Source organism: Actinoplanes subglobosus, from assembly GCF_042650585.1.
GTDB lineage: Bacteria > Actinomycetota > Actinomycetes > Mycobacteriales > Micromonosporaceae > Actinoplanes > Actinoplanes subglobosus.
Window position 1 is genome coordinate 67,698 of sequence record NZ_JBHSBL010000005.1, and the last position, 57,671, is coordinate 125,368.

At 71.6% G+C, this 57,671-nt stretch carries 42 protein-coding genes (1 of these 42 only partly in view); 18 read left to right on the forward strand and 24 right to left on the reverse strand.

What is annotated here, in order from left to right; all coding sequences use genetic code 11:
* From ACFO0C_RS03900 to ACFO0C_RS03910, 3 genes are all read left to right on the forward strand, one after another.
* Window positions 1-2,109, forward strand: coding sequence for an esterase-like activity of phytase family protein (locus tag ACFO0C_RS03900; RefSeq protein ID WP_378065100.1), 2,109 nt, complete (start codon window positions 1-3; stop codon window positions 2,107-2,109).
* 67 nt (window positions 2,110-2,176) lie between these two features.
* Window positions 2,177-3,112 carry an ATP-binding cassette domain-containing protein gene (locus ACFO0C_RS03905; protein WP_378065101.1) on the forward strand — a complete coding sequence of 312 codons (936 nt, stop codon included), beginning with the start codon at window positions 2,177-2,179 and terminating at the stop codon, window positions 3,110-3,112.
* Window positions 3,109-3,870, forward strand: a complete 762-nt coding sequence (locus ACFO0C_RS03910; protein WP_378065102.1) for an ABC transporter permease — start codon at window positions 3,109-3,111, stop codon at window positions 3,868-3,870. Before ACFO0C_RS03905 ends, ACFO0C_RS03910 begins: the two co-directional genes overlap by 4 nt.
* Here the strand turns inward: ACFO0C_RS03910 and ACFO0C_RS03915 are convergent.
* Entirely contained in the window at window positions 3,796-6,861 is a 3,066-nt protein-coding gene (locus tag ACFO0C_RS03915) for a BTAD domain-containing putative transcriptional regulator (protein WP_378065103.1), read from the reverse strand. The two genes, ACFO0C_RS03910 and ACFO0C_RS03915, sit on opposite strands and share 75 nt — an antisense overlap.
* 211 nt (window positions 6,862-7,072) lie before the next feature.
* Between ACFO0C_RS03915 and ACFO0C_RS03920 the strand changes: the two genes are divergently transcribed.
* Entirely contained in the window at window positions 7,073-7,711 is a 639-nt protein-coding gene (locus ACFO0C_RS03920) for a YdcF family protein (protein WP_378065104.1), read from the forward strand.
* On the opposite strand, the gene ACFO0C_RS03925 is transcribed toward ACFO0C_RS03920, so the two are convergent.
* Complete coding sequence (locus ACFO0C_RS03925; RefSeq protein WP_378065105.1) at window positions 7,712-7,867, reverse strand: hypothetical protein; 156 nt, start codon at window positions 7,865-7,867, stop codon at window positions 7,712-7,714.
* Here ACFO0C_RS03925 and ACFO0C_RS03930 point away from each other — a divergent pair.
* Complete coding sequence (locus tag ACFO0C_RS03930) at window positions 7,866-8,063, forward strand: hypothetical protein (RefSeq protein ID WP_378065107.1); 198 nt, start codon at window positions 7,866-7,868, stop codon at window positions 8,061-8,063. The genes ACFO0C_RS03925 and ACFO0C_RS03930 overlap by 2 nt on opposite strands.
* A 190-nt stretch (window positions 8,064-8,253) precedes the next feature.
* Here ACFO0C_RS03930 and glnA read toward each other — a convergent pair whose 3' ends face one another.
* A complete protein-coding gene (gene glnA, locus ACFO0C_RS03935) occupies window positions 8,254-9,678 on the reverse strand; it encodes a type I glutamate--ammonia ligase (RefSeq protein WP_378065109.1) in 1,425 nt (474 codons plus the stop codon).
* 191 nt (window positions 9,679-9,869) lie between these two features.
* On the opposite strand from glnA, the gene ACFO0C_RS03940 reads away from it, so the two are divergent.
* Entirely contained in the window at window positions 9,870-10,244 is a 375-nt protein-coding gene (locus ACFO0C_RS03940; protein WP_378065110.1) for an RDD family protein, read from the forward strand.
* On the opposite strand, the gene ACFO0C_RS03945 is transcribed toward ACFO0C_RS03940, so the two are convergent.
* Both ACFO0C_RS03945 and ACFO0C_RS03950 read right to left on the reverse strand, forming a co-directional pair.
* On the reverse strand, window positions 10,230-12,416 hold the full coding sequence (locus ACFO0C_RS03945; protein ID WP_378065111.1) for a hypothetical protein: 2,187 nt from the start codon (window positions 12,414-12,416) through the stop codon (window positions 10,230-10,232). The two genes, ACFO0C_RS03940 and ACFO0C_RS03945, sit on opposite strands and share 15 nt — an antisense overlap.
* A 4-nt stretch (window positions 12,417-12,420) precedes the next feature.
* A complete protein-coding gene (locus ACFO0C_RS03950; protein ID WP_378065112.1) occupies window positions 12,421-13,401 on the reverse strand; it encodes a hypothetical protein in 981 nt (326 codons plus the stop codon).
* Window positions 13,402-13,604: 203 nt separating this feature from the next.
* Here ACFO0C_RS03950 and ACFO0C_RS03955 point away from each other — a divergent pair, with 203 nt between their 5' ends.
* The 3 genes from ACFO0C_RS03955 (at window position 13,605) to ACFO0C_RS03965 (ending at window position 15,769) form a co-directional block, all read left to right on the forward strand.
* Window positions 13,605-13,961 carry a WXG100 family type VII secretion target gene (locus ACFO0C_RS03955; protein ID WP_378065113.1) on the forward strand — a complete coding sequence of 119 codons (357 nt, stop codon included), beginning with the start codon at window positions 13,605-13,607 and terminating at the stop codon, window positions 13,959-13,961.
* 23 nt (window positions 13,962-13,984) lie between these two features.
* Entirely contained in the window at window positions 13,985-14,269 is a 285-nt protein-coding gene (locus tag ACFO0C_RS03960; protein WP_378065114.1) for a WXG100 family type VII secretion target, read from the forward strand.
* Between the two features lie 147 nt (window positions 14,270-14,416).
* Window positions 14,417-15,769 carry a S8 family serine peptidase gene (locus ACFO0C_RS03965; RefSeq protein ID WP_378065115.1) on the forward strand — a complete coding sequence of 451 codons (1,353 nt, stop codon included), beginning with the start codon at window positions 14,417-14,419 and terminating at the stop codon, window positions 15,767-15,769.
* A 233-nt stretch (window positions 15,770-16,002) separates the two neighbouring features.
* On the opposite strand, the gene eccB is transcribed toward ACFO0C_RS03965, so the two are convergent.
* Together eccB and eccD are read right to left on the reverse strand one after the other, a co-directional pair.
* On the reverse strand, window positions 16,003-17,355 hold the full coding sequence (gene eccB / locus ACFO0C_RS03970) for a type VII secretion protein EccB (protein WP_378065116.1): 1,353 nt from the start codon (window positions 17,353-17,355) through the stop codon (window positions 16,003-16,005).
* 7 nt (window positions 17,356-17,362) lie between these two features.
* The gene (gene eccD, locus ACFO0C_RS03975) at window positions 17,363-18,772 is read right to left on the reverse strand and encodes a type VII secretion integral membrane protein EccD (RefSeq protein ID WP_378065117.1); all 1,410 of its coding nucleotides are present in this window, start codon (window positions 18,770-18,772) and stop codon (window positions 17,363-17,365) included.
* A 75-nt stretch (window positions 18,773-18,847) separates the two neighbouring features.
* Here eccD and eccCa point away from each other — a divergent pair, with 75 nt between their 5' ends.
* Window positions 18,848-22,798, forward strand: coding sequence for a type VII secretion protein EccCa (eccCa, locus tag ACFO0C_RS03980; protein WP_378065118.1), 3,951 nt, complete (start codon window positions 18,848-18,850; stop codon window positions 22,796-22,798).
* 118 nt (window positions 22,799-22,916) lie between these two features.
* Here eccCa and ACFO0C_RS03985 read toward each other — a convergent pair whose 3' ends face one another.
* The 4 genes from ACFO0C_RS03985 to ACFO0C_RS04000 all read right to left on the reverse strand — a co-directional run bounded on the left by ACFO0C_RS03985 (window position 22,917) and on the right by ACFO0C_RS04000 (window position 27,662).
* A complete protein-coding gene (locus ACFO0C_RS03985) occupies window positions 22,917-23,849 on the reverse strand; it encodes a hypothetical protein (RefSeq protein ID WP_378065119.1) in 933 nt (310 codons plus the stop codon).
* Complete coding sequence (locus tag ACFO0C_RS03990) at window positions 23,846-25,051, reverse strand: type VII secretion protein EccE (protein ID WP_378065120.1); 1,206 nt, start codon at window positions 25,049-25,051, stop codon at window positions 23,846-23,848. Before ACFO0C_RS03990 ends, ACFO0C_RS03985 begins: the two co-directional genes overlap by 4 nt.
* A 17-nt stretch (window positions 25,052-25,068) precedes the next feature.
* Window positions 25,069-26,727 (reverse strand): right-handed parallel beta-helix repeat-containing protein, encoded by a 1,659-nt coding sequence (locus ACFO0C_RS03995; RefSeq protein WP_378065121.1) that lies wholly within the window; start codon window positions 26,725-26,727, stop codon window positions 25,069-25,071.
* A 242-nt stretch (window positions 26,728-26,969) separates the two neighbouring features.
* Window positions 26,970-27,662, reverse strand: a complete 693-nt coding sequence (locus tag ACFO0C_RS04000) for a DUF4191 domain-containing protein (RefSeq protein WP_378065122.1) — start codon at window positions 27,660-27,662, stop codon at window positions 26,970-26,972.
* 310 nt (window positions 27,663-27,972) lie between these two features.
* On the opposite strand from ACFO0C_RS04000, the gene ACFO0C_RS04005 reads away from it, so the two are divergent.
* Both ACFO0C_RS04005 and ACFO0C_RS04010 read left to right on the forward strand, forming a co-directional pair.
* Window positions 27,973-31,899 (forward strand): AAA family ATPase, encoded by a 3,927-nt coding sequence (locus ACFO0C_RS04005; protein ID WP_449190854.1) that lies wholly within the window; start codon window positions 27,973-27,975, stop codon window positions 31,897-31,899.
* Between the two features lie 1,073 nt (window positions 31,900-32,972).
* Window positions 32,973-33,209: a hypothetical protein gene (locus ACFO0C_RS04010; RefSeq protein ID WP_378065124.1), complete on the forward strand. Its 237-nt coding sequence runs from the start codon at window positions 32,973-32,975 to the stop codon at window positions 33,207-33,209.
* Window positions 33,210-33,716: 507 nt separating this feature from the next.
* Here ACFO0C_RS04010 and lipA read toward each other — a convergent pair.
* Entirely contained in the window at window positions 33,717-34,679 is a 963-nt protein-coding gene (gene lipA / locus ACFO0C_RS04015; RefSeq protein ID WP_378065549.1) for a lipoyl synthase, read from the reverse strand.
* A 314-nt stretch (window positions 34,680-34,993) separates the two neighbouring features.
* Between lipA and aspS the strand changes: the two genes are divergently transcribed.
* A complete protein-coding gene (aspS, locus tag ACFO0C_RS04020; protein WP_378065125.1) occupies window positions 34,994-36,247 on the forward strand; it encodes an aspartate--tRNA(Asn) ligase in 1,254 nt (417 codons plus the stop codon).
* A gap of 19 nt (window positions 36,248-36,266) precedes the next feature.
* Entirely contained in the window at window positions 36,267-37,397 is a 1,131-nt protein-coding gene (locus ACFO0C_RS04025; protein WP_378065550.1) for an outer membrane protein assembly factor BamB family protein, read from the forward strand.
* A gap of 267 nt (window positions 37,398-37,664) precedes the next feature.
* On the opposite strand, the gene ACFO0C_RS04030 is transcribed toward ACFO0C_RS04025, so the two are convergent.
* The 7 genes from ACFO0C_RS04030 to lpdA form a co-directional block, all read right to left on the reverse strand.
* Window positions 37,665-37,829, reverse strand: a complete 165-nt coding sequence (locus ACFO0C_RS04030; RefSeq protein ID WP_378065126.1) for a peptide ABC transporter substrate-binding protein — start codon at window positions 37,827-37,829, stop codon at window positions 37,665-37,667.
* Window positions 37,829-38,458, reverse strand: coding sequence for a lipoyl(octanoyl) transferase LipB (lipB, locus tag ACFO0C_RS04035; protein ID WP_378065127.1), 630 nt, complete (start codon window positions 38,456-38,458; stop codon window positions 37,829-37,831). The genes ACFO0C_RS04030 and lipB overlap by 1 nt, the downstream gene beginning before the upstream one ends.
* 10 nt (window positions 38,459-38,468) lie before the next feature.
* The gene (locus ACFO0C_RS04040; protein ID WP_378065128.1) at window positions 38,469-40,382 is read right to left on the reverse strand and encodes a DUF2079 domain-containing protein; all 1,914 of its coding nucleotides are present in this window, start codon (window positions 40,380-40,382) and stop codon (window positions 38,469-38,471) included.
* 26 nt (window positions 40,383-40,408) lie between these two features.
* On the reverse strand, window positions 40,409-42,283 hold the full coding sequence (locus tag ACFO0C_RS04045; protein ID WP_378065129.1) for a DUF2079 domain-containing protein: 1,875 nt from the start codon (window positions 42,281-42,283) through the stop codon (window positions 40,409-40,411).
* 31 nt (window positions 42,284-42,314) lie between these two features.
* Complete coding sequence (locus tag ACFO0C_RS04050; protein WP_378065130.1) at window positions 42,315-43,232, reverse strand: TIGR01777 family oxidoreductase; 918 nt, start codon at window positions 43,230-43,232, stop codon at window positions 42,315-42,317.
* A gap of 85 nt (window positions 43,233-43,317) precedes the next feature.
* Complete coding sequence (gene sucB / locus ACFO0C_RS04055; protein WP_378065131.1) at window positions 43,318-45,126, reverse strand: 2-oxoglutarate dehydrogenase, E2 component, dihydrolipoamide succinyltransferase; 1,809 nt, start codon at window positions 45,124-45,126, stop codon at window positions 43,318-43,320.
* Between the two features lie 37 nt (window positions 45,127-45,163).
* Window positions 45,164-46,555, reverse strand: a complete 1,392-nt coding sequence (lpdA, locus tag ACFO0C_RS04060; RefSeq protein ID WP_378065132.1) for a dihydrolipoyl dehydrogenase — start codon at window positions 46,553-46,555, stop codon at window positions 45,164-45,166.
* 164 nt (window positions 46,556-46,719) lie between these two features.
* Between lpdA and ACFO0C_RS04065 the strand changes: the two genes are divergently transcribed.
* Window positions 46,720-47,040: a hypothetical protein gene (locus ACFO0C_RS04065; protein ID WP_378065133.1), complete on the forward strand. Its 321-nt coding sequence runs from the start codon at window positions 46,720-46,722 to the stop codon at window positions 47,038-47,040.
* Between the two features lie 21 nt (window positions 47,041-47,061).
* Here the strand turns inward: ACFO0C_RS04065 and ACFO0C_RS04070 are convergent, their stop codons facing one another.
* Window positions 47,062-48,597, reverse strand: coding sequence for a leucyl aminopeptidase (locus tag ACFO0C_RS04070; RefSeq protein ID WP_378065134.1), 1,536 nt, complete (start codon window positions 48,595-48,597; stop codon window positions 47,062-47,064).
* Between the two features lie 119 nt (window positions 48,598-48,716).
* On the opposite strand from ACFO0C_RS04070, the gene gcvT reads away from it, so the two are divergent.
* Window positions 48,717-49,808: a glycine cleavage system aminomethyltransferase GcvT gene (gene gcvT, locus ACFO0C_RS04075; protein ID WP_378065135.1), complete on the forward strand. Its 1,092-nt coding sequence runs from the start codon at window positions 48,717-48,719 to the stop codon at window positions 49,806-49,808.
* A 151-nt stretch (window positions 49,809-49,959) separates the two neighbouring features.
* Here the strand turns inward: gcvT and ACFO0C_RS04080 are convergent, their stop codons facing one another.
* Complete coding sequence (locus ACFO0C_RS04080; protein WP_378065136.1) at window positions 49,960-50,694, reverse strand: adenosylcobinamide-GDP ribazoletransferase; 735 nt, start codon at window positions 50,692-50,694, stop codon at window positions 49,960-49,962.
* The gene (locus ACFO0C_RS04085) at window positions 50,687-52,552 is read right to left on the reverse strand and encodes a bifunctional adenosylcobinamide kinase/adenosylcobinamide-phosphate guanylyltransferase (protein WP_378065137.1); all 1,866 of its coding nucleotides are present in this window, start codon (window positions 52,550-52,552) and stop codon (window positions 50,687-50,689) included. The genes ACFO0C_RS04080 and ACFO0C_RS04085 overlap by 8 nt, the downstream gene beginning before the upstream one ends.
* An 83-nt stretch (window positions 52,553-52,635) precedes the next feature.
* Here ACFO0C_RS04085 and ACFO0C_RS04090 point away from each other — a divergent pair, with 83 nt between their 5' ends.
* Together ACFO0C_RS04090 and ACFO0C_RS04095 are read left to right on the forward strand one after the other, a co-directional pair.
* Window positions 52,636-52,833 (forward strand): hypothetical protein, encoded by a 198-nt coding sequence (locus ACFO0C_RS04090; RefSeq protein ID WP_378065138.1) that lies wholly within the window; start codon window positions 52,636-52,638, stop codon window positions 52,831-52,833.
* 10 nt (window positions 52,834-52,843) lie between these two features.
* Window positions 52,844-53,665, forward strand: a complete 822-nt coding sequence (locus ACFO0C_RS04095) for a site-2 protease family protein (protein WP_378065139.1) — start codon at window positions 52,844-52,846, stop codon at window positions 53,663-53,665.
* A 19-nt stretch (window positions 53,666-53,684) separates the two neighbouring features.
* Here the strand turns inward: ACFO0C_RS04095 and ACFO0C_RS04100 are convergent, their stop codons facing one another.
* Window positions 53,685-54,683: an aldo/keto reductase family protein gene (locus tag ACFO0C_RS04100; RefSeq protein ID WP_378065141.1), complete on the reverse strand. Its 999-nt coding sequence runs from the start codon at window positions 54,681-54,683 to the stop codon at window positions 53,685-53,687.
* A 9-nt stretch (window positions 54,684-54,692) separates the two neighbouring features.
* Window positions 54,693-57,671, reverse strand: partial view of a WG repeat-containing protein gene (locus ACFO0C_RS04105; RefSeq protein WP_378065142.1) — the 3' portion only. Its footprint extends 504 nt past the window's final position; 2,979 of the gene's 3,483 nt are visible here — the last part of the coding sequence; its start codon lies off the right edge, out of view; the stop codon is at window positions 54,693-54,695.

The following is a 57,671-nucleotide window of genomic DNA, read 5'->3' on the forward strand; positions in this document are numbered from 1 at the left end:
ATGTCTCTACGCCGTACCACCTCGGCGGTTGTCTCCGTCGTGGCCGTGGCCGCGGTCGGTGCCGTGCCCACCGCGGCGGCCGCGCACGGCCGCTCCGAGGAATTCCGCCGGCTCTCCACCTTTCCGGCCTACCTGAACTCGTCGATCGACGACACCGCGGCAGCCGAGATCTCGACCGTCACCGACGACGGTCGCACTGTGGTCTACACCGACAGCCCGGGTGGGCGCCTCGGCTTCGTCGACATCAGCAACCCGTCGGCACCGAAACCGGCCGGCACCCTCGCCGTCGGCGGCGAGCCCACCTCGGTCGCCCACCTGGGCCGCCTGCTGCTCGCCGGGGTGAACACCCGGACCAGCTTCACCTCGCCGTCCGGCAAGCTCGTCGTGATCGACGCGAAGTCCCGCGCCGTGCAGCGGGAGATCGACCTCGGCGGCCAGCCGGACTCGGTCGCCGTCGCCCCGAGCGGCCGCTACATCGCCGTGGCCATCGAGAACGAGCGCGACGAGGATGTGAACGACGGCGCGATCCCGCAGGCCCCGGCCGGCTGGCTCGCCGTGATCGACACCCGGACCTGGAAGGTCTCCCGGGTTTCGCTCACCGGCCTGTCCGCGATCGCGCCGACCGATCCGGAGCCCGAGTACGTCAGCATCAACTCCCGCGACGAGGCCGTCGTCTCGCTCCAGGAGAACAACCACCTCGTCGTGGTCGACCTGCGCACCGGCAGGATCGTCCGCAGCGTCGACGCCGGCACGGTCACCGTCAGTCAGGTCGACACCCTCGATGACGACAAGATCGAACTGACCGGCACGATCACCGCCGAGCGTGAGCCCGACGGTGTCGCCTGGATCGACGACGACCTGTTCGCCACCGCCAACGAGGGCGACTACGAGGGCGGCTCCCGCGGCTGGTCGATCTTCAGCAAGCGGACCGGCAAGGTCGTCTGGGACGCCGGCAACAGCCTGGAGCACATCGCCGTCGCCCACGGCCAGTACCCGGACAAGCGCTCCGACGCCAAGGGCATCGAGGCGGAGAACGTCGCGTTCGCGGTCCTGAACCGGACCCCGTACGTCTTCGTCAACTCCGAGCGCGGCAACTTCACCGCCGTCTACGACGTGTCGAACCCGGCCGAGCCGAGATTCAAGCAGCTCCTGCCGACCACCAACGGCCCCGAGGGCGTCGTCGCGGTCCCGTCGCGCAACCTCGTCGTCGTCTCCTCCGAGGAGGAGGACCCCTCGATCGGCATCCGCGGCACCGTCCAGGTCTACGGCTTCGGCTCGCCGCGCAACTCCGCCCTGGTCTCCCGGCACGACATCCCGTGGGGCGCGCTGTCCGCTCTCTCGGCGGTTCCCGGCCGCCGGGACCGGCTCGCGAGTGTCACCGATGCCGTCTACATGCCGACCCGGATCCTCGGCCTCACCACGAGCGGGGTCATCGACAGCGAGCTGACCGTCACCAAGGACGGAGAGCCGGTGGGCTACGACGTCGAAGGACTCGTCGTGCGCAAGGCAGGCGGTTACTGGCTGGCCGTCGAGGGCACCAACACTCTGGTACGACTGGACGCGCGCGCCCGCGTCCAGGAGGAGATCCCCCTGCCCGCCGATGTGGCGGCCGCGGTCACCAGCAACGGCCTGGAGGGTGTGGCCGAGGTCGGCGGATCGGTGTGGGTGGCCGTCCAGCGCCCGATCAAGGGCGACCCGGCGAACGTCGCCCGGATCGGCCGTTACGACACGGCCACGAAGTCCTGGTCGTGGCTGCTCTACCCGCTCGACACCGCGCCGACCGGCTGGGTCGGGCTGTCCGAGCTGGTCGCCGTCGACAAGGACACGTTCGCCGTGATCGAGCGCGACAACCAGCGCGGCACCCTCGCCGCGATCAAGCGGATCTACACGTTCGACGTGCCCAAGACCTGGACCGGCACCCCGACCGTGTCGAAGAAGCTGGTCAAGGACCTGCTGCCGCTGCTCCGGGCAGACGGGGGCTGGGTGCAGGACAAGGTCGAGGGCCTCGCCGTCGCCGGGAACGGCCGTACCTACGCCGTGACCGACAACGACGGGCTCGACGACAGCACCGGCGAGACGGTCTTCCTGGACCTGGGCCGGCTGCTCTGACGTGACCTGACATGGCGCTGATCGCCGTATCAGCGCCATGTCAGCACGCCGGAGCACGGTGTCCGGCATGGACACCACCTATGCGATCCACGCCGAAGGGCTGGTGAAACGCTTCGGCGACACCACCGCCCTGGACGGCGTCGACCTGGCCGTGCGCCCGGGCACGGTCCTCGGTCTGCTGGGGCCCAACGGGGCCGGGAAGACCACCGCCGTCCGGGTGCTCGCCACCCTGATCCGCCCGGACGCCGGACACGCCACCGTCGGCGGCTTCGACGTCGTCCGGCAGCCGCACGAGGTTCGCACACTGATCGGGCTGACCGGCCAGTACGCCTCGGTCGACGAGACCCTCAACGGCACCGAGAACCTCCTCATGATCGGCCGGTTGCTCGGCCTGTCCCGTCGCGACGCCCGCGCCCGGGCCCGTGACCTGCTGGCCCGTTTCGAGCTGACGGACGCCGCGAGCCGGGCCGCCGGGAAGTACTCCGGAGGCATGCGCCGCCGCCTCGACCTGGCGGCCAGCCTGGTCGGTGACCCGCGGGTGCTCTACCTGGACGAGCCGACCACCGGCCTGGACCCCCGCAGCCGCAACGAGGTGTGGGACATCGTCCGCGGCCTGGTCGCCGACGGCACCACCGTGCTGCTGACCACCCAGTACCTGGACGAGGCCGACCAGCTGGCCGGCGAGATCGTGGTGATCGACCACGGACGGGTCATCGCCACCGGCACACCGGCCCAGCTCAAGGCGCGTACCGGGGCGCAGACCGTGACCGTCCGCCCCGCCTTCGCCGACCAGCTCGCCCGGGTCCGCGACGCGGTCGGCCGGGTCGCCACCGGCCCGGTCGACGTGGCCGGTGAGGTCGTCACCGCACCGGTCAGCGACCCCGGCGCCCTCGCCAAACTGGTCCGTGACCTCGACGAACACGGCCTGACAGTGGCCGAGCTGGCGCTGCGCAGCCCCAGCCTCGACGAGGTCTTCCTCAGCCTGACGGGAGGTCACGTATGACCACGATGGCGCTGCGCAACACCGCCACACTGGCCTGGCGCACCCTGGTCCAGATCAAGCACAACCCGTTCGAGCTGTTCGACTTCAGCGTCCAGCCGATCATGTTCCTGCTGCTCTTCACCTACGTCTTCGGTGGTGCCATCGCCGACACGCCGGGGGAGTACCTGACCTACGCCCTGCCCGGCATCATCGTGCAGAACCTGCTGTTCGCCACCCTGAACACCGGCGTCGGCCTGAACACCGACATCAGCAAGGGCGTCTTCGACCGGCTCCGGTCACTGCCGATCGCCCGGTTCTCCCCGCTGGCCGGCCGGATCGTCGCCGACGTCATCAAGCAGGCGTGGGCGGTCGCGCTGCTGCTCGGTCTCGGCATGGTCCTCGGTTTCCGGGTCGAGACCGGCCCGGTGCAGGTGCTCGCCGCGTTCGCGCTGCTGCTCGGGTTCGCCTTCGCCGCGTCCTGGATGTCGGTGCTGGTGGCGATGCTGGTCAGCGAACCGGAGAAGGTGCAGATCTTCGGTTTCGTGCTGCTCTTCCCGATCACGTTCGCCAGCGGCGCGTTCGTCGACCCGGACACCATGCCTAGCTGGCTGCGCACGTTCGCCGACGTCAACCCGACGAGCATCCTGGCCGACGCCGCCCGGGGCCTGCTCAGCGGCGGACCGGTCGCCGGCCCGGTCACCCGGTCACTGCTCTGGGCGGCCGGATTCCTGGTGGTCTTCGCCCCGCTGTCGGTCCGGGCCTTCCGCCGCCGGATCTGACTCCAGACCGGCCGCCGCCAGCGCGGTCGCCATGGTGACCCCGTCACCCCGGTGGTACGCCGCATCGAAGCCCGCGTCGCCCAGCGCGGCGCGGGCTTCGCGGAACGTCCGTTCGGCCTGCTCGACCGTGCGGTCCTCGGAACCACGCACCGCGTCCGCCGCACCCAGCAGAAAGGCCGCCCGGGCCGGATCGCCCTCCCGCAACGCCAGGTCCGCCACCCCGGCCAGCACCTGCGCGATCACCGGCGAGTCGCTCGAGTCGACAGCGATCCGGATCGCCTGCCGATGGCCGGCCCGGGCCAGCGCCAGATCCCCGGCGGCACCCTCGATCAGGGCACCCGTGCTGTGCGCCATCGCCCGGAACTGCGGCGCGAACGTCGACCTCTCGATCAGCCGGATCGCCGTCGCGTTGTGCTCACGGGCGGCGGCCAGATCGCCCTCGGCCAGCGCGATCACCGCGTGACAGTGGTGCACCGACGCCATCACCTCGGGGATGCCGACCTCCCGGGCGAACTCACGGGCCCGCTTCAACAACCGGCGCGCCTCCTCCGGCTCCCCGCTCAGCCACACCTGGTGTGCCGTCTTCACGGCCAGCTGCGGCAGGTCCTCCCGCATGCCGACCTCCTCCAGCAGGGCCATCGCCTCCCGCTGCCAGTCCAGCGCCTGCCGGAACTCGCCGCGCGCCGCGGTCAGATCGGCCAGCGAGCTGAGCGTGAACCCGATCCCCCAGCGGTCCCCGACCTGCCGGAACCCGTCCAGCGCGGCCCTCAGGTCGGCCTCGGCCGCCGCCGCGGGCTCGCCCAGGTTGAGCCGAACCTGACCGACCAGCATCCGCGAGATGGCCCGCAGCCACGGATCCGGATCGTCGGCGAGCCGCTCGGCACCGCCGTACCGCGCCGTCTCCGACGACTGCGAGTAGATCGCCGCCAGTGGACTGAGCAGTCGTAACGCGGGATGCCGGTCCTGCACCCCCTCGGCGAGCCGCTCCGCCGCGAGGAAGAGGATCTTGACCTGGTCGAACTCCATCGGGCCCTCGACACCGTTGAGCGCGGCGAACACGTGCACCAGCGCCAGATCGGCCTGGCCGGCCGGTCCGGGCAACGCGATCACCTCGGCACACAGGCGCGCGCCCTCCGTCCGGTGCCCGTTCAGCCACCAGTACCAGCCCAGGTTCGCCACCAGCGTCACCGCGCTCGGCCGGTCACCGGCCGCGATCGCGTCCTGGACGGCCGCGTGCAGGTTGTCGTGCTCCACGCTCAGCCGCCGCAGCCAGACCAACTGATCGGCGCGGCGCAGATGCGGCTCCGCCTCCCGGGCCAGGTCGATCAGGTAGGCGATCAGGGCACGGCGCACCGGCTCGGTCTCACCCGCCTCGGCCAGGCGCTCCAGCCCGTACTCCCGGATCGTCTCCAGCATCCGGTAGCGCCCGTCCGGGCCCAGGACCAGCAGCGACTTGTCGACCAGGGCGGCCGGCGGATCCAGGTCAGGCCCGCAGATCCGCTCCACCGCGGTCACGTCCGCCCCGCCGGGCAGCATCGCCAGCCGTCGCCACACCCGCCGCTCGTCGCCGGACAGCAGATCCCAGCTCCAGTCGACGACCGCCCGCAACGTCCGGTGCCGGGGGAGCGCGGTCCGGCTGCCGCCGGTGAGCAGACGGAACCGGTCGGCCAGCCGGTCGGCGAGAACCGCCGCCGGCAGGGTACGCAACCGGGCCGCGGCCAGCTCGATCGCCAGCGGCATGCCGTCCAGGGCGCGGCAGATCCGTACCACCGGCCCGGTGTTCTCCGCCGTCAGCTCGAAACCAGAGGTCCGGTCCAGCAGCAACCGGACAGCCGGGGCCGCGGCGGCCGTCACCGGATCCGCCTCGTCCGGTGGCAGCGCCAGCGGCTCCACCGGGAACAACCGCTCACCGGTGATTCCCAGCGGCTCCCGGCTCGTCGCCAGCAGCCGCAGACCCGGCGCGGCCCGCAACAGCACGTCGGCCAGCTCGGCGGCGGCCTCGATCACGTGCTCGCAGTTGTCCAGAATCAGCAGCATCTCCCGGCCGGCCAGCGCCTCCTTCAGCCGCTCCAGCGGAGGCACGCTCTGCCGCAGCCGCAGCGTCGACAGGATCGTCTGCGGCAGTTCGGCCGGGTCCCGTACCGGAGCAAGCTCCACCCGCCACACCGCACCCGCAACCGCACCGCCGACCTCGACCGACAGCCGCGTCTTGCCGCTGCCACCCGGACCGGTCAGAGTGACCAGCCGGTGCTCGCCGAGCAGGGCGCGCACCGCGCGCACCTCGGCCGCCCGGCCGACGAAACTGCTCACCTCGGCCGGCAGATTCCCCTCCGCAACGCCGGTGTCCCGCAGCAGCTCCAGGTGCAGCCCGGCCAGCTCCGCCGACGGATCCACCCCCAACTGCTCACCGAGCCGCCGCCGGGCCTGCTCGAAGACCTCCAGCGCCCGCCCCCGGTTCCCCGCGTCCCGCAACGCCCGGACCAGCAGCGCCGCCAGCGGCTCGTCCAGCGGATGCGCCGCCACCAGCGCCTCCAGCTCCGGAACGACATCCCGACGGCCCATCTCCCCGGCCAGCCGGGCCCGGCGCGCGGCCAGCCGCAACCCCTCCAGCCGCACCGCTTCTGGGCGTGCCACCTCCGGGAACTCCAGGTCGCCGCGCCACAGGCCGAGCGTCCCCGCCGGATCCCGGGTGAACCGGTGCGCGTCGATCGTCACCGGGTCGGCGACCAGGCGATATCCGGCCGGGGTGGCCGCCACGACCAGACCCGGCGCGGCCCTCCGCAGGCGCGAGACCAGGGCCTGCAACGCGTTCGCCGCGGCCACGGGCGGCGCGTCACCCCAGACACCGTCGATCAACCGGTCCGCGGTCACCTCACGGCCCGCGTCCAGGGCGAGCAGGACCACGAGGGTACGCAACCGCGCTCCCGTCACCGGCAGGAGCGACCCGTCCCCGTCCCGGACCTCCACCGGCCCGAGTACCGCGATCTCCACCCGGTCGATTCTGCCGCCCGAACGCACCCCGAGTCTCCTTCGGCCTCCCGGTCTGCTCCTTCTCCCGGGCGCCTCCTGCTCCGGGCGTCCCTCGGTCTCCCGGTCCCCGTCGGACTCCCGGGCTTCTTCGGTTTCGGGCGTCCCTCGGTCTCCCTCGGACTCCCGCGTTTCTTCGTTTCTGGGTCCTTCGGCTTCCTGGCAGAATGATCTTGTGGAGTTCGAGGTGATGCCCGGAACGCCTGGCCTGGCCCTCGACCAGGTCGCGCACGTCCTGGTGCCGGGCCACGGCCGCAACCACGACGCCTCCGGCCTCAACCCGGGCGGTGCCGACCGTTGCCGCATCGCCCTCGACCTGCACACCTTCCTCGGCCGCGGTGTCATCGTCTGCTCGGGTTACAAATCTCCGGCCGACCGCAAGGGCGTCGTCGTCCACCTGGCCGGGAAGGCCTTCCGGGGTGTTCCCGAAGCCGACCTGATGCACGCCTGGCTCCTGGCCGCCGGCGCCGCCCCGGAGGCGCTCCGCATCGAACGGCACTCCGTCGACACCGTCACCAACCTGCTCCGCAGCGAAACGTGTTTCGGCGACGACCGTCCGATCGCGATCGTCGCCCAGCGGGCCCATCTGCGGCGCATCCTGTCGATCGTCGCCCGACGTGTGTTACGCCGCCCCTACCTGGGCGTCGTCGTTCCCGGCGGAACACCCCGCGAGAACCCGCTGGCCGGCCCGATGAGCCGCTTGATCATCGCCGGCCTGCCCGCCGACCCGGACGCGGCGATCACCACGGCCACCGCCCGGGCCGAACGTCTCTGGCAACTCGCCGGCCTGCTCGGCAAGCGCTCCTACCACTGATCAGGCGCCAGGCGTGGACCCGCCGCCGTACTTGGACGGGTTGTCGGGAATGTCATCGGTCGGCGGCAGGGGAGGGGCCTGACGGGTCCGCAGGGCTACGACGAGGGCGCCCACCGCGATGACGCCGATCAGCGACACGAAGAGAAACAGCTCCATGCCTCTCAGTGTGCGCGCCTGGAACAATCCCGCGGATGAGCACCTTCGACGACATCAGCCGGCCTACGAGCTCGGCCGGCCCCAAGGCCTGCTGCTGGCCCAGCGCTACACCCGTACCAGAGGCATCGTCCGCCCGGCCGGTAACCCGGCCTTGATCGGCCGCCCCGACCCGCTGGTCCACGATTCGGTGGCCTGACCCCGCCCGCGGTCGGCTCATACCAGAGGGTCAGCTCACGTCGGCGCCGGGATCGACGTGGACGATTTCGCCGGTCGGCACTTCGGATGACACGCCACGAGATCACGGACGAGTGGCGCGACTGGCGACTCCGGAAGGCGAAACGGCGGCCATGCCGGAGCATGACCGCCGTTTCGGCAAGCGACGAGCGTCAGACGTTGTAGTACATCTCGAACTCGTGCGGGGTCGGGCGGAGCCGGACCGGGTCGATCTCGTTGGTGCGCTTGTAGTCGATCCACGTGGAGATCAGGTCGTCGGTGAAGACGCCACCGGCGGTCAGGAACTCGTGGTCGTTCTCCAGCGAGTTGAGCACCGCGTCGAGGGAACCCGGGACCTGCTTGACGTCGCCCCACTCCTCCGGCGGCAGGTCGTACAGGTCCTTGTCGATCGGGGCCGGGGGCTCGATCTTGTTCTTGATGCCGTCGAGGCCGGCCATCATCTGGGCCGAGAACGCCAGGTACGGGTTCGACGACGGGTCCGGCACGCGGAACTCGATGCGCTTGGCCTTCGGGTTGCTGCCGGTCACCGGGATACGGGTGCAGGCGGACCGGTTGCGCTGCGAGTAGACCAGGTTGACCGGGGCCTCGTAGCCGGGCACCAGGCGCCGGTACGAGTTGACGGTCGGGTTGGTGAACGCGAGCAGCGACGGCGCGTGGTGCAGCAGGCCGCCGATGTACCAGCGGGCCGTGTCGGACAGTCCGGCGTAGCCGGTCTCGTCGTAGAACAGCGGCTCGCCGTTCAGCCAGAGGCTCTGGTGGGTGTGCATGCCGGAGCCGTTGTCGCCGAAGAGCGGCTTCGGCATGAACGTGGCGGTCTTGCGGTGCTCCCACGCGGTGTTCTTGATGATGTACTTGAACAGCTGCATCTGGTCGCCGGCGTGCAGCAGGGTCGAGAACTTGTAGTTGATCTCGGCCTGGCCCGCGGTGCCGACCTCGTGGTGCGAGCGCTCGACGGTGAAGCCGGTGTCGACGAGGCGGCGGACCATCGCGTCACGCAGGTCGCTGTAGTGGTCGACCGGGGAGACCGGGAAGTAGCCACCCTTGAAGGCGGTCTTGTAGCCCTTGTTGCCGCCCTCTTCCTCGCGGCCGGTGTTCCAGGCGCCCTCGATCGAGTCGATGTAGTAGAACGACTGGTGGGCGGAGGTCTCGTGGCGGATCGAGTCGAAGATGTAGAACTCGGCCTCGGCGCCGAAGTAGGCGGTGTCGGCGATGCCGCTGGCCGCCAGGTAGGCCTCGGCCTTCTTGGCCACGTTCCGCGGGTCACGCGAGTACGCCTCGCGGGTGAACGGGTCGTGGATGAAGAAGTTGAGGGCCAGCGTCTTCTGGATCCGGAACGGGTCGATGAAGGCGGTCGCGACGTCCGGCAGCAGCATCATGTCGGACTCGTGGATGGCCTGGAAGCCGCGGATCGAGGACCCGTCGAAGGCGAGGCCGTCGGTGGCGACACTGTCGTCGAACGACTCGACCGGGATGTTGAAGTGCTGCATCACACCCGGGAGGTCACAGAAACGTACGTCGACGAACTTGACGTCCTCGTCTTTGAGGTATCGCAGGAGTTCCTCGGGATTGGCGAACACACGTCCTCCTGGCACAGTTTTCCGATACCGGGCGGCATGAGCCGCCACCTGGCAAGGCTGGTCGCGACGTTATGGGTCCGGAGTTGCCCCGGCGTATCCCTATTGTTTCCGCCGTGTTACGTAGTGCGTGGAGCAGGCACGGCGGTAGCGCGAGCCGGTCAACCGGACCATATCGCGTACCCTCGGCAGCCGTGGTTGCTTTGAACGAGGCTGCAGGTCTCGGCCCGCGGCTCGGTGCCCTGGTGATCGACTGGGTGCTCTGTCTCCTGATCGCCAGTCTCTACGCCAGCCCCGCCGAGAAGTCGTGGCCGGCGGTGCTCGTCCTGGTTCTCGCCAACACCTTCTTCCTCGGCCTGTTCGGTCAGACGCCCGGCATGCGGCTGCTCCGGATCCGCTGTGCCTCCTATCCGGACGGCGGTGTCATCGGTCTCGGCCGCGGTCTGCTGCGGGCGGTGCTGCTCGGTCTCTTCGTCCCGGCGATCATCCTGAACAGCCAGGGGCGCGGCCTGCACGACCGCGCCGCCGGTTCGATGGTGGTGCCAGTACCCCGGTCACCGGCCCCGTAACGCCCGGCCGATGTCCTCTTCCGGCTGCTCGTCACCGCGTCCGGCGATGACACCGCCGCCGGGTGTCCGTACCCCGAAGGTTTGATCGGTGGGGATCGGATCGCCGCCGCCTCGCCGTTTGCCCAGTTCAGGGGCGACGGTGCCGGGTCTGGTGGGTTCGGCGGCGTCCTCCGGCCGGGTGGCCGCACGGCTGCGCAGACCCCACGGCCCACCGTCCGGCCGGGCGCGTTCCGGCGCGTCGATCACACCGTCACCGGCACGTCTGCGGGCGGCCTCCGCACCGAACATGTCCGACCAGGCGGTCGAGCCGCGGTCCGCACGCGGCGGGCGCCAGGGCGGGGGAGCGGCCGGCGAGGTGGGCCGGTTCAGCACGGGCGGCGCGGTGCCGCCGGGCCGCTGCGCGGCGGTGTTGGTCCGGGTCTCCGCGGCGCTTCCGGGCCGCGTCGGACGATCTTCAACCGGATTCTTGAGTACGGGCGGAGCCGCCGGAGTGGGTGGTGGGCCGAAGGTGCTCGTCCCCGGCGGACGGCCGGTGCCGCCAGGACGCCCTCGGTCACCGGGCCGCCCGGGCGTTGGTGGTGTGACGCCGGGCCGCCCGGGGGTGGGCGGAGGCGGGGTGACGCCGGGGGTGTTCCGGGCCGGCCTGCCGTTCGGGGTCTGCGGGACCGGAGTGGTCGTGCCGGGGCGGGACCGACGGTCGCCGGGCTGACCGGTGATCGGGGGAGGGGTCACGCCGGGTGCCGTCCTGCCGGGACGACCGGTCTGTGGCGGTGGCGGAGTCACGCCGGGCGTGGTGCGGCCGGGCCGTCCGCTCTGCGGCGGCGGGGTGGTGCCCGGAGTGGTCCGGGTGGGCCGCTGCGCGCCGGGACGGGTGGTCGGTGCGGGGACGACCGCCGGGCCGGTACGCCGGATCTCCCGGCCGCCACCGGGAGGAGTCGCCGGCGCGGCCGGACCCGACGGCCGCCGGATCGTGCGCCCGGGCGGGAGCCCGCCGGGCGGAACCACCACGTTCGGCCCGAGGCCGGGCCGTCCCACCTGTGGCGGGAGTCCGGGGCGGACGGTGCCGGGCGGGATCACCACCGGCCCGCCGGTCCCCGGTGGCACGGTGCCGGTGCCGTTCCCGGTGCCGGGAACGCCGCCGGGAAAACCGCCCGGAACCGGTAGCGGCTGGCCCGGTACCGTGCCCGGCACCGTGCCGGGTACCGCTCCCGGCGGGAGTGCCCCGCCCGGCGGGAGCGTCGCGGGGGGCGGAAGTGCGCCAGGCGGCAGGGCTCCCGGCTGCGGAAGTGGAACGCCGGGAGGAAGCAGTCCCTGGGGCGGGTTCTGACCGGGCTGGAGTCCGCCGGGCAGCTCGGCCGCGGGCGGCGTGTTCCCGACCGGCAGGACGGGCAGTGCCGGGGCGAACTGTCCCGGTCCGCCGATCCCGCCCGGTCCGCCGATCCCGCCCGGTCCGCCCAGCCCGGCGCCGGGCTGGTTGAGCACGGCGTTCATCGGCTGGACCGGCGGCCCGGACCCGTTGGAGAGCACCGCGATGTAGTCGAAGAACTGGTCACCGTAGTGCTGGGCCAGCCGCTGCGCCTCGATCCGGTACCGGTCGCGGATCGCCGCCTGCTCCTCGGAGACGAACTCCTGGGCCGCGGCGTCCCAGCCCTGGCCCTCGGACACCCAGGCCTCTAGGTTCTCCAGGAAGCTGACGTCGGCCGCGTCCCTCATCTCCCGCTGGTAGGCGATCTCCAGCCGGGCCATCGCGTACCGGGCCTCGGCCGAGACGTTCACCAGATGCCGCAGCGCGGTGACGTTCTGCTGGGCGGCGTCCATCCACATGTCCAGATAGGCCAGCGTCTCGCCGGGGCCCATCTTCAGGAACGCGTCCCGGGCGGCCGGCGACTGCCAGGCCTCGTCGCGCAGCACGTCGCTCTGCTTCAGCAGGAACACGCGCACGTCGGCCAGGAAGCCCCACGCGTTCTGCCACTGGTCGGCCAGCGCCGCCATCTCCTCCGGGTGCATGTTGGAGATCCGCAGCGAGATCCGCTCGACGGTGTCCGGGTTACCCGGCCCGGGCGGCGCCGTGTAGGGGAGTGTCGACGGCGGGTAGCTGCCGTAGTGCGTCTGCCCGCTGTACTGGCTGTACCCGTAGTTCGGGTTGGCGGTGAAACCGTAGTGGTCGGCCATCGTCTCAGCCGATCGCCCGGTGCCGGCCGCCGTCGGTGGCGATGCCGGTCACGATCCGGTTCTTCTCCACGAGCTCGCCCTCCTCGTTGCGTTCCGACACGACCTGCACCCGCTCACGGGTGGACGGGTCGGTGCTCTCGACGGTCCGCTGGACGGTCTCGCCGGCGCCGTCCCGGATCTCGGTGCTGCGGTCCACCACACGGTCGCCGTCGAACCGGGTCCGCGACTCGGTCGTACCCGTCGGCTTGCCGTCCGCCCCGAAGTTCTCCTGCACGACGATCTCCGTGCCGCCGGTGACCCGCGTCGACGTGCGGGTGGTCACCGACGAGACCGTCTCGCCGTTGCTGCCGAAGATCGTGGTCGTGACCGTCGTCGCCCCGCCCGGCGGCGTGAAACTCATGACCTCACGGCGCTCCCCGTTCGGCCCGGTCGCCGTCTCCATCGTCTGGTAGGCCGAGAGCGGCGTGTTCGCGGTCACCGTCCAGTCGCGGCTGTCCGCGGCCGGGGGCAGCGCGGCCAGCGCCGACTGCTGATCCTGGAACGTCCGCCCGATACCCGGCGGGAGCCCCTCCGGACGGGCGGCGCCCGGGTCGCCGTACGCATAGAGAATGTCGTTGAGGGAGGCCGCGCCGACCGCGTCGCCGGCGCCGTAGCTGTCCGCGACCGTCCGTGCGGCGCTGCCGATGTTGCCCACCGACTCGGCCAGTTTCTGCAGGTAGACGGTCAGTTCACCGGCGTTCGCCACCAGCCGCGCCCGGACCGCGTCCGCCTCGCCCAGCACCTCGCCGCTGAATGCCTGACCCGGGATCTCCCCGAGCGGCCGCAGATAGGCGGCGCGTGACGCGATGTCGGCCTGCTGGTTCGTGAGCGAGGTCGCGTAGTCGCGGAGGCCGTCCAGGTCGACGTCGACCGCGGGGCCACCGGCGAGCCACGGCGCGGCCGTGTTCGTCGCGGTCTGCTCCGCGTAGGGATTGTCTGCGGCCATCACGCCCTCCCCGTCGATATGTCACTGCAATTGATCAATTGATTCCGGTGACGCTGGAGAGTACGCGCGCATGCCGGATCAGGTTCGACGGAATTCTTTTGAAAAAGCTTCGAACCGGCCCCGCGGCGGTGGCGTACGCAGAGACATAACCCACTGGCGGACCGAACCCCCGGAACGCCGGACACGAGAATCGGGGAGAGATCGTGGCAGGAACGCCGGGCATGGGTCAGGTCCATGCCACACAGGAACAGCTCAACGCCATGGCCACCCGGTGCGCCGACACCGGACAGAACATCTCGCGGGGCATGGGCCAGTTGCTCGGTCAGATCCAGGGCCTCAGCGGCGGCGCCTTCGCCGGAACCGCGAACAACGCCCTCCAGGACGTCTCGGCCCAGCTCAACGACGGTCTGGCCAAGATCATGCAGGCGCTGGACGAACTCGGCGGCAAGATGTCGGCCGCCTCGCAGACGTACGGCGTGAACGACGACGAGGCCGCGCAGGCCATCCGTGGCGCCGCTGCCGGTGGCGACAGCGCCGTTCTCAGTGCCCTCCGCGGCTGACCCGGAATCGGAGACCTCACATCATGAACATCACCTACAACTTCGGACAGATCGCCGACACCTCGGCCTCCATCAACAGCTTCCAGGGCCAGATGGACCAGCAGCTCAACGACCTGTACACCGCGTTCACCCAGCTCTTCGCCCAGGATTGGACCGGCGCCGCCGGCACCGCCTGCGACGAGGCCCGGCAGAAGTGGAACCAGGGCGCCACCGAGATCAAGCAGGCGCTCGCCATGGTCGGCGTCAAGCTCGGCGCCTCGGCCGAGCGGATGCAGCAGGTCGACGCACAGATCGCCGCCAACATGTGACCACTCCGCCCCGCTTCACCGATCGACCGCCGGAATTCCTGCCGGCGGTCGATCCTCTGTCTCCGGAAATGGCAATTCCGTGCGGATTTCAGAAGGTGCACGAGATCGTTTCCCTGATTCCGATCCGAGCAACGGAATATATGTGACATGAGAACGACGGCGATCACCCGGCTCGGCCTGCTCCTGTCGATCATCGTCCCGTTTTCCGGCGCCGCCGCTCTCCCGGCTGTTGCCGCCGGTTCTCCGGCGCCCGATCTCGGACGATTCACCACCGCTTCCGGTGGTCGACCGCTCAAGATCGGCGGGGTGGGTGTTCGTCCGGCGGTGCCGGGGCAGAACTGTGCGGAGCCCGGAAAGGACCGGGTCGACGGCTCGTGGGCCCGGGTCATGCTCCAGGCCGACGCGGTCCGGGCACTGGAGGACGGCGGGGCGACCCGGGTGGCGGTGCTCTCCACCGGTGTCGACCAGGGACAGCCGCAACTCGACGACCGGGTGCTCGACGGAGCCGACACCGTCGACAACGCGGGCGGCGCCGACCAGGACTGCACCGGAACCGGCACCCAGGTGGCGGGCACCATCAGCGGCCGGCCCGGCGGCGGCGACGGGGACGCCGCCGGCCTCTCACCGGGCTCCACGATCTTTCCGGTACGGGTGATGCCCGACGACCCGGCCGGCTCCGAACCCAGCCCCGGAACCCTGGCCCGGGGCATCCTCGCCGCCGTCCAGAACGACGCCGACGTGATCGTCGTGGCCGCGCCCGTCTACCGGGACGACCCCGGCCTCGCATCGGCGGTCTCGACCGCCCTGGCACAGGACGTCGTCATCGTGGCGGCCGCCGGAGACCTCGGCGGGCGCGACGACGGGAACCCCGATCCGTACCCCGCCTCGTATCCCGGAGTCATCGGCGTCGGCGCCATCGACCAGAACGGGCAGATCTCGCCGACATCCCAGTTCGGCGACTATGTCGACCTGATCGCGCCCGGTGTCGCGGTACCCACGTTGCAGACCGGCCGCGGCGTGGTCGAAGCGTCCGGCACAGCGATCGCCGCCGGATTCGTGGGCGCGACGACCGCACTCCTCCGGGCCCGGGACCGGAACCTGTCAGCCGCCGAGATCACCCGCCGCCTGCTCGCCACCACCAGCCCCGCCCCGTCCGGTCCCGCCTTCGGCGCCGGCGTCGTCAGCCCCTACGCCGCCCTCACCGCCCAGGTGGTCGACACGAGCGCCCGCCGGCTCCCCGCCCTCGAACCGGCACCCGTACCCGACAACACCACCGAACTCCGCCGCCGGGCGATCGCCGTCAACACCGCCGTGGCATCCGCGGCCCTGGTCACGGCCCTGCTGCTGGTCGCCGCAGCGGTACGCCGAAGCCGCCGCCGCACATGGCGCCCCGGCCTCGCCCCCCACCTGACGGCCCCATCCGAGCCCCTGGAACCCGGCCCCCCACTCATGCTCCTCGACACCCCACCCACGCCCTCAGCCCCGTCCCGCCGCCCGTGACCCACCCACGCCCGTACCACGTCGGGTTGGAGGGCTGTCCGGGCGGCGGTGGGTCTTGGTCGGCTGGCTCTTGCCGTTTCCTCGCGTGGGGAGGGGGCGTGGAGGGGTAGCCGTCAGGGCGGGATCGCAGCCCGGCGGGCGCGTTGTCGGGCGTGAGGGGGTGCCTGCGTCGCGGGGGACCGGCGGGACGGCATTGGTGCTTTGAGGGCTGGGTGGCCGTACCGGGAAAGGGGTCAAGAAGCGGGCAGAGTGGCCGCCGCGGGGTCGAGGGTGACGCCCGCCGGGATCGCGTTGATCAGAGCGGTGGGGACCGTGGCGGCCAGCGCGGGGGTGTAGCCGAGACGGGCCAGGGCGTCGGGGCTCGGGATGGGGTGCCGTAGGCCGACGTCGGTGACCAGGGTGAACGTGCCGGAGCCGGGTACGCGGAGGAGGGCGAACCGGCCGCCGGCCACCTGGATGCGGTCGGCGAGGGGGCGGCCGGGATCGGCGGTTCCGCTGGTGGGGATGGCGGCGCTGTAGGCCGTGGCGGGGCCGCCGACCGTGATGTCGGGAGGTTTCGCGGCGTCGCGTGTGACCGCGCACGCGGACTCGTCGCCGGCCACGTCCGCCAGGCGGGGGACCTGGTCGGGGCCGCGGACGGCAGGGTCGCCGGCGTCGAGAGTGCGGCTCTCGGGGATGTCGGTGAGGTCGTTGACGCCGATCTTGCGGGGTTCCCCGAAATCGTCGCCGGCGCTGAGGACCACCTGCTGCACGGCGGTGATGGGGGCGCGGCCGTCGGCGAGGATCAGATTGAACTGGCGGCCGCTGCCGGTTTCGGTCACCAGGATGTCGCCGATGTCGAAGCCGGGGGCCGCGTCCGACGGATCGCCCAGGTCGCGGACGGTGAGCGGGGCGATGTCGGCGCCCGACGGGAGGGCGTTGAGCCAGGCGGTGCCGATCCGGATGGCCGCCTGGTTGCCGAACAGGGCGACGACGGTGGTGCGTTCCGGGATGCGGTGTTTGCGGCCCTGCCAGATCAGGTGGGTGGCGGTGCCGTCGGTGACCAGGGCGGCACGGTCGCCGAGCGGTGTGCCGGCCGGTCCGGGGGCGCCGACCAGCAGGATCGACGTGGGACGGTCGCCGGGGACCGCGCACATCGCCCACGGGAGGCCGGCCTGGCCGGACGCGTCGGGCAGCGAGGCGGGGGCGCCGGCGATGCCGATCGTGACGCCGCGCGGGGTGCCGGCCAGGGATTTCGCGGCGATCCGGTAGACGGGCGGGTTGGGGCGGCCGGACGCCAGTTTCGCCGAGGTGAAGTTGACGGCCGGGTTGAGACGGCCGCGGAGGTAGACGAAGCTGGCGCCGCTCTCCCGCTCGACGACGACCGAGCCGTCCTGCTGCCACTGGTTGGCGCCGGTCCGGGTGAGCAGGCCGTAGATGCCGAAACCGGCGGCCACCAGGACCGCCACCATCAGGCCGCCGAACAGGGCGCCGATGCCGCGGCGCAGCGGCGACTGGGCCGGATCGGTCTCCCGCATCACGAACGCGGAGATCACCCGCTGGTTCATGAACTGGTACGACTGCAGCTGGTCGCGGCGCGAGATCATCGGTGGATCACCCGCCGAGCGAGGCGAACAGGCCCCTGATCGTGTCGAAGAGCCCGGCGACCGCGCAGGCCAGCGGGATCAGCGCCATGATCGCGATGATGTCGAGGATGTCGGCGGCACGGCCCAGGTAGGGCGACGGCGCCTTGCGGCTGTAGATCAGCGCCGACGGCAGGGCCACCCCGGTGACGACCGCGGCCAGGGCGACCAGGACCACCCCGGAGACGGCGCCGGTGACGACCGGGCCGACACCCAGACCGGTCAGGCCGAGCAGGCCGGCGGTGAGCAGCGGCACCCGTTGCTGCGGTGTGGGCAGCAGGCGCGCCCGCAGCAGCAGCGCGGCGATCGCGGCGATCATCAGGAGCACCGCCGACGTGTCCGGACCGGACAGTGCCAGCCACGTCATCACCACGATGCTGCACAGCGCCGCCGACAGGATGAAACCGGTCAGCACCTCGGTCGCCCGCACCACCGCGGCGAACACGTCGGCCCGGCGGGGCATCCGCTGATCCTCGAGGATCTCCTCGGCCCGGGCCGGCAGGTCGGGGAAGGGCAGCCGGCCGAGCCAGCCGGCCAGCACCGGATAGGCCGGGAGCAGCCCGATCGCCGTGGTCAGCGCCACCGCGGCCGCGCCCTCGGCGGACACCCCGGCGAACACCAGCGTCGCCGCGATCAGGCCGGTCAGGGCGGCCGCGATGCCGGCGACGAAGAGCCTGGTCAGCCCGGCCACCCCGGCATGACCGAGCACACTGACCACCAGCAGCGCCGACGAGCCGAGGACCAGGCCGGGCGCGCCGACCGCGAGGAAACCGCCGCCCGGCTCGGTGAGTAGCCAGGCGCCGCCGAAGAACGCGTACGGCAGGCCGCTCGCCGCGACCACACCGCCCGCGTTCGCGTCCTTGAACGCCCGGGACAGCAGGATGCCGAGCACCGCGCACGCCAGCGAGACGGCCAGCGCGATCACACCGGGGAGCACCCAGCCGGGGCCGGTGGCGGCCAGCCCGGCCAGGCCGAGCAGCAGCGCGCCGGCGGTGACGGCCAGGCCGCAGCGCCGGGTGGCGGCGGGACTCCAGGTGCGGCCGGCCCGCCGGGAGCCGCCGGCGATCACCTCGACGACGTCGTCGTACGCCAGCTCGGGCCAGTCCTCCCGGGCCGGGTCGAGATGGAGCAACTCGCCGTCGCGCACACCCTGCGAGGCCAGATTGCGGCCCGGCTCCAGGGTGGTGCCGGTGGCGCGGCGCAACACCCAGCCGCCGTAACGCTCGGACGGCTCGCCCAGCGCGCCCTCGGCATGCCGCAGCAGGTGGGGCAGCAACTCGGCGACGAGCATGTTGTCGGGCAGCGCGAGATCGAGACGGCGGGTCGGCGCCGCGACGGTCACCCGGGCCAGCGAGGGCCCGCTTGCTGCGGGTGCGCTCACAGTGGACAACGTAGCAGGATCGGACACCGATCACGGATAGGATGATGTCGCTACGTCACAGACGGGGAGCCCAGAGTGACAGTAACGATCATCAAGCGGCCACCGCGCCGGCCCGCGCCCGTGATGCCGTCCGGCGAGGTCCCGCTCGATCCGCCGCCGGAGATCCCGCCACCGCAGGGCAAGGGCTGGAGCCGGATGCTGATGATCCTGCCGATGGGTGCGGGCGCGGCGGCGATGGGCCTGATGATGGGGGCGCAGCGGGGCGGCCCGATCACCTACGTGGCCGGCGCGATGTATGGGGTGTCCATCCTCGGCATGTTCGCGATGATGCTGACCAACACCTCCGGCCCGGGCAAACGCGAGATGGTCGAGGCCCGCCGGCAGTACCTTCGTCACCTCTCCCAGCTGCGGGCGCAGGTCCGCGACACGATCCGCCGCCAGCGGGAGGCGCTCTACTACCGCAACCCCGATCCGGAGACGCTCTGGACGTTCACCGACAGCGGCCGGCTGTGGGAGCGGCGGCGCGGCGACGCCGACTTCACCGTCGTCCGGATCGCGGTCGGCCCGCAGGAGGTGGCGACCCGTCTCGTGCCGCCGCAGACGCGGCCGGTCGACGAGCTGGAGCCACTGTGCACGATGGCGCTGCGGCGGTTCCTCAACACCTACTCGGTGGTGCCGGACCTGCCGGTGTCGGTGGCGTTGCGCGACTTCTCGCACATCTACGTGCGCGGAGCCGACCGGCACACGCACGACTTCACCCGCGCGTTGCTGGCCCAGATGGTCACCTTCCACGCCCCCGACGACCTGCGTATCGGCGTCTGCGTGCCGGACCACGAGCGGGCCCGGTGGGAGTGGGTGAAATGGCTGCCGCACACCCAGCACCCGGGCAAGACCGACGCCGTCGGGCCGGTGCGCCTGGTCGCCCCGAGCGTGCCGGCGCTGGAGGCGATGCTCGACGACGTGCTGGTCAACCGGCCCCGTTTCGACCCGGCGGGTGCGCCCGGTGGCGGGCCGCACGTCATCGTGATCATCGACGGTGGTTCGACGGCCGGCTCCGACCACCTGATGACCGAGGGCGGCGTCGCCGGTGTCACCATCGTCGACCTGTCGGTGCCACCGCCGCGGCTGCTCGACGACAGCTCGGTGGTGCTGGAGATCGCCGCCGACGGTGCGGTCACCGGCACCACGATGGACGGTCCGACCGAGGTGGGGCGGGCCGACGTGCTGAGCCCGGCCGAGGCCGAGGTGCTGGCCCGGGAGCTGGCACCGCTGCGGCTCTCCGCCGCCTCGCAGGCCGACGCGCCGGCCATCTCCCAGGACACCGGGCTGGCCGAGCTGCTGGAGCAGGAGGATCCGTACGGGATCGACCTGAACGAGCTGTGGGCGAGCCGGCCCAACCGGGACCGCCTGCGGGTGCCGATCGGGGTCGGTGCCGACGGCCGCCCGGTCGAGCTGGACCTGAAGGAGTCGGCGCAGGACGGCATGGGCCCGCACGGCCTGCTCGTCGGCGCGACCGGCTCCGGCAAGTCGGAGCTGCTGCGCACGCTGGTGCTGGCGCTGGCCATGACGCACAGCCCGGAGATCCTCAACCTCCTGCTGGTCGACTTCAAGGGCGGCGCCACGTTCGCCTCACTGGACCGGCTGCCGCACACCGCCGCGATGATCACCAACCTGGAGGACGAGCTGCCCCTGGTCGACCGGATGCTCGGGGCGATCCAGGGCGAGCTGACCCGCCGGCAGGAGCTGCTGCGCAAGGCCGGCAACTACGCGTCCCAGCGCGACTACGAGCGGGCCCGGTCGGCGGGGGTGCCGCTGGCCCCGCTGCCCAGTCTGCTCTTCATCGTCGACGAGTTCTCCGAGCTGCTCAGTGCCCGGCCCGACTTCATCGACATGTTCGTCCAGATCGGACGGGTCGGCCGGTCGCTCGGCATCCACCTGCTGCTGGCCTCGCAGAAACTGGAGGAGGGGCGGCTGCGCGGGCTGGAGTCGCACCTGTCGTACCGGATCGGCCTGCGCACGTTCTCGTCGATGGAGAGCCGGGCCGTGCTCGGGGTGCCCGACGCCTACGAGCTGCCGCGGTCGCCGGGGCACGGCTATCTGCGGACCGGCACCGACGGGCTCATCCGGCTGAAGGCGGCGTACGTCTCCGGGGCGGTCCGGCAGAACGGTGACCTGCCCGGCGCCGGTGGCCGTGGCGGCAACCCGATCCGTGACTTCTCCACCTTCTACGTCGCGCCGCTGCTCGACCTCCCGCCCGACGCCGGTGCGGAGAGACCGGAGGAGACCACGGTCGGGGACACCCTGATCGAGGTGCTGGTCCGGCAGATGGAGGGCAAGGGCGCGCCCGCCCACGAGGTGTGGCTGCCGCCGCTGGACAAGGCGTCCACGCTCGGGCAGATGCTGCCGCCGGTGATCACCGTGCCGGAGCGGGGCCTGACCGTCGACGCCGAGGACCGGCACGGGTCGCTGCACGCGCTTGGCGGGATCGTCGACCGGCCGTACGACCAGCGCCGCGATCCGATGTGGCTGGACCTGTCCGGTGCGGCCGGCAACGTGATGATCGTCGGCGCGTCCCAGTCGGGTAAGTCGAACCTGCTGCGCACGCTCGTGGTCAGTCTCGCGCTCACCCACACCCCGCGGGAGGCGCAGTTCTACGGGCTCGACTTCGGTGGCGGGCCGGTCAGTGCGCTGGCCGATCTGCCACATGTCGGCGGGGTGGCGACCCGGCGTGACGTGGACAAGGTGCGGCGCACCATCGCCGAGCTGCACGGGCTGATGCGGGCCCGGGAGGAGCTGTTCGCCGCGGAGAACGTGGAGGGCGCGGCGGCGTATCGGCGGGCCCGTGCGCAGGGGCGGTTCGCCGAGGACGCGTTCGGTGACGTCTTCCTGGTCGTGGACGGCTGGTCGACGCTGCGCACCGAGTTCGAGGACCTCGAGACGACGGTGCACGAGCTGGCCAACCGTGGTCTCGGATTCGGCATCCACGTGCTCGCCGCGACGAACCGGTGGATGGACGTCCGCCCGCAGATCCGGGACGTCTTCGGCACCCGGATCGAGCTGCGGCTGGGCGAGGCCGCCGACTCGGTGATCAACCGGCGTGAGGCGGTGAACGTGCCGGAGGACGCGCCCGGCCGCGGTCTCACCCCGGACGGTTTCCACTTCCTCGCCGCGCTGCCCCGTATCGACCGCGAGCAGCGCACCGACGACCTGGCCGAGGCGGTCGCCGAGCTGGTCCGCGACGTCGCCGCACAGTGGACGGCCGCGCCGGCGCCGGCGGTCCGGCTGCTGCCGGCCGAGCTGCCGTTCGAGGCGCTGCCGCCGGCGCGGGGTGGGCTGGTGCCGATCGGCATCGCCGAGGCCGACCTCCAGCCGGTCGTGCTGGACTTCGACGCCGAACCGCACGCGCTGCTCTTCGGCGACGTGGAGAGCGGCAAGAGCTCGTTCCTGCGCAGCCTGGCCCGGTCGATCGCGGCCGCGCACAGCCCGTCCGAGGCCAGGCTCCTCCTCGTCGACCTGCGGCGCAGTCTGCTCGGCTGCGTCCCACCGGAGAAGACCATCGGCTACGGCACGTCGCACCAGGTCACCGCCGACCTGATCAACCAGGTGGCGGTGGCGATGCGGGAGCGGCTGCCCGGCCCCGACGTCACCCCGGAGATGCTCAACAACCGCAGCTGGTGGAAGGGCCCCGAGCTGTACGTGCTGGTCGACGACTTCGACCTGATCGCGTCGGCCACCCCGAACCCGCTGACACCGCTGCTGGAATTCCTGCCGCAGGCCCGCGACATCGGCCTGCACCTGGTGATCACCCGGCGGATCGGCGGCGCCGGACGAGCGCTGTTCGACCCGGTGATCGGGCGGATCCGGGAGCTGGCCTCGCCCGGGATCATGATGTCCGGTCAGCGCGAGGAGGGCCCGCTCTTCGGCAACCTCAAACCACAGCCGCTGCCACCCGGCCGGGCCTGGATGGTCACCCGCAAACACGGCGCCCGGCTGGTGCAGCTGGCCTGGTCACCGCCAATTCGATAAAGCCGATATGGTACGGAATAGACGGCCGCCCGCAACCGCATCGATCGTGTTCCGTCTCCACGACGCGACGTCCGCGGTGGTCCCGGCCGCGACGCGGCCGCCGGGGTGTGGCCGCTGGTCACCGTCGTGGCAGTCCCACGTACTGCTGCTCGATCCCGGTCTGGTGCAGGAACAGATAGCGGTCGTCCCCGTCGCCGATCAGCGCCACCATGTCGTCGTTCATCGTCTGGAGCAGCTGCCCGCTCTGTGGCCGTAGTCGCAGTGCCGCCGCCGCGAGGGTCGCCTCGTCCCCGCCGAGCCGCTGGAGCACCACCAGCCCGGCCTCCTGCACCACCGGCACCCCCGGCCGGTCCAGCTGTCGCAGCACGGTCAGCTGGGTGTGCCACGGCCCCAGCGGCGGGCTCGTCATCGGCCCGGACACCCCCAGGTCGTAGACGGTCAGCAGCGGGGTCTGCGCGGTCCCGCCGTACGGCCCGGCCGGCTCCCCGGACATCACGGTCAACCGGTTCGGCTGCCCGGTCGACCGCTCGCCGAAGCCCGCCCACGCCCGTGGCTCGGTCGTCACCACGACCACCCGCACCCCCACCGAGAACGCCCGGAAGATCAGCAGCTGGGCCGCCCACACCCCGCCGACCAGCGTCACCCGGACCGGCTCGGGAGCGAAGAGCCGCAACGGCACCGGCGCCTGCCGCTGGTCCCGCCCGAGCAACAGCCCCGCCGACGAGGACGGCGTGACCGTCACCCGGCGCAACCCGGACCGCGGCACGGTGTGCCAGCCGATCCGTAGCCGGCTGGTCTGCCCCGACGGCCCGGTCCGGTCCCGCGGCCGCTCACCGTCCGGCCCCGGGGGCGGCCCACCCGGCTGGTCCGGTGGCCGGGTCAGCGGGGTCGGCGTGGCCAGGGGCGCGGACGTGACCGCGGGGGCGACCGGTGCCCGCGCGATCGGCACGGCGGCCCGGGCGACAGCGGGCGGCGACGGTGCCGTCCGCGGCTGCGGCGGCGCCTGCTGCTGGACGGCACGCTCCTCCGGGACCGGCATCGGGTAGCTCATCCCGCGCCACCCCCGGTCGGCGCTGTCGCGTAGGCCGCCGGCCCGTGCTCCCCGTCGAGTGCCTGCAGCTCGCCGCCGGCCCGCCGGACCCCCTCGACCAGCACCCGGTCCAGTGCCCGCAGGTCCGCGTCGGGCCGGGTCGCCAGCCGGATGAAGGCCCGCACCGGCACCTCGTCGCCGCCGCCCGCCCCCAGGACGAGCGCCACACTCGTCTGCGCGGCCGGCGCGGTCGACGCCCACGCGAACAGCGACCCGATCTCGGTCGCCGACGCCGGCCAGGTCCGCAGCCAGTACGTCCGGTGCACCAGCCGCGCCGACCGCCAGTGGGTCCAGGCCTCGTCCACCCCCGGCCCGTCGGCGAGCGCCCACGGCTCCACGTCGCACGAGCGGGCCAGCAGCGCCAGCAGCCCCTCCGCGTCCAGCGGCTGCCCGGTCACGCCGAGCCGCCGCAGGCTGGTCACCAGCTTGCGGGCCAGCCCCGCGACGAGCGCGGCGGCCGCGTCCGGGTCGGCGGTGTGGTCGAGCAGCGCCTCGGCCAGCGTCTGCGCGTCGACCCGGATACTGACCGACGACTCGCGGAACGACGGGACCGGGCCACCCCCGGCCGACTCGGACAGCATCCGGTAGGAGGCGCCGGACGGCGAGGCGGCCGGCACGTCCGGGCTCGGCGCCGGCACCGTGTGCGTGACCAGCTCCATCACCAGGCCGGGCTGGCCGGTGCCGGAGAGGACGCCGAGCAGCGAGTCCAGCGGGAGCGGCGCGGCGGCCGGGTCGAGCACGACGACACCGAACCAGCCGGCCTCGTCGCGGGCCACGCCGACCGTACCGTCGGAGGCCGTCACGTCCTGGACGGTGAGGCCCGGTGCGACGGTGCGCAGCGCCGCCAGCACCGGGCCGGGCCGGGGATCGATCCGGGCCGCGCGGCGCCGCCGGTGGTCGCGGGCCAGCTGCCGGTGCTCCAGCCACCAGCGGTGCTGCCGCCGGGAGAAGAAGACGAACAGCAGCGCCGCGGAGCCCGCGCCGACGAGCAGGAGCACCAGCGGGGTGGCGGCCAGCGACGCGGCGAGCGCCAGCACCACCGCCTCGGCGACGAGGATCTGCGCGAGGCTCAGCGACCCGAGATGCCCGCGCCGGGGCACCGCACGGACCGCGACCGCCGGCGGCGGGGCCGCCCGATAGGTCGTTCCTTCACCACGATGCACGTCTCACCCCCTGTCTCTCAGCGTGTGGCCACCCGCAGATCGGCGAGCATCAGTGTCCGGAGGTCGTCGCGGCTGGGCATCCGCCCCATCGCCCGCAACCGGCCCGACTGGGCCTTGCGCATGCCCTCCAGCAGCTTGCGGGCCTCCCGCGCGTTGCCGAAGTTACGGTCCCGCTCCAGCTGTCCGAAGTGCTCCCACAGCGCCTCCGGCAGCCCGTCGGCGAACACGTAGTCGTCGTGCCGGGCGATCCGGTCGGCGATCCGCACCAGCTCGTCGGGACCGTAATTCTCGAACTCCATGGTCTTGGCGAACCGGGAGGCCAGACCCGAGTTGGCGTCCAGGAAGTCGGACATCTCCCGGGTGTAGCCGGCGACGATCACCGCCACCTGGTCGCGGTGGTCCTCCATCAGCTTCACCAGCGTGTCGATCGCCTCCTGGCCGAAGTCGGCGGCCGCCCCACCGGCCCGGGCCAGCGTGTACGCCTCGTCGATGAACAGAACCCCACCCATCGCCGCCTCGAACACCGACGTCGTCTTCTCCGCGGTGTGCCCGATGTACTGCCCGACCAGATCACGGCGGGACACCTCACGGAACTGCCCGTTCGGCAGCACACCCAGCGCCTTCAGCAACTGTCCGTAGATGCGGGCGACAGTCGTCTTCCCCGTCCCGGGGGCGCCCGTGAAGATCAGGTGATGGCTCACCGCGCCGACCGACAGGCCCGCACCGCGCCGCCACTCGTTCACCTGGATCTCGTCGATCAGCGCCCGGACCTCCTCCTTCACCCCGGCCAGCCCGATCATCGAGTCGAGCTCGGTGAGCAGCCGCTCCACCTCGGCGGCATCCTGCGCCGCGCCGGCCGCCAGCAGGCCCGCCTGCGGCAGCCCGCCGCCGTCGCTCAGCGTCACCGTCGCCTCGGCGCGGGGATCGACCCGCACCGGCGGGCCCGCGGTCTCCTCCACCCGGCACCGCTCCACCACGGCCGTGCAGCCGGGTCCCACCACGATCCCCGGCCCGGCCGTCTGATGCACCCAGGTCTCGACGATCCGCGGCGAACTCCCGTGAGCTGCCACGATGCCCGCGTCACCGGTGCCGGAGACGTCACAGCGCTCGATCAGCGGCCGCCCCGACTGATAGACGTAGACACCGCGGTGACCGCAGTCGGTGATCCGGGAGCCACGGATCACCGGATCGGCGCCCAGCCGCACGATCACCCCGTCGTCCGAGACACCGCGGACCTCACACGAGTCGACGGTGCCGCCCGCGTCGGAGAAGACCAGACCGTGCTGCCCCGAGACCACCCGGACCTCGGCGGCGTCGACCGTCGCACCACCGTCGGCCTGCAGACCGGCGCCGTAACCCGCCGACAGCTCACACCGCCGCAACCGCACCCGGCCGCCGCCGGCCGCCACCGCCGGATAGTCGTCCGACACCAGAGCCAGCCCGTCCACCTCGACGTCACCGGAGGCCACCGCCAGCGCCGGACCGTCCAGACCGGACGCGTCCACGACCGCCGACCCCGGATCACCCGACGCCCGCAACGTCAGACGCCGGCCCACCAGATCGACACGCTCCCGGTAGGTGCCCGGATCCAGCGTGATGACGGCCCCGTCGGGAGCCACCTCGAGAGCGTCACGCAGAGTCGGATAGGTGCCCGGAACCGCCAGGGTGCTGACCACGAGCGGAACTCCTTCGTGCCCAGGGTGCAGGTCGGCGTCACTGTCCGGCGTGGACCGCCGGACAGAGGCGTAGACCCGAGGCTATCGCTCCGGACCGATCATGGAGGTCCTTGTCTCTCCGGAGGGAAGACCTTTGCGGGATACGGCCACACATGCACGCCTCGACATGACAACGGCAGCCTGCCCCGGTACTCGGGACGGACTGCCGTCGTTTCGGGGCTGCTCACCCCGTACCCCCTAGGTCAGCGAGGGCGCTGCTGCCGGAACGCGCCCTTGCTCGGCCGCATGTTCTTGGGGATCGCGCCTTTGGGCATCTGAGGCCGCGCCATCAGCGCGCCGAGCCGCTTGTCCAGCGCGTTGACATCCTTGCCGGTGAGGTTGCGCGGCAGGCGCAGCATCGTCGAACGCAGCTTGCGGATCGACAGCTGACCCTCGTCGGAGCCGATCACGTAGTCGTAGATCGGGGCGTTGCCGATCACCTTGACCAGCCGCTTCTTCTCCTGGCTGAGCAGGTTGCGGACACGCTGCGGGTCACCCTCGGCGAGGAGGATCACACCGGGCTTGCCGATCACCACGTGCACCATGTCGAACTGCGTGGTGGAACTCGCCGCCGGGCGGACCCGCCAGTCGCCGCGCATGTTCTCCATCAGCGAGGCGGCGGCGCCGGGCTGCCCCTCCATCCCGTTCATCATCGCCGTGTTGGACCGCAGATTGAGCACGATCAGCACGGCCAGCAGCGTGAACAGGATGCCGACCGGGATCCACAGCCAGCCACCCGTCAGGAGCACGATCGTCACGGTGATCGCGAGCGGGATCGCCACCGCGCCGATGACCAGCGGGACGAACCACTTGTCCTGCTTGGCGGTGAACGCGAACACCTGGCCGATCTGCTTCAGGCGCTCGCCGAACCGCACCTTCTCCTGGGGTTTTGCCATGCCCGGAAGTGTAATGGGGCTCAGGTACCTTACGGCGTCCCGGGGACCTCACGAGCCCTGAGTAAGGAGGGGCCGCCGGGAGAGATGAGGCGGCGTCCCCATGCCCGGGTGCCGCCTTCGGGCGAAGAGTCCCTCTCATGATTCCGCTCAGCGACCCCGGCACCCACCTCCAGCTGGCCCGTTACCGCATCGACGACATGCTCCGGGACGCCTCGGACCACCGTCGCGCCCGACGAAGGTGGCCACGCCGTCTCCGGCGCCGGCCTCTCACATCATGATCGGAGCGGAAAACCTGTCGTACACGCGTGGCATGCTCGACCTCATGACGGTGAGCGTGCACAGCACGGTCCTGGTCGGGCGCGATCCCGACCTGGCCGTGCTGCGTGAGGCCCTCGTGCGGGCCCACGGCGACGAGCCGACCGCCGTCCTGATCGGCGGTGAGGCCGGCGTCGGCAAGACCCGTCTCGTCGAGGAGTTCTGCCGCCCGCTCGACGCCCGCGTCCTCCTCGGCCAGTGCCTGGAGCTGGGCGAGGAGGGCCTGCCGTTCGCCCCGTTCGCCGCCGCGCTCCGTGAGCTGTGCCGCCGCGAGGGCCGGGCCGTGCTCGCCGGGCGGGAGGCCGAATTCGCCCGGCTGCTGCCCGAGCTGGGCCCGGCACCGGAGCCCGGTGAGGCCCGCCGGGGTCACCTGTTCGAGCTGGTCGGGGCACTCTTCGCCCGGCTCGGCGAGGAGCGCCCGGTCGTCCTGGTCATCGAGGACCTGCACTGGGCCGACCGGTCCACCCGCGACCTGATCGCCTTCCTGGTCCGCTCCGCGCGTGTGCCCAGGCTGCTGCTGATCGCCACCTACCGCACCGACGAGCTGCACCGCGGCCACCCGCTGCGGCCGTTCCTGGCCGAGCTGGAGCGGGCCCGCGGCGTGCAGCGCCACGACCTGGACCGTCTCGACCGCGACGGCACCGCCGAGCTCCTCGGCCACCTGCTCGGCGCCGAGCCCGACCCGCCGACCGTCGACGCGATCAGCCGCCGCGCCCAGGGCATCCCGTTCTTCATCGAGCAGTTCGCCACCTCCGCCGACCCGCGTTGCGGCGACATCCCCGACACCCTGCGCGACCTGCTGCTCTCCCGCGTCGACCAACTGCCCGACGCGACCCAGCGGGTGCTGCGGGTCGCCGCGGTCGGCGGCATCCGTTTCGGTCACGAGCTGCTCATCCGGGTCCTCTCCGGCGACTTCCGCTCCGCGGACTCTGCCGCCGGCCCTTCCTTCGGTGGTGGGTCCGCGGTTTCCGCCGGCGGTTCTTCCTTCGGTGGTGGGTCCGCGGTTTCCTCCGGCGGTTCTTCCTTCGGTGGTGGGTCCGCGGTTTCCGCCGGCGGTTCTTCCTTCGGTGGTGGGTCCGCGGTTTCCTCCGGCGGTTCTTCCTTCGGTGGTGGGTCCGCGGTTTCCTCCGGCGGTTCTTCCTTCGGTGGTGGGTCCGCGGTTTCCGCCGCCGGTTCTTCCTTCGGCGGCGGTTCCGCGGCCGCTTCCTTCGGCGCGGGTTCTTCCGTCTCCTCCGCCGACCCTTCCTTCGGCGGCGGCGGCTCCTCCTCTTCCTCCGCCTCCTCCGCTACTTCCTCCTCCGATGCCCCTTCCAGCAGCCCTTCCACGAGCCCTTCCTTCGGTGCTGGCCCTGCCGTCTCCTCCTTCGCCGCGCCACCCTTCGCCGCGCCACCCTTCGGCGCTGCCTCCTTCGACGCCGTCTCCTTCGGCTTCGACGAGATGAAGCTGGAGTCCGCGCTGCGGGCCGCTGTCGCCGCCCAGCTCATCGTCACCGATCCGGATGGAGGCTACGAATTCCGGCATGCCCTGGTTCGTGAGGCGGTCCACGACGATCTGTTGCCCGGCGAGCGGGCCCGGTTGCATGCCCGCTACGCGCAGGCCATCGAGTCCGAGCCGCACCTGGTCGAGGCCGACCGGGCCCCCGCCGAGATCGCCCACCACTGGTTCTCCGCCCGCGACCACGCCCGCGCCCTGGTCGCCGCGCACCGAGCCGCCGACGCGGCCGGCTGTCGTTACGCGTTCGCCGAGCGGGCCCGCCTCCTCGACCGCATGCTCGAGCTATGGGACCTGGTGCCCGACCCGGCGGCCCTGGTCGGCGCCGGGCATCTCGACCTGCTGGAGGAGGCGGCACTCGCCGCCATCGACTCCGGTGATCACATGCGCGCCCTCACCCTGACCCGGGTCACCCTCGCCGACCTGGACTTCGAGGCCCAGCCGGTCCGCGCCGCCCGCCTGCTGATCCGCCGGGCCAAGCTGCTGCGCAACGCCGGCAAGAGCGACGGCGCCGCCGAGGCCCGCGAGGCCTACCGCCTGCTCACCGGTGTGCCCCGCGACCACACCTGGCTCAAGCTGTTCAGTGACGTCGTCTACGTCCTCTCCGCCGTCGACGATCCCGACGCCGACCGGATCGCCCAGATGGTGCTCACCGCCGCCGCCGACCTGGGCGACGAGGCCGCCCAGGTCGCGGCCGAGATCACCTACAGCAAGGTGTGCAGCGGCCGTCTCCCCGCTGCCGGCAGCGTCCCCGCCATGCGCCGTTCCGTCGACCGCAGCCGAGCCTCAGGCGACGTCCCCAACCTGGCAGCCGCCTTGGTCAACCTCTCCGACGCCCTGTTCGAGCTGGGCGACTACACGGCCTCCGCCGAGGCAGCCGCCGAGGGCGTCCCGTTGGCCGACCGCGTCGGAGTCAGCCGCACCACAGGCGTCTACCTGCTGGCCAACCACGCCGAGGCCTTGATGGCCCTGGGCCGCTGGGACGAGGCCGACATCCTCCTGGCCCAGGCGGCCCGACACGACCCACCCGGCACCCTGGCGCTCCCCGGCTTGCGCCTCCGCGCACGCCTACGCCTGGCCCGAGCCCACGACGGCGCCGCCCCCGTCGTCACGCAGGCGCTGACATTCCTGGCCAAGCCGTTCCTGACCCAGGAGGCCCGCATCTCCCTCCTGGAACTGCGCATCGTCGCCGCCCTCACCACAGGCGACCTACCTTCCGCCCGAGCCGCAGCGACAGCCGCCCTCCACGACGAGTCCCTCATCGACCGCCCCCGCTACAGCTGGCCAGTCCTGACCGCCGCAGCCCGAACCCTCCCACCCCCACTCGCCGCCACCCTCGAGTCTTCGCTCGTCGCCGCTTCCGAGTCTTCGTTCGTCGCCGCTTCCGAGTCTTCGTTCGTCGCTACTTCCGAGTCTTCGCTCGTTGCCACTTCCGAGTCTTCGTTCGTCGCTACTTCCGAGTCTTCGCTCGTTGCCAGTTCCGGGCCCTCACTCGTTGCCCCGTCCGAGTCCTTCGCGCCTGCCACCTCCGCGCCCGCCGCGACTTCGGAGCCCGCAGCCTCCGCGACTGCCGCCACCTCCGCGTCCGGCGTCGTTCCCGCGTCCGCGGTCATCTCGGCCTCGACCGTTATCTCTTCGCCTGACGTCACCCCTTCACCCGCCGCTGTCTCATCGCCCGGCGGTGCCGCCGGCTCTTCGCCTGCCGTTTCGTCCGCTGCGGACCCCGAGGCTGGGCCTGCCACCAACCTTCAGCCCTTGTCCGCGGCGGGGCCCGAGCCGTCGCGGTCCGATGCCGCAATCCTCCAGTCCTCGTCTGCTCTTCGGTCGCAGGCTGCGGCAGCCCGTCAGGCCTTGGCTCTGCATACCGCCGGGTCTGGGGCAACAGCGAGCGGTCTGGAAGGTGCGATCCGGGCGTTCGCCGCACTCCTGCCACAGCGCTATCCCGCCGAGCGCGCCTACGCCGCACAGCTAGCGGCCATCCTGGACGGCGGTGCCGAGCGCTGGCAGGCAGCGGTCGAGGCGTGGCGAGAAGACGGACAGCCCTTCCAGCTGGCCGGTGCCCTCCTAGCCTTGGCCGAGGCGTCCGCGGCCGACCGTCCCGCCGCCACCACGGCCCTCACCGAAGCTGCGGCCCTGGCCAATGCTCTCGGGGCCCGCCCACTGTGCGAGGCTGCCGATGTCTTGTCCCGCCGCCTGGGCATCCGTAAGTTCGCAGCCCCCACCGCCGCCACCGACCTGCTGACAGCCCGTGAACGCGAGGTACTCCTCCTGGTAGCCGAGGGCCACAGCAACGGCCGTATCGCCGAGCGCCTGTTCATCTCCCCGAAGACGGCGAGCGTCCACGTCTCCCGGATCATCGCCAAACTGGAGGTGACCAACCGGGTCGAGGCCGCAGCCGTCGCCCACCGACTCGGCTACCTCGACGCCTGACCCCGCGCATCGTTCACCGCCTCGACGCCTGACCCCGCGCATCGTTCACCGCCTCGACGCCTGACTCTGCTGGCGCCCACCGATTCGGTTACTCGACTCCTGACCTCGCCGTTCGTCGTCGCGCGTTCTCACCCACGATGCGTTCCACAGTCTCGCCCGCGCTGCTTTACGTTTGTCGATGACGCCTGGATATGGCGGGTCGTGCGTCAGTTTCATGCGTGGTACGCAACGAGGGATCGCTTCTGGCGCCCCGATTCCATCGGCGAGGGTTCTGCACGGGACCCACCGAGACGTCGTCTGAACAGCTGAGCGGCCATGGGCGGGATTCCGCGCGATGACCATGGCAGCCTTCTCACCAGAGTTTGCGAACTACGAACCACCCTTCGCGGCAGGCACCACCCTTCGCGGCAGGCACCACCCTTCGCGGCAGGCACCACCCTTCGCGGCAGGCACCACCCTTCGCGCCAGGGGCCGGAGGCTGGCACGGCGCCCGGCTGCTCGTGCTGTACGCCCACCATCCAAGGTGCGGCGAGTGCGAGGCCAGGTCGCTTACCAGGGCATGGTCACCGCTGTGGGACGGCGTTGCGAGCACCCGGACGTCTGCCTGGGCGCGATCACCGGCCTTCGGGTGGCGGTGGGGGTGCCCTGTTGTTGTTTGGGTGCGGTTGTAGTCCTGGGGTGGCGGTGTGGGCGCCCGGTGGCGGATTCGGGCGCGATTATCGGCCTTCGGGTGGCGGTGGGGGTGCCCTGTTGTTGTTTGGGTGCGGTTGTAGCCCTCGGGTGGCGGTGTGAGCACCCAGAGATCGGTCTGGGTGTGGTTATCGGCCCGGGGGAGGCGGTGCAGGTGCGTTTGTGCTGGTGGGTGCGTTGCTGGGCGCCCGGTTTGGTGGTGGGGGTCGGGGTTGTTGAGGGTGGGGAGCGGTGTTCGGTGGGGGATCTTCGTGGGGTGGAACTGGCGGCGGTTGGTGGTGGGTGGAAACGCTAATGGCGGGCGGTGGGGGTCCGATATTGGGGGCCGAAGCACAGGAGGGCGTCTTGCCTGACCTGAGCATTTCGTCCCCCGGAGGCAGATGATGGATACCGCAGTCGAGGTGAGTTATGACGTCGTCGGCATGCTGATGGGGCCGGACTCACTGGTGCCGTGGTGGGCCTGGCTGGCTCCGCTCGCCATGATCTTCCTGAAGCTTCTTTCGCCTGTGCTGGTTCCTGAGGTTGCTGAGTCCCGGTGGGGCTCAGAGCAGGGCGGCAAGGACAGCAAGAATGGCAAAAAGGGTAAAAAGGATAAGAAAGCCGCTAAGAAGAAGAAATAGTTTGCGCCAGACCGCTTGCCACGAGCCCCACGCCGATTTCGGTGTGGGGCTCGCGCTTTCCCGCGAAGGTTCCGAAGCCGAGGGTGCCGTGTAGCCGAATTCAGAGTGGCCGAGCCCGGGGCAGCCGAGGTACAGGGTGGCCGGGGTGCGGAGCGGGCCGGGTGTGGGGTGGCTGGGTGCAGAGTGGCCAGGCTTGGGGTGGCCGGGCCTGGGGCGGCCGAGGTGCAGGGTGGGCGGGGTGCGGAGCGGGCCGGGTGTGGGGTGGCTGGGTGCAGAGTGGCCAGGTATGGGGGGTGGCCGGGTGCAGAGCGGTCGGGGCTGCAGAGTGGCCGGGCCCGGGAGGCCGAGATGCAGGGCAGCCGGGTACAGGGCGGCCGAGGTGCAGGGCAGCCGAGGTGCAGGGTGGCCAGGGGTTTGGAGCGGCCAGGACTAAGGCGGCGGCTGGGGGCAGACTGGCTGTGTGGGGAGGGGCCCGGGCGCCGTGGAAAGGGCGCCCGGGATGGGGCGTCAGCCGCGGGCTTCGAGGGCCTGCTTGTAGAGGCGGCCCGCGCGGTAGGACGAGCGGACCAGCGGGCCGCTCATCACGCCGGCGAAACCGATCTGCTCGGCCTCCTCGCGGAGCTCGACGAACTCCTCCGGCTTCACCCAGCGCTCGACCGGGTGGTGCCGTGGGGTGGGACGCAGATACTGAGTGATGGTGATCAGCTCGCAGCCGGCGCCGTGCAGGTCGCGGAGTGCCGAGGACACCTCGTCGCGGGTCTCGCCCATGCCGAGGATCAGGTTGCTCTTGGTGACGAGGCCGGCGGCGCGGGCCTGGGTGATCACGTCGAGGGAGCGCTCGTAGCGGAAACCGGGGCGGATGCGCTTGAAGATGCGCGGCACCGTCTCCAGGTTGTGGGCCAGCACCTCGGGTGTGGCGCCGAAGACCTCGGCCAGCTGGGCCGGGTCGGCGTTGAAGTCGGGGATCAGCAGCTCGACGCCGCAACCGGGCATCAGCTTGTGGATCTGGCGGACCGTCTCCGCGTAGAGCCAGGCGCCGCCGTCGGGCAGGTCGTCGCGGGCGACACCGGTGACCGTGGCGTAACGCAGGCCCATCGTGGCGACGGACTCGCCGACGCGGCGCGGCTCGTCGGCGTCGAACTCGGCCGGCTTGCCGGTGTCGATCTGGCAGAAGTCGCAGCGGCGGGTGCACTGGTCACCGCCGATGAGGAAGGTGGCCTCGCGGTCTTCCCAGCACTCGTAGATGTTGGGGCAGCCGGCCTCCTGGCAGACCGTGTGCAGGCCCTCTTTCTGGACGCGGCCGCGCATCTCGGTGTACTCAGGGCCCATCTTGGCCTTGACCTTGATCCACGGGGGTTTCCGCTCGATGGGAGTCTCGGCGTTGCGCGCTTCGATGCGCAGCATGCGGCGGCCCTCGGGAGCAATAGTCACACCCCGAAGATACGCCCGCACAGGCCGGGCACAGCGCAGGGGCGACGAGGCTCACGTGACCATTCGTGTGAGGGCGGTCACCCATAATTCAGGAGAATGCCGCATCGGTGACTGTTAGCGTTCCCGGCACGGCGATGATGGGACCGAGTAACGCTTCGATCCGCCGGCCGAGAGAGCCACCCGGTAGCTGTGAGGGGTGGCCCGTGCGCCGGAGCGTGAAGACACCCCGGAGCCGCAGCACGACAAAGAGGCGCCCGTGAATGACGGGCGCGAAGGTGCGGTGGTACCGCGAGGATCCCGCTCGCCCGCACCTCCCTGGGGCCGCGTTGCAGTCACCAGAGGAGGTCACCGCCATGCAACGCATCCTCTCCACCGAACTGGCCGGGCAGGAACCGGGCCGGGAAGTCACCGTCGCCGGGTGGATCCATCGCCGCCGGCTGCTCAAGTCGGTCGCGTTCCTGGTCGTCCGGGACGCCGGCGGGTTCAGTCAGGTGGTCGTCACCGAACCGGAGACCCGCGAACAGCTGGAGCGGCTCACCGAGGAGAGCGTCGTCGAGGTGACGGCCGTGGTCTCCGCCAACGAGCAGGCGCCATACGGAGTGGAGCTGACGTCTCCGTCCATCCACGAACTGAGCCGGGTGGCCGTACCCCTGCCGTTTGAAATGCATCGACCCGCGCTGAACGCCGGGCTTCCGGCCCAGCTGGACCACGCTGCTCTTGCTCTCCGGCATCCGAGCCGGGCGGCGGGCCTGCGGGTCGCGGCCGCCGCGACGAAGGGGTTCCGGGAGGCGCTGGAGGCGCAGCGGTTCGTCGAGATCCACACCCCGAAGATCGTCGAGTCGGCGACCGAGTCCGGGGCGAACGTGTTCAAGATCGACTATTTCGGGCGGCCGGGCTATCTGGCGCAGTCGCCGCAGTTCTTCAAGCAGTTGATGGTCGGCGTGTTCGAGCGGGTCTACGAGGTGGGGCCGGTGTTCCGGGCCGAGCCGAGTGACACCGCGCGGCATCTGGCGCAGTACACGTCGCTGGACGCGGAGATGGGTTTCATCGCCGACCACCGGGACGTGATGGCCGCGCTGACGCTGACGATCAAGGGGATGCTCGGCGAGATCGGCACCGCGGTCGAAGCGCCTGACGAGATTCCGGCGGTGCACTTCAGTGAGGCGCTGCGGATCGCCGGGGCGCCGGAGGACGAACCCGACCTCGCCCCGGCGCACGAGCGGGCGCTGGGGGAGTGGGCGCTGCGGGAGCACGGTTCGGAGTTCGTGTTCGTGACCGGCTACCCGATGCGGAAACGGCCGTTCTACACCCATCCGGACCCGGCCGACCCGACCTGGTCCAACGGGTTCGACCTGCTCTTCCGTGGGCTGGAGATCGTCACCGGCGGGCAGCGGCTGCACCGGTACGAGGACTACGTCGAAGCCCTCACCCGGCGGGGTGAGCCGCTCGAACCGTACGCCGGCTATCTCGACGGATTCCGTTTCGGCATGCCGCCGCACGGTGGCTGGGCGATCGGCCTGGAGCGGTTCGTGGCCCGGCTGACCGGGATCGCGAACGTCCGGGAGACGACGGCCTTCCCCCGCGACCTCAACCGGATCGCGCCGTAGGCAGCACAATGCCGTAGTGATGATCGATCTCGACCAGGTCGCCCCACCGGCCCGTCCGGCACCGCCGTCGACACGTGTGTTGCCGGCGGTGCTGGTCGTCCTGCTGGCGTTCCTGCTCGGGCCGTCCGCGCCGGTGCCCGGGGTGCGGAACCTGATCGAGGTAGCCGCGACCGCCGGCCCGTCCGGGACGTGGCTGCTCACCGGCACGACGCTGTACAGCACCCAGGCCCGGACGGGCGGCCGGATGGACGTCGTCGCCTGGTCGCTCGACTCCGGGAAGGCCCTCTGGCAGCGGGATCTCGACTGGTTCGCCGGGATCCCGGCGCTCACCGAGGTCGGGCCGGCGCTCGTCGTGTCCGGAAACGACGACACCCGGATCCTCGACGTCCGGACCGGCGAGGATCGGGTCGACCCCCGGACGTACTCGGTGGCCCGGATGGCCGGCGACCGGATCGCCCTCTGGGACGGCGCGACCGGGATCCTGGCGTTCCACGACCCGGCGACGGACCGGACCGTCTGGAGCCGCGATCTGCCGGACCCGCCGCACGCGGTCGCGGCCACCGGCGGCCATCTGCTGATCGTGACCGATTCCGCCGTCTACGCTCTCGACCTGCGCGACGGCCGGACGGACCACTACACCGACCAGGCCGTCGCGGCCGGCGGGACCCCGGTAGTCCGGGTGATCGGCGGCCGGGCCTATCTGCTCGGGGACGACACGGTGACGATGGTCGGCGTCGACGCGAGGTGGACCGTCCCGGTGCTCCTGCCCCGGGCGGCGGTGCCGTGCGGAACCCTCGTCTGCGTCTCCGGCGGGCCCGGCCTGTCCGCGATTGATCCGGTCGATGGGCACGTGGTCTGGGCCAACACCGACTGGATCGGCGGCGAGGACGGGATCGTCCGGACCGCCGACGGCCGCGCCGTGCTGATCGACCCGGGCACCGGCGCCGACCGGCGGGACCTCGGGCACGGTCTGCCCGTCGGTGACCTGCTGATCCGTCCCGACGGTGACGGACTCAGCGTGGTCGAGTGGGCGACCGGGCAGGTCCGCGGGCGTCTCCCCGGCGCCACACCGAGCGGCTGCCGCCGCAACGGCGAACACCTCGCGTGCCAACAGGCCGGCGGTCAGGTCAAGGTGTGGAGACTTTTCTGATCGTACGGCCACGGCGGGTCACGGGCCTACACCGCGACGGGGCTGCCCGCTCCCGGCCGACGAGCGACCGCCGGGCTGAATGCGACGGTCACCGTCAGAGCGCGAGCCGTCGATGAGACACCGGAAGCGGTCGCGATCACAGGTCCGGGCGACGGCTGGTGATCTGACGGCGACCACCGCATCCGGCCCGGAACCCGCGCTGCGGCCCGGACCACGGACCGCAGCGCGGGGTAGCCCGGGACTCAGCGTGGCCGTACCGGAAAATGTCTAGAGGAAGACCGCGACGGTGACCACCGTGACGATCACGAAGGGGATCACCGTCGTGCACAGCAGGATGGCCCAGGCGATCGGGTGACCGAAATTGAGCACCACGCTGCCGTTGGGCCGGGGAATGAAGACCCGTTTGTCGCGCGGGTTGCGGTAGAGGGCCATCAGAGCAGGGTGGCGAGGTGGCGCTCGACGACCGGCAGGACCTCGGCGACCGTGACCGGGCGGCCGACCTCGGCGCTGAGCGAGGTGACGCCGGCGTCGCGGATGCCGCACGGGATGAACAGGTTGAAGTGGGACAGGTCGCAGTCGCAGTTGAGCGCGAAGCCGTGCAGCGTGACGCCGCGCGACACCCGGATGCCGATCTGGGCGATCTTGCGGTCGAGCCCGCCGTCGGTCGCGCGGACCCAGGCGCCGCTGCGGCCCTCGACGCGCTCGGCGACCACGCCGAACTCGGCACAGATGTCGATCAGCATCTGCTCGGTCCGCCGGACGTAGGCGACCACGTCGACCGGCTCGGGCAGCTTGAGGATGGGGTAGCCGACGATCTGGCCCGGCCCGTGCCACGTGATCCGGCCGCCGCGGTCGACGTCGACGACCGGGGTGCCGTCGAACGGGCGGTCGGCCGGCTCGGTGCGCTTGCCGGCGGTGAAGACGCTCGGGTGCTCCAGCAGGAGCACCGTGTCCGGCTGGGTGCCGGCGACCACGCCCTCGTGGAGTCGCTTCTGCTCCTCCCAGGCCTCCAGGTAGTCGACCAGGCCGGGACGCAGGACGGTCAAGGTGGAAGAGGTCACGGCCGCAAGCCTAATCCTCTTCCCACTGGTCGACCGGATCCACTCCGGGACGGATGCGCCACACCAGCACGTCGTCCACCTGTTCCGGCTCACCCAGCAGATCGGTGGTGACGTTCACCAGGGCGTCCCGGTTGAGGTTGCCCCGAGGGCCGGTCAGCTCCGCGGGCAGGAAGATCGCCTCGAGTTTCCAGTAGACGAAGTCGACCCGCGCCTGGGCCCGGTCGAGGTTCGTCAGACTCGGCATCTGACCCCACCGGGCGGCCCGGTAGAACAGCTTGTCGGTCGCCCGGTCCGGCGCGCCGACCCGGCCCACCAGGTGCCGGCCGGTCTCCGCGTAGTCCTGCGGGCCGAGGAAATAGCCGGCCGGGATACGGAACTGCTTGTCGCCGCCGCGCGCCATCGTGTACGCCTGCCAGCGCATGCTGTCGACCGCCACGTCGATGGAGAGCGGCAGCGAGGTCATCACCCCGCCGTCGGAGACGTAGTCACGCCAGTGGCCGCTGGAGATGAAGACCGGCTCGGCCGACCGTTGCAGGGTGCGCAGCGGCAGCGGGGCGATCGGGGCGAGCGCCGCGACGATCGCCACACCGAAGGCGATCCGCCCGATCCGGCTGCGGATCAGGCTCTCCCGGCGGCGCACCACCTCGTCCGCCAGCATCGCGATGACCAGCGCGAAGATCACGACCACGACCAGCGTGTAGCGGACCGGCAGCGCCGAGTCGAACAGGGGGACATCGGTGAGCAGCGCGTACAACAGCGGGATGTCGTGGTGCTCGTCACCCAGCAACCGCAGCCGCGGGCCGAGCGAGAGCAGGAAGAAGACCAGCGCGACGACGGCCAGTGCGCGCAGTGTGATCCGGCGCTCCGGCGACGACCGCTTCCACAGCAGGCCCAGCGCCACGAGGAACAGGATGACCAGTGGGGCGCCCAGGAACGAGGTGGCCTCGGTCGGGTTCGGTGCCAGGTCGGCGCCCCAGCCGAGGGCGCCGGCCATCGACCGCAGCGGGAACGCCACATAGGAGATGAGGTCCTCGGAGTAGTACCGCATCTTGAAGCCGGTGCCGGAGAACTTGAGCGGACCGTTGAAGTGCATGTACAGCGGCCACGCCAGCAGCGAGCCGGCGACCACCGCGGTCACGCCCAGCGATGCCAGCACCGGGCCGATCGCGGTCCTCGCCTCCCGCAGCCCCCGCCGTGACAGCAGCCAGACGAGCAGGAAGAGGCCACTGGCCTGGGCGGCGAAGAACAGCGCCTCGGCGGCGACCGAGAAGCCCATGGTGCAGAGCAGGCCCAGGACGATGCCGTTGCGCAGCCAGTGACCACGCTCCGGAAGCTTCAGCACCCACCACGCGACGATCCCGACCATCCAGCCGGACGTCCAGTTGAGGTGACCGTTGGCGTGCGAGACCAGGCCGGGGGAGAACCCGAAGAGCAGGCCGCCGACCGCCGCCGCGAGCCCGCTGCGGACCAGCCAGCGGCGCAGGAACAGGTACCACACGAAGGCGGAACCGGACAGGTTCAGCGTCAGGACGGTGGCGAACGTGACCTGCGGCCCGGCGAAGTGGGTGAGCGGCGCGAACACCACGGCGTAGAACGTGCTCGACGTGTTCATCGCCAGGTTGACGCCCTGCGGCGAATTCAGCAGGTCGGTGAAGAACGGATTGCTGAGGTGCTGCAGCAGGTAGACGCCGTACGACAGCATCCACTCGAACTGGCCCTGGTCGCTGACGTTGTCGGCCACCACGTTCCGGTCGGTGGCCGCCCACAGGCCCTGGGTCACGTAGACGGCGGCGGACAGCGAGACCAGCGCCATGGTCAGGTGGGCGAGCCAGGGGACACGCCTCCGGGGGCCCGGCGCGGCGGGTTCGTCGTCGGTGGACGCGGTCGTCAGGTCCGTTTCCGGGGCGGGCGCGGCGATCGTCACGTCGCGGAGGTTATCCAGCCCCGAACTCATCGGGTGATCGGGTCCACGCCGGGACGGATGCGCCACACCAGAACATCGTCCACCTTCTCCGGTGGGCCGAGCAGATCGGTCGCGGTCACCAGCACCGCGTTACGGAACAGGACCATGTGGTCGGAGCCGGTGATCTCCTCGGGCAGGAAGAGCGCCTCCACCTGCCAGTAGTCGAAGTCGGCGCGCGCCTGGGCCCGGTCGGCCTCGCTCAGCTCGGTGACGTAGCCGTACAGCGCGGCGCGGGTGAACAGCCAGTCGGTCGCCAGCGGGGGCGCGCCGATCCGGCCGATCTGCTCGCGGCCCTCCTCGCCGGTGGTCATCGGGCCGAGGAAGTAACCGCCGGGGATGCGGAACTGCGGGCCACCACGGGCCATCGTGTACGCCTGCCACCGCTGCCCGTCGGCCGTCACGTTCAGCGCGAACGGCAGGGCGGAGATCACCCCGTTGTCCGACACGTACCGCTGCCAGGTGCCCTGCGAGATGAAGGCCGGCTCGGTCGCCCGCTCCTGGTGCCGCACGGGCAGCGGGAAGATCGGCAGCAGCGCCGCCACGATCGCCGCGGTCATGCCGGTGTGCGTGGCCGCCGTGACCCGCCGCTGGTCCAGCAACTCCTGGGTGACCAGGGCCAGCACGATGCCGAAGACGGCGGCCACCACGAGCGCCAGGCGCAGTGGCAGGGCCGCGTCGAAGAGCGGCAGGCGGGCGAGGATCGCGTACGGCAGCGGGATGGGCAGCTCCGCGTCCATCCAGTTGAGCCGTGGCCCCAGCGACAGCACCAGGAAGAGCCCGCCGACGACCATGATCGCCCGCAGGGTGGCCCGGCGGCCCGGCTCGGCCCGGCGCCACACCATCACCAGTGACACCACGATCAGCACCACCAGCGGCACGCCGAAGAACGACGTCTCCTCGGTCCGGTTCGGGCCGAGGGTGGAGCCGAGACCGAACAGCGCGGCCAGCGAGCGACTCGGGAACGACAGGTAGGCGGCCGCGTCCTCGGCGAAATAGCGCTGGTTGAACCCCGTCCCGGAGAACGTCTGCGGGCCGGAGAAGTGCATGTACAGCGGGTAGGCGAGGAGGGCTCCGGCGACGACGGCGGTCACGCCGAGCGCCTTGAGCACCGTGGCGGCGGCGGCTTTCGCCTCGGCCCGCACCGGGCCGGACAGCGCCCAGGTGATGACGAAGATGCCGCTGGCCAGGGCGGTGTAGAACAGCCCCTCGGCGGCGATGGTGAAGAACGCGGCGAGCATCAGGCCCAGCACCAGGCCGTTACGGAACCAGCGGCCCGGCTGCCGCAGGCGCAGCACCTGCCACACCACGAGCGGCGCGACCCAGCCTGCCGTCCAGTTCAGGTGGCCGTTGGCGTGCGAGATGAAACCGGGCGCGAAACCGCAGAACATGCCGCCCAGCCCGGCCGCGAGCGGGCTGCGGACCAGCCAACGCTGCAGAAACAGATACCAGGCGAAAGCGGACCCGGCCAGGTTCAACGTGAGGATGGTCACATAACTGACCTGAGGTCCGGCCAGATAGGTCAGCGGGGCGAACAGGATCGTGTAGACCGAGATGGACGTGTTCGCCGCCAGGTTCACCCCCCACGGCACGTTCATCAACTCAGTGAAGAACGGATCCGAGCCGTGCCCGATCGTGTAGACGCCGTAACCCAGCAGCCACTCGAAGAAGGCCTGGTCACCGAGGTTGTCGGACAGGCCGTTGCCGAACGGGTCACGCCACAACCCGTTCGTCACGTAGACGGCGAGGCCGAGAGCGAGCAGAGCGACGGCCAGATGGGCACGCCAGCGCCGGGCGCGGGACGGCTCCGGTGGCTCGACGGGCGGATCGGCGGACGCGGCGGGGGCGGGGGCGGCGACGGACATCAGCCGCAGGTTAGCAAGAAAGCCTGTAGCCCTAGCCGGTCATCGCCGGTTCGGGACGGAGTGCCGCGGTGAGAGCGTCCACCATATCGGGGTACGCCCACGCGAACCCGGCATTGGCCAACACTCCGGGCATGATCCGCTGACTGCGCTGCGCCTCACCGGCCAGCTCGCCGATCACCAGGTCCAGCACCGGCCCCGGCACCGCGAGCAGGGCCGGCCGGCGCAGCACCCGGCCCAGGTCGCGGGTGAACTCGGCGTTCGTCACCGGCTTGGGCGACACCATGTTGACCGGGCCGGCGATGTCGTCCCGGCTCAGCAGGAACTCGGCCGCGGCCAGCCAGTCGGCCAGCGCGATCCACGCCATCCACTGCCGGCCGCCGCCGATCCGCGCGCCCGCGCCCAGCTTGAACGGCAGCAGCAGCGGCTTGATCAGCGAGCCGCCGGCGTCGATCGTCGGCGCCGTGCGCAGGATCACCACCCGGGCACCGGCGTCCTCAGCGGGACGGGCCGCGGCCTCCCACACCCGGCACAGGTCGGCCAGGAAGGTGTTCCCCGCCGGGGCCTCCTCGGTCACCGGCTGGTCGCCGGTCTCGCCATACCACCCCACGCCGGAACTCTGCAGCAGCGTGCGCGGCCGGTCGCCGTCGGGCAGCTTGCTGATCGCCCGGGCCAGGGTGTCGGTGGTGTCGATCCGGCTGGACCGCAGCACCCGCTTGTAGGCGGCCGTCCAGCGACGGTCCCCGACGTTCGCCCCGGAGAGGTTGATCACCGCGTCGGCGCCGGCCAGCGTCGCCACGTCGAGACGCCCCTGCGCGGGGTCCCAGGTGGCCTCGTCGGGCCGCTCGGCGGGCCGACGGACCAGCCGGACGATGTCGTGGCCGCTGAGCCGCAGCCGGTCGGCGAGCCGCGTGCCCAGAAATCCGGACGCCCCGGCCATGACGATACGCATGAGCTGACTCTTTCCCGAGAATCGCACGATCCAAAACAAAACCGGGGGGTACGCCGCAACGGCGCACCCCCCGGCCCTATGACACCTACAGGCCCAGGTCAGCCTCGAAGTGCCCGGCCTCCAGACGCTCCTTGAGCGTGCCGAGGAAGCGGGCCGCGTCGGCGCCGTCCACGATCCGGTGGTCGTAGGAGAGCGCCAGGTAGACCATCGAGCGCGGCACGATGATCTCGCCCAGGTCGGGGTCGTTCACGATCACCGGGCGCTTGACGACCGCGCCGAGACCGAGGATGCCGACCTGCGGCTGGTTGATGATCGGCGTGTCGAACAGCGCGCCCCGGCTGCCCGTGTTGGTCAGCGTGAAGGTGCCGCCACCGATCTCGTCCGGCCCGATCTTGTTGTTGCGGGTGCGGTCGGCCAGGTCGGCGATCCGCTTGGACAGGCCGGCCAGGTTGAGGTCGCCGGCGTCCTTGATGACCGGGACGACCAGGCCCTTCGGCGCGTCCACCGCGATGCCCAGGTGCTCGGCGCCGTGGTAGGTCACGGTGCCCGCCTCGACGTCGATCGAGGAGTTGACCACCGGGTGCTGCTGCAGCGCCTCGACCGTGGCCAGGGCGAAGAACGGCAGGAAGGTCAGCTTCACGCCGTGCTTGGCCTGGAAGTCGGCCTTCGCCTTGTTCCGCAGGTTGGCGATCTTGGTGACGTCGACCTCGACGACCGTGGTGAGCTGAGCGGAGACCTGGAGCGACTCGACCATACGGCGGGCGATCGTGGCGCGGATCCGGGTCAGCTTCTCGGTACGGCCGCGCAGCGGGCTCGGCTCCGCCTTGGCCTTCTCCGCGACCGGGGCAGCCTTCTCGGCCGAGGCTGCCGGGGCCGGAGCGGGCTTCGCCGCGGCGGCGGCCTTCTCAGCGGCGTCGATGACATCCTGCTTGCGGATGCGGCCACCCACACCGGTGCCGGACAGGGTGGACAGGTCCACGCCCTTCTCGGCGGCCAGCTTGCGGACCAGCGGCGTCACGTAACCGGCGTCGCCGGCCCCGTTGGACTGGACCGCGGCCGGGGCCGGAGCGCTCTCGACCTGCGGCGCCGGGGCGCTCTCGATCTTCGGCGCGGGAGCCGACTCGACCTTGGGCGCCGGGGCCTGCTGCGGCGCGGGGGCCTGCTGCGGCGCGGGGGCCTGCGGCGCCGGGGCGGCGGCCGGCTTCTCGGGCTCCGGGGCCGGGGCGGCGGCCGGGGCGCTGCCCGGGGTGCCGACGATCGCCAGCACCGCACCGACCTCAGCGGTCTCGTCCTCGGCGACCTTGATCTCCAGCAGGGTGCCGGCGACCGGAGACGGCAGCTCCGTGTCGACCTTGTCGGTGGAGACCTCGACCAGCGGCTCGTCCGCCTCGACGGTCTCGCCGACCTGCTTGAGCCAGCGGGTGATGGTGCCCTCGGTGACGCTCTCGCCGAGCGCCGGCAGCTTCACCTCGGTGCCCTCCGCGGCGCCACCCGACGGGGCGGACGCGGCCTGCGGGGCGGACGCGGCCTGCGGGGCCGGGGCCTCCTCCTCGACCGGCTTCTCGGTCGACGGGGTGACCGGGGCGGCGGGCTCCGGCTCGGCCTCGGCCTCGGCCTGCTGCGCCGGGGCGGGCGCGGACGAACCGGTGTCCTCACCGTCGCCCGCGATGACGGCCAGCTCGCTGCCGACCTCCGCGGTCTCGTCCTCGCCGACCACGATCCGCGAGAGGATGCCCGCGGCGGGCGACGGGATCTCCGTGTCGACCTTGTCGGTGGAGACCTCGAGCAGCGGCTCGTCCGCCTCGACGCGCTCGCCCTCCTGCTTGAGCCAGCGCGTCACGGTTCCCTCGGTGACGCTCTCACCAAGCCGCGGCATGGTTACCGATGTCGGCATCTTTTCCCAAACTCCCTAAAGCGAAAGAACGATCAGATCAGCTGTGCGCGTGCAGCGGCTTGCCCGCGAGCGCGAGGAAGGCCTCGCCCAGCGCCTCGTTCTGCGTCGGGTGGGCGTGTACGAGCTGGGCGACCTCCTCGGGGAAGGCCTCCCAGTTGGTGATCAGCTGGGCCTCGCCGACGAGCTCGCCGACCCGCGCGCCGACCATGTGGACGCCGACGACCGGACCGTCGTTGACCCGCACCAGCTTGATGAAGCCGGCGGTCTTGAGGATCTGGCTCTTGCCGTTGCCACCGAGGTTGTAGTTGTAGGTGGAGACCTTGTCCGCGCCGTACTGCTCCTTGGCCTTGGCCTCCGTGATGCCGACCGACGCGACCTCGGGGTCGGAGTAGGTGACGCGCGGGATGCCCGCCTCGTCGATGACCGCCGGGTTCTTGCCGGCGATCTCCTCGGCCACGAAGATGCCCTGCTGGAAGCCGCGGTGCGCGAGCTGCAGGCCGGGGACGATGTCACCGACGGCGTAGATGTTGCCGACACCGGTGCGCAGGCGCTCGTCGACGATCACGAAGCCCCGGTCGAGCGTGATGCCCTGCTGCTCATACCCCAGGTTGGCGGTCGTCGGGCCGCGGCCGACCGCGACCAGCAGGACCTCGGCCTCCAGGGTCTCGCCGCCGGCGATGGTGACCTTCACACCGTTCTCGGTCTTCTCGACCTTCTCGAACGGCTTGCCGACCTTGAAGTTGATCTTCCGCTTGCGGAAGGCGCGCTCGACCTGCTTCGAGATCTCCTCGTCCTCCGCGGCGACCAGGCGGGGCAGGGCCTCGATGATCGTCACATCGGCGCCGAACGACTTCCACACGCTGGCGAACTCGACGCCGATCACACCGCCACCGAGCACGATCGCGGACTGCGGCACGCGGTCCATCTTGAGCGCGTGCTCGCTGGTCAGCACCCGGGTGCCGTCGACCTCCAGGCCGGGCAGCGAACGCGAGTAGGACCCGGTCGCGAGGATCACGTTGCGGCCGGTGTAGCGCTGGCCGGCCACCTCGACGGTGTCCTTGCTGACGAGCTTGCCCTCGCCCTGGACGATCGTGATGTTCTTGTTGTGGCCGAGCAGGCCGGTCAGGCCCTTGTACAGCCGGCCGACGACACCGTCCTTGTAGGCGTTCACGCCCGCCATGTCGATGCCGACCAGGTCGGCCTTGACGCCGAACTGCTCGCTCTCGCGCGTCTGGTCGGCGATCTCCGCGGCATGCAGGAGGGCCTTCGTGGGGATGCACCCGCGATGCAGGCAGGTGCCGCCGAGCTCGGCCTTGTCGATCAGCGCGACCTTGAGGTCGAACTGAGCGGCACGCAGGGCGGCCGCATAGCCACCACTACCGGCGCCGAGAATGACGATGTCGAAGGTTCCGCCGTTGGGCTGGCTCACGTTGACTCCAGTGGTCGCATCGTCTCCGGTGTGGGTCACACAATGGAAACGGTCACAGTCCCGTCACCGACATCTTGTCACTTCTCGACCCGGTCAATGCAGTCAGGTGCCCCACGACACGTCGGTCCGACGTACCCTTGCGGGATCGAACGCGAGGAGGAGCAGTGGCTTGGTTTCGGCGGCGTCCCCGGGCCAGTGGACCCGGCGGCCGACAGGTCAACCAGGCCGATCTGGAGCATCTTACGCAATTCTTCCGCACCAAACAGGGTGTCGAGGGATTCATCGAGCCACAGACGACAGTGACCGAGACCACCCTGTTGCTTGTGGCACACGATGGCGAATGGACCAGGCGGCGAATCGGCTCGCCGGACGTCGCGTGGAAATTCGCACACCAGCTCAGCATGCCCATTTATGACGTGAAGCTGCTCGGCTATCCACAGCGGATGCGCGATTACAACGAACGGCAGCGGGGCCGCCCGGTCTGAGCCGGGCGGCGCCCGCCGCTGTCAGGAGAGGCCGTCGACCAGCTCGAGGAAGGTGCGCACCGGGATCCCCGTGCCACCCTTCGTCCAGTAACCGTTCGCCTCACCGGTGTGGTAGCTGGGGCCGGCGATGTCGATGTGCGCCCACTCCACGCCCTCGGCGACGAACTCCCGCAGGAAGACACCGCCCTGGAGCATGTGACCCGCCCGGTCCAGGTTCGCGTTCGTCTGGCAGATGTCGGCGATCTCCGACTCCATGCCCTTGCGCACGTCGTCCGGCAGCGGCATCCGCCAGGCCGGCTCGCCGACCGCCTTGCCGGCCGCCTCGACCAGCGCCGTCGCCTCGTCCGAACCCATCAGGCCGGCGATCCGCTTGCCCAGCGCGATCACCTGCCCGCCGGTCAGCGTCGACGTCTCGAACAGGTAGTCGGTGCCGTCCTCGCAGGCCCGGGTGATCGCGTCGGCCAGCACCATCCGGCCCTCGGCGTCGGTGTTGAACACCTCGACCCGCTTGCCGCCGTACATGGTGATCACGTCGCCGGGACGGTACGCCGAGCCGGACGGCATGTTCTCCGCGATGGCCAGGTAACCGGAGACGGCCACCCCCGGCTTGAGCTGGGCGATCGCGATCATCGTGGCGGCGACCGCGGCGGCACCCGCCATGTCCGACTTCATCTCCCACATGCCGGCGGCCGGCTTGATGCTGACGCCACCGGTGTCGAAGGTGATGCCCTTGCCGACGAGCGCGACCCGCTTCGGGTTGGCCACCCCGGACGGCGTGTAGGTCAGCTTCACCAGTCGCGGCGGGGCCTCCGAGCCCTGACCGACCGCGACGATGCCGCCGTACCCCCCGGCTTTGAGCTGGTCGAAGTCGAGCACCTCGACGCCGAGGCCGGCCTCGGTGGCGGCCGCCGCCACCTGGTCGGCCAGATCGGCCGGGCGCAGCGCGTTCGGTGGGGTGTTCACCCAGTCCCGGGTGAGGCGCACCGCCTTGGCCACCACCGCGGCCCGGCGCAGCTCGGCCGCCGCCGCCTCGTCGGACGCGTCCGCCACGTGCAGGCGCAGCTCGGCGACCGGTTCACGGCGGCCCTTCTGCGGCTTCGTCTTGTAGCCGGCGAAGCGGTAACCGCCGAGCAGCGCACCCTCCAGCACGGCGCGCAGCACCGGCGGGGAGTCGACGTCGTCGGGCACCGGCAGGGCCAGCACCACGGTGGCGCTGCCGGCCAGGGCACGGACCGCCGCGCCGGTGCCCCGGCGCAGCGTCTCCAGATCGGGGGCGGGGCCGTCCGGCTCGGGGCCGAGGCCGACGGCGACCAGCAGCGGCGCGGCGATGGTGCCGAGGGTGGCCAGCTTGGTCACCTCGCCGGCGGCTCCGGTCGCGCCGAGCAGAGCCAGCGTCGAGATCAGCTTGCCGTCGAAGGCCGCGGCGATGCTCTCGGCGCCCGCGGCCGGCAACAGGCTGCCGTCCTCGTCTGGCTGGCTGTGCAGGCCGATGACAATCGCATCGACCGCCGATTCGGCCGGGTCGGTGTCGACCAGGCTGAGGCTGGGCTGGGTCACTCGGACTCTCCGGACGTCTGGGCCGGAACGGCGCCGGTGGGCGCGCTCCCGGCTATTGGGAAAACGGTGTTGTCCCCGCGACTCTAAACAACCCCAAGGTCAACGGTAAGTTGAGTCTCATGTCTTCGGCGCCCCTTCAGTCCCCACTGCATGATCGTCACGTCGCGCTCGGTGCGAAGTTCGCAGCGTTCGGCGGGTGGGACATGCCGTTGGAGTATGCCGGGGGAGGCGTCCTCAAGGAGCACGCCGCGGTGCGTGAGTCGGCCGGTGTCTTCGACGTGTCGCACCTGGGCAAGGCCCGGGTCCGGGGTGCCGGGGCGGCCGCGTTCGTCAACGCCTGCCTCACCAACGACCTCGGCCGGATCGCCCCCGGCAAGGCGCAGTACACGCTGTGCTGCGACGAGTCCGGCGGCGTGGTCGACGACCTGATCGCCTACCTGCACGACGACGGGCACGTCTTCCTGATCCCCAACGCGGCGAACACGGCGGAGGTCGTCCGCCGCCTCACCGGGGCCGCGCCCGCCGGGGTCACCGTCACCGACGAGCACCGCGACTTCGCGATCCTCGCCGTCCAGGGCCCGCGGTCCGCGGAGATCCTCGACACCCTCGGGCTGCCCACCGGCCACGGCTACATGTCGTTCGCCACGGCGTCGTTCCGGGGCGCCGAGCTGACCGTCTGCCGGACCGGGTACACCGGTGAGCACGGCTACGAGCTGGTCACCGGATGGGACGAGGCAGCCGCGGTGTGGGACGCGATCATCGGCGCCGGGGTGCGCCCGTGCGGCCTCGGCGCCCGCGACACGCTGCGCACCGAGATGGGCTACCCGTTGCACGGCCAGGAGCTGAGCCTCGACATCAGCCCGGTCCAGGCCCGCTCCGGCTGGGCGGTCGGCTGGGACAAACCGGCCTTCTGGGGGCGATCGGCCCTTCAGGCCGAGAAATCCGCGGGTCCGCGACGGCAACTGCGAGGCCTGGAGCTCACCGGCCGCGGCATCCCCCGGGGACACATGCGGGTGTACGCGGGGGAGACTCCCGTGGGCGAGACGACCAGCGGCACGTTCTCCCCGACGAAGAAGGCCGGGATCGCCCTGGCCCTCATCGACACCGCGGCCGGCCTCGCCGACGGTGACCTGGTCGACATCGACATCCGGGGCCGCCGCACCGAGGCCCGCCTGGTCAAGCCCCCGTTCGTGACGACATCGGTCCACTGACGGTCCCGCCCGGCTCACACCGCTGTCCCGAGCCGCCCGAGTCGGCACCGAAAGGCTCCGGCTGGTTCTCACGGCTGTCTCGGCGCGTGGAGACAGCGGTGACGACCACCTGGTCTTGATCTGGTCAGGACAGGGTCTGGTCTTGATCTGGTCAGGACAGGGTCACGACGACGAGCGTGAGCGTCACCGCCAGCTCGACGGCCGCACCCAGCACGTCACCGGTGATGCCGCCGAATCGCCGTACCGCATGCCGCAGAATCAGCACCACCGCGAACAGTGAGAGAGCGACGGCGGCCGGCCCCTGCCAAGGGCGGCCCGGAACCGCGGCAAGCGCCACGCCCCCGACGAATGCCGCGCCCGCCGCCAGCGCGGTGAACGGCACTGTGGACGCCACCATCGCGCCCAGGCCGTCCGGCCGGGCCGGTGGCACCCCCCGGCGGCAGGCGACGCTCACCGCGAGCCGTCCGGCCGCCCAGGCCGTGACGACGGCCCACGGCCCGGCGGCGGTGAGCGCGGCCGACTGGACGAGGACGGTGGCACAGAGCGCGACCACACCGAACGGGCCGATGTCCGGCTTCTTCATGATCTCCAGGGCGGCCGGACCCGACCGGTACGACCCGAGCGCGTCCACCGTGTCGGCGAGCCCGTCCAGATGCAGCCCGCGGGTCAGCAGAGCCCCCGCCGCGACGGTGAGCCCGGCCGCGACCAGCTCCGGCGACCCGGCCGCCCGCAGCCCGGCGTGCAGCCCGGCCAGCGCCAGCCCCAGCAGCGCCCCCACGACCGGCGCCACCGACATCGCCACCGCCGCGGTGGACCGGTCCACCCGGCCCGCCCGCAGCGGCAGCACGGTCAGCGTGGTGACCGCCAGCCGGACCCCGTCAAGCACCCCACTCCGTGCGCGGGCTCAGCGTGTTGAAGGCCGCCGTGTTGAACGGCAGATCCGGCCCGTCCTCGTCGGTGTCCTCGTCCTCGTCGTCGTCCTCGTCCGCGGAGGAGTCGTCGAGGCCGTCGTCGCCGATCTCGCCGAGCATCGCCGGGTGCACCGGCAGCGCCGACGCGAGCCCGATCGCGGTCCGCAGCACCGGCAGTACCGACAACGCGTTCGCACCCTCGCCCAGGTCGAGCCCCACCTGCAGCACCGGCGTCAGCCCGAGCACGTCGGCACCCTGCTTGACCAGGGCGAGCGTCCCCACCTCCGGCAGCAGGCACCAGTGCCGGGTCTGGCTTGCCAGGTCGCGGGCGACGAGCCCGGCGGCGATCCCGAGCGGGCCGTCGACCAGCACCGGGATCCGGCGGGCCGCGGCACCCAGCAGCAGGCCGGTAGCGACCGCGATGTCCAGGCCGCCGACCTGACGCAGCACGTCGACGGCGCCACGCGGCTCCTGCCGGATCCGGTGCATCGCGTCGCGGACCGCGGCGCAGCGGGCCATCCAGGCGGTGTCGTCGTAGCGGGCACCCGGCACCTGCACCCGCGGCAGCGTGGCGACCGGCTCGGCCCCGGTCGTCGCGGCGAGCACCGCTGTCGCGGCGGCCTCGACACCGGCCGAGATGCCGGCGAGCACGATCACGTCCCGGCCGGCGTCGGCGGCGCCGTCGGCCAGTCTCCAGCCGTCCCGGAGCGCGGCCTCGACCTCACGCTCGCTGGTGACCGGGCCGTCCTCCATCGCGCCGGTGACCGGGGTGCGCTGCACCGAGATGTCGGCGCCGGCCTGCCCGGCGAGCCGGCCCAGCAGGCCGGTCCCGAGCTCGGCCTCGGCGATGCGGCGCTCCACGTCGGCGGTGTCGGTGCCGGCCACCGCCCCACCGGTACGCCGCCCGCCGATCACCACCACCCGCACACCCGTCCAGGCGTGCGGGGTGACCGAGCTCTGGGTGGCCGCGGCGAACTCGACGGCCTCGCTGAGCGCGCCGAGCCCGCCGCCCGCCAGGTCGAGCCGGGACAGCCGCTCCCGGGCGTCCGGTCCGGCGTCGGCGCTGGGCAGCGGCAGGTCCATGCCCGGCTTGATCTCGGTGAGCCCCGACGAGACCAGCGGCAGGGTCATCGTGGCGCCGCTCAGGGCGCCGACCGGCGCGGGCTCCGGCTCCGGCTCGACGACCGGGGCGACCACGGTGGGCGGCGGCGGTGGCGGGGGAGCGGGCGTCATCGGGGTGGGCACCGCGATCGGCCGGGAGGTGACCCGCGGCGCCACGATCGGCTCGGCGTGGCCCTTCAACCAGGTCGTCTGCCCGGCGACCACGAGCGCGACCGCGTCACTGGCCTCGGCGAGCGCCTGGTTGGTGGTGCCGAGGGCATCCGCGAACGCCCGCCCGACCGGCGTCACCGGCACCAGCGACAGGCCGACCTCGGGGCTGACCAGCACGACCCGGGCCGCCGTCGCGCGCAGGGCGTCGGCGAGCGCCGTCACGTCGGCCTCGTCGTCGTTGGGCTGGCGGGCCGGGTTGAGCACCGCGGCCACCCAGCCGCCCAGGTCGTCGACGAGCAGCGTCTCCTGCGGGCCGGCCTGGCGCAGCAGCTCGGTGAGCGCGGCCGGGTCGGCGCCGGTCTCCTCGGTCGTCCAGGACTGTGGACGGCGCCGCTGGTGCGCCTCGATCCGGCCCTGCCACTCGGGGTCGTCGTCCCCGCCGACCGCTGTCGCCACATAGCGCACCGAGGGGGCGCCGGAGATGAGCGACTCGGCGAACCCGGACTTGCCGGACCGGATACCACCGAGCACCAGAACCGTGTTCCACCGATCTTCGGACATGCCCCGTACCTTAGAGCCGGGTCGCACACGCGGACGCCGTAGGGTGGAAGCCCACCGAGGTACTGACGTGAGGGGGCGGCTGTATGCCGTGGAGTTGGCGGTACGAGGACGTCGACGGCAAGCCGGTCGACGGCCCGGACGAGTCGTTCAGCAGCCAGGCCGACGCCGAGTCCTGGATCGGGCAGGAGTGGCGGCAGTTGCAGTCCTCCGGAGTCGGCACGGTCACCCTCGTCGAGGACGACCGCGTCGACTACCAGATGAGCCTGCTCCCGGCGGAGTGAGCAGGTTGCCGTGACGTACGAACCGGTCTACACCCGCACACCGCGCAACGCCTTCGTGCCGAGCCCGGTCTTCGTCGGCATCGTCGCCGTCTTCGTCGTGACCGGCGTGATGACCTGGACCAATTTCGGCAACGTCGGGTTCGACGTGTTCCTGTTCGTGATCTCGGGCTGGATCATCTCGCTCTGCCTGCACGAGTACGCACACGCCGTCACCGGCTACTTCTCCGGTGACCTGACCGTCGCCGACCGGGGCTACCTGCGCCTCAACCCGTTGAAGTACACCCACCCGCTGCTCTCCATCGTGCTGCCGGTGATCGTGGTGATCCTCGGCGGCATCGGCCTGCCCGGCGGCGCCGTCTGGATCGACCACCGGTACATCCAGAGCAAGGTGAAGGACTCGCTGATCAGCGCGTCCGGCCCGCTCACCAACGTGGTGCTCGCGGTGATCGTGGCCATGCCGTTCATGCTCGGGCTGGCGCCCGAGGTGGTGGTGACCGGCCTGGGCCAGGCCGCCCTCACCGACGACAGTCACGTCGCCTTCTGGGCGGCTCTGGCCCTGCTCGCCTTCCTGCAGGTGACCGCGAGCGTGCTCAACTTCCTGCCGGTCCCCGGCCTCGACGGGGGCAGCATCATCTCCCCGTGGTTCAGCCCCGGTTACCAGCGCGCGTGGAACGCGATGGCGCCCTGGGGCTTCCTGGTGCTCTTCCTGCTGCTGTGGCAGACCCAGGTGGGCGACTGGTTCTTCACCTTCGTCGACTGGCTGGCCGGCCTGCTCGGCATCGACTCACGCCTGTACGCGACGGGTTTCGGCCTGATGCGGTTCTGGGAGTGAGCGGAGTGAGCGGAGTGATCTAGGGACGCTTGGCCGGGCTGGAGGTGAGCGACGGGTCGCGGGTCACGACCGGCTCGACGATCTCGTCGATCGCCTTCAGCAGGCCGTCGTCCAGCCGGACCCCGGACGCCTTGACGTTGTCCCGGACCTGCTCGGGCCGGGACGCGCCGATGATCGCCGCCGAGACGTTCGGGTTCGCCAGCACCCACGCCACCGCCAGCTGGGCCATGGTCAGCCCGGCCTCGTCGGCCAGCGGCTTCAGGCGGGCGACCGCGTTCAGCACGTCGTCCTCCATCCAGCGGGCGATGAATCCGGCGCCGGACTTCTCGTCGGTGGCCCGCGACCCGGCCGGTGGCTGCTCCCCGGCCCGGTACTTGCCGGTCAGCACCCCCTGCGCGAGCGGCGACCAGACGATCTGGCCCAGGCCCAGCTCCTGCGACGCCGGCACCACCTCGGCCTCGATCACCCGCCACAGCATCGAATACTGCGGCTGGTTCGACACCAGCCGCACCCGCAGATCCCTGGCCAGCGGCACGGCCGCCCGGATCTGCTCGGCAGTCCACTCGGACACCCCGATGTAGTGCGCCTTGCCGGCCCGGACCACGTCGGCGAACGCCTCCATGGTCTCGTCCAGCGGCGTGTGGTGGTCGAACCGGTGCGCCTGGTAGAGGTCCACGTAGTCGGTGCCGAGACGGCGCAGCGACCCGTCGATCGACTCCAGGATGTGCTTGCGGGACAGACCGCTGTCGTTGGCGCCCGGCCCGGTCCGCCAGAACACCTTCGTGAAGATCTCCAGGCCCTCGCGGCGCTCACCCCGCAGCGCCCGGCCCAGCACCTCCTCGGCGCGGGTCCCCGCGTACACGTCGGCGGTGTCGAAGGTGGTGATGCCGGAGTCGAGGGCCGCGCGCACACACGCGAGCGCGGCCTCCTCCTCCACCTGCGAACCATGGGTGATCCAGTTGCCGTAGGCGATCTCGCTGACCAGCAGGCCGGAACGGCCGAGATGACGAAACTCCATCACCCCACCCTAGAGAACCGGCCGGGACTCCTCCGGCAGCGCTTCGACGACCGTCTCCCGGGCCGGGTGGCCCATGTCGACGAGCGGCGCGCCGGCACGGTCCAGCGCACCCCACAGTCCCGCGGCGTTACGCACCAGGAACGCCATCGGGTGGATCACCACGGCCGCGTGCACCGGCTCGACCACGACACGCCCGGCCCGGTCCAGCACCCCGAACCGGTCACCGGCGTCGAACACCGCCAGCCCCTCGTCGGAGAACCCGTCGACCGTCCCGCCGACGTGCAACGCCGTCGCGAACCCCTGGTACCGAGGCGTCACCGCGATCCGCCCGTTCCGGTCGATCGCCCCCCAGACGCCACCCTGCCGCACCACGGCCAGCCCTCGCCGGAACGGCCGCGCGTCCTCGAACCCGCCGGCCGGTACGACCATCCGGTTCTGCATGTCGATCGCGAACCATCCGCCCTGGTCCTGCCGGGTCACCCAGGCCAGCCCCTCGGCGAAGCCGGTCACCCCGACGTAGCCGTGCGCCGCCGCGATGATCAGCTCACCCCGCGGGTCGATCAGCTCCCACGCCGCCGACTCCGGCCGCCGCACCCACGCGCCACCCTCGGAGAACGGCTGCGCCTGCACGAACCGGGGCTCCACCGCGGCGGCGTAGCCCCACAGCCCGGCACCGTCGTCGAGCAGCGGCACCGGCGCGTCCGGCAGCCCCAGAACCTCGTCACGGGTCCGCGGGTAGGGACCCCAGCCGGCCACCCCGGAACGCCGGGTGATCGCATCCAGGGCCAGCTCGATCCGCTCGACCAGGTCCGGATCGTCGCCGCGGCGTACATCCAGGGCCCGCTCGAAGTGGTTGACCGCCTCCAGATAGCGCCCCTGCTCATAGGCGGAACGACCGGCCAGCTCACGGATCTCGGCCCGGGTCCGCGGCGGCAGTTCCGGCGAGTCGGCCCGCGCGTAGAGCCGGTCCGCCTCCTCGAACTCGCCGCGCCACTGCAGCACGTGCGCGAGCCGGGCCTGCGCGACCGCGGTGCCCCGCAACTCACCCGAGGCCTCCGCGTGTCGCAGCCCCTCCCGCCCGTCGGCGAGCGCGTCGTCCAGCTCACCGACGATCCGGTGCACCACGGCCCGCAGGCTCAGCAACCCGGCCCGCACGTTGTCCCGCTCGGCGAACTCCAACCGGTCGGTCAGCCGGTCCGCGACATCCCACAGCCGGTCCGGTTCGTCCACCTGCTCACGCAGCGTCTGCGGGTCGTAGGCCCACGGATACGACGCCAGGATCTGCTCGGGATCGGCCCGTCGCCGGTCCGCCGGAGCCCGCTGATCCTGCCGCTGCCGCACCGGCTCGACCCGCCCGCCGGCGTCGGTTCCGCTTTCCTTCGCAAGAGCCAAACCCTGCGGCGGTACGGCCGGAGCACCGTCCCCGGACCCGCCGGCGTCAGGGCTGCCCTGAACCTCGGCGGAGTCCCCCTCCGTGGTCGTCGCACTCGCTGCCGGCGCCGCCGCGAGAACAGCGGTCGCAGGCTCGCTGTCGGGGACGATCGCCTCCGTCGCCGGTTCGATCTCGACAACGGCCGTTTCCGGCTCTGCTCCGGCCTTCGTCTCCTCGGCGAGGAGAACGGTTACCGGCTCGGCTTCGATGACGGCGGTTTCCGGTTCCGCTTCCGCTTCCGCGTCGAGGAGAACCGTCATCGGCTCGATCTCGACAACGGCCGTTTCCGGTTCCGTGTCGAGGAGAACCGTGGCCGGTTCGGTCCCGATGGCAGCGGTCTCCGGTTCCGGTTCGGGTTCGAGGAGAACCGTCATCGGCTCGGCCTCGATGGTGGCCGTCTCCGACTCTCCGTCGAAGAGGACGGTGGCCGGTTCGGTTTCGATGGCGGCGGTCTCCGGTTCCGGTTCCGCTTCCGCATCGAGGAGAACGGTGACCGGCTCGGCGGTCGTCTCCGGTTCGGCGGCCAGCAGGACGGTCTCCGGTTCGGCGGTCAGCGTGACGGTCGCGGGTTCGGCGTCGAGGAGAACGGTCTCCGGTTCCGCGGCGTCTCCCGCTTCCGGCACCGCCTCACCCGCATTCACAGCGACGTCCGAGACCTCGGTGACCTCGTCGTCCTGCGAGGCAACCGCAAGCACATCGGTGGGTGCTTCAGCGTGGTCGGCCGGAAGCGCGTCCTCGTCGGCGGCTGCCTCTTCCTGGTGCGTCTCTTCCTGGAGCGCCGGGGTTCCGACCCGGACGATCCGCAGAGTCCGGGTGAGATCCGACTCCTCCTCGGCCCCGGCCTCCGCAACCGGAACGACCTCGACGGGCGATTCCTCGACCTCGGCGGAAGGCTCGGCGGCCGATTCCTCGACCTGGGCGGAAGGCTCGGCGGCCGAGTGCTCCCAGCCCGTGTCGAGCTCCACACCGGATCCGGCCTGGGGATCGATCGTCCACACGGTGGTCGGATCGCTGTCCGAGGCGCTGGCCGCGTCCTGGCCGGTCTCATCCGGCCGCTCCGCCCCGTCATCGGCGGTGACCGAAGTAGCCACCGTGTCGTAGCCGGTCACGGATCCAGCAACCGTATCCGTCTCCCGGTCGTCGGCGACGGGCTCGGAAGCCGTGATCGCCGCGTAGGCGGCGACGGCCGTTTCCGGTTCCGTGTCGGCGACGAGTTCGGAGGTGATCCTGATGGACATCGAATCGTCCACGGACACGAGCTCTTCAGCCGCATCGAACTCCGCCGGAACGGCCTCGGCCTCGACTACGGCCTCGACTTCGGCCCGGGCCGAGTCACCGATCCCCGGAGCACCCACAGCGGGCGTGAATCCGGGCGGCATCGGCACACCCTGAGACGTAGCGACCGGCGCCGGAACCGCAGTGGACGACACGACATCCACCGGCGAGTCGTCGTCGCCGAACTCGAAAGCAGTCTCAGCGACGTCCTCGGCGGTCGCCTCCGCGGCCTCCGCGGTGGTCTCCACCGTCTCCGCGGTGGTCTCCACCGTCTCGGCCGG

What these genes read in the sequence shown, in the direction of transcription:
- ACFO0C_RS03925 (WP_378065105.1), bottom strand. Translation starts at nt 7,867, where the DNA reads ATGGAGCTGTTTCTCTTCGTGTCGCTGATCGGCGTCATCGCGGTGGGC.
- gcvT (WP_378065135.1), top strand. Translation starts at nt 48,717, where the DNA reads ATGTCTTCGGCGCCCCTTCAGTCCCCACTGCATGATCGTCACGTCGCG.
- ACFO0C_RS04085 (WP_378065137.1), bottom strand. Translation starts at nt 52,552, where the DNA reads ATGTCCGAAGATCGGTGGAACACGGTTCTGGTGCTCGGTGGTATCCGG.
- eccB (WP_378065116.1), bottom strand. Translation starts at nt 17,355, where the DNA reads ATGATCTCGCGCCGCGACCAGCTGCAGTCGTACCAGTTCATGAACCAG.
- ACFO0C_RS03960 (WP_378065114.1), top strand. Translation starts at nt 13,985, where the DNA reads ATGAACATCACCTACAACTTCGGACAGATCGCCGACACCTCGGCCTCC.
- ACFO0C_RS03945 (WP_378065111.1), bottom strand. Translation starts at nt 12,416, where the DNA reads ATGGCCGACCACTACGGTTTCACCGCCAACCCGAACTACGGGTACAGC.
- ACFO0C_RS04000 (WP_378065122.1), bottom strand. Translation starts at nt 27,662, where the DNA reads ATGGCAAAACCCCAGGAGAAGGTGCGGTTCGGCGAGCGCCTGAAGCAG.
- ACFO0C_RS04010 (WP_378065124.1), top strand. Translation starts at nt 32,973, where the DNA reads ATGGATACCGCAGTCGAGGTGAGTTATGACGTCGTCGGCATGCTGATG.
- ACFO0C_RS04005 (WP_449190854.1), top strand. Translation starts at nt 27,973, where the DNA reads ATGCTCGACCTCATGACGGTGAGCGTGCACAGCACGGTCCTGGTCGGG.
- sucB (WP_378065131.1), bottom strand. Translation starts at nt 45,126, where the DNA reads ATGCCGACATCGGTAACCATGCCGCGGCTTGGTGAGAGCGTCACCGAG.
- ACFO0C_RS03910 (WP_378065102.1), top strand. Translation starts at nt 3,109, where the DNA reads ATGACCACGATGGCGCTGCGCAACACCGCCACACTGGCCTGGCGCACC.
- ACFO0C_RS04030 (WP_378065126.1), bottom strand. Translation starts at nt 37,829, where the DNA reads ATGGCCCTCTACCGCAACCCGCGCGACAAACGGGTCTTCATTCCCCGG.
- ACFO0C_RS03930 (WP_378065107.1), top strand. Translation starts at nt 7,866, where the DNA reads ATGCCTCTCAGTGTGCGCGCCTGGAACAATCCCGCGGATGAGCACCTT.
- ACFO0C_RS03905 (WP_378065101.1), top strand. Translation starts at nt 2,177, where the DNA reads ATGGACACCACCTATGCGATCCACGCCGAAGGGCTGGTGAAACGCTTC.
- ACFO0C_RS04050 (WP_378065130.1), bottom strand. Translation starts at nt 43,232, where the DNA reads ATGCGTATCGTCATGGCCGGGGCGTCCGGATTTCTGGGCACGCGGCTC.
- ACFO0C_RS04100 (WP_378065141.1), bottom strand. Translation starts at nt 54,683, where the DNA reads ATGGAGTTTCGTCATCTCGGCCGTTCCGGCCTGCTGGTCAGCGAGATC.
- ACFO0C_RS04045 (WP_378065129.1), bottom strand. Translation starts at nt 42,283, where the DNA reads ATGTCCGTCGCCGCCCCCGCCCCCGCCGCGTCCGCCGATCCGCCCGTC.
- ACFO0C_RS03900 (WP_378065100.1), top strand. Translation starts at nt 1, where the DNA reads ATGTCTCTACGCCGTACCACCTCGGCGGTTGTCTCCGTCGTGGCCGTG.
- ACFO0C_RS03985 (WP_378065119.1), bottom strand. Translation starts at nt 23,849, where the DNA reads ATGAGCTACCCGATGCCGGTCCCGGAGGAGCGTGCCGTCCAGCAGCAG.
- ACFO0C_RS04025 (WP_378065550.1), top strand. Translation starts at nt 36,267, where the DNA reads ATGATCGATCTCGACCAGGTCGCCCCACCGGCCCGTCCGGCACCGCCG.
- ACFO0C_RS04090 (WP_378065138.1), top strand. Translation starts at nt 52,636, where the DNA reads ATGCCGTGGAGTTGGCGGTACGAGGACGTCGACGGCAAGCCGGTCGAC.
- aspS (WP_378065125.1), top strand. Translation starts at nt 34,994, where the DNA reads ATGCAACGCATCCTCTCCACCGAACTGGCCGGGCAGGAACCGGGCCGG.
- ACFO0C_RS03950 (WP_378065112.1), bottom strand. Translation starts at nt 13,401, where the DNA reads ATGGCCGCAGACAATCCCTACGCGGAGCAGACCGCGACGAACACGGCC.
- ACFO0C_RS03965 (WP_378065115.1), top strand. Translation starts at nt 14,417, where the DNA reads ATGAGAACGACGGCGATCACCCGGCTCGGCCTGCTCCTGTCGATCATC.